We start from the raw sequence: 56,592 nt of genomic DNA, 5'->3' as shown, positions 1-56,592 counted from the left end.
GGAACTGCCCAACGTGGCAGGCATGGTGCTGCATGCCGACGCCGGGCAATCTGGGGGCCGACTGGCATCAAAGCCCTATGCCGCCAGCGGGGCATATATCGATCGCATGAGCGATTATTGTGGCAAGTGTGTTTTCGATGTGAAGAAGAAGACGGGTGACGGCGCTTGCCCATTCAACGCGCTGTACTGGCATTTTCTGGCGCGGAATGAGCAGAAGCTGGCAGGCTATCACCGGCTGGCACAGCCCTATGCCACATGGCGACGGATGAGCGAGGACAAACGGGCGGAGTATATGGCAAGCGCAGAGGCGTTTCTGGCGACAATGGAGCCAGCGGAGGTGGGTTGGGCAAAGTAGACCTCCTCACCTCGTCATTCCCGCGCAGGCGGGAATCCAGTGCGGCGAAAAAATTGCCGTCGCGAAGCGACGACCTTGCTTGACGCTGGATTCCCGCCTGCGCGGGAATGACGAAAGCGTGTGAGGCGCTCAGCCCGAATGCTTCACCCACATCGGCGGCCTGATCCCGCCCAGCCGCACAACACGTGCCAGCAGCAGCAACCCTGCCCCCGTCGCCACCAACAGCGCAATCACGCTGGCTTCCAGTCCGAACGCGCCGCCGGTCAGCCAGTCAGGCCCTTCCCGCACCGTGATCAGCAAGCCTTCGGGTGCCCTGCCGCCTGAAACCGGCACACTGAACACCCAGCCTTGCGTGAAATTCCACGCAGCGTGGATGCCGATGGGAACCCACAGCCGCCGCGTCCACAGATAGGCTGCGCCCAGCAGAATCCCCGCCTCCATCGCAATGGCAAAGGCGGCAAAGAGGCCGGCGCCATCATTGGAAAGGTGCGCCGCGCCGAAAAGCGCCGATGTGATGAACAGCGCCGCCCATGTGCCCAGCATCGCTTCGATATGGCGCAGCAGGATGCCTCGAAACAGGATCTCCTCGATCACGCCTGAGGTGACCGCCAGCGCCAGCATCGCCCAGAGCGCGCCCACACCGTTGACCCGCTCTACCCGGATGCCCCCCATCACCGCCACGATGCCGGTGGCCAGCGTGAACAGCGCAGCGCCGATCAGCAAGCCGCGGGGCAATTCGCGCAGGAACGTGGCGGCGGGCAATTCATCGTTCGCGCGCCATTCGATCCAGCGGCGGCAGCCCAGATAGATCACAATCGTGAGAATCGCCGTCAGTAACGCACCCAGAAAATGGACCGGTCCCTCCGTTGGAACTGTGTTGAGCAGCAAGGCAGAAATCAGCGAAGCGCCGATGCCGATGACCAGAAATTCGATGATCAGCAATGTCAGCGGAAAAGCGATGATGCGGCGCAGAACTCCCGGCATTGTCGCTTGCACATCATCCATCATCATTCCCCGCTGCGCTTGCGCTCCTTCTCAAGCAATCGCTGCTTGATCTCAAGCCCATAGGCATAGCCGCCCAGCGATCCGTCCGATCGGATCACGCGATGGCAGGGGATCAGCACCGCCACGTTGTTGGCCCCGTTGGCAGAACCCGCTGCCCGCACCGCGCCAGGCCTGCCCACTTCTGCGGCGATTTGCGCATAGGATCGCGTCTCGCCCGGAGGGATGCGCCGCAACGCTTGCCACACCGCTTCCTGAAAGGCGGTGCCTTTTACATCGAGCGGGATATGCGCGTGGTTGCCCGGAGCCTCCACCGCAGCAATGACATCGGCCAGCAAGGTGGCAAAGGCATTGTCGCCCTGCTCCAGCACCGCGTGGGGAAAGCGGGCGCGCAAGGCGGTCTCGTCCTCGTTGAAGGACAGGCGACACACGCCCTTGGCGGTTGCAGCGACCAGCATGGACCCCAGCGAGGTCGGCACGACAGCCCAGCGGATCGTCACCCCTCGCCCGCCGTTGACCCAGACCGATGGCGCCATGCCAAGCCGGTCTTCGGCGGCGGAATAGAACCGCGACGGGCCTGAAAACCCGGCATCGTATATGGCGTCAGTCACGCTCGCAGCTCCTGTCAGGGTTTGGACCATGCGCTCCTTCTGCAGGGCGCGGGCATAGGCAGCAGGGGACAAGCCCGTGTGGCGGGCGAAGACACGCTGGAAATGGGTGGGCGAATAGCCACACCTCGCGGCCAGATCAGCCAGTGCCAGATTTTGCCCAGCCGCCTTGATCGCCTCGATCGCGGCCAGCATGGCGCGTTCATCGCGTGACACATCATCAGGTAGACAGCGCAGGCAAGGCCGCAGGCCTGCCATCCGGGCAGCCTCGCCATTGGCAAAGAAGCGCACGTTCTGACGCCGAGGATGCCGTGCAGCGCAGGACGGGCGGCAATAAATACCGGTGCTGAGCACGCCGGTGACGAAGCGCCCATCGAAAGCCCGGTCGCGCGTTAGCACGGCGGCCCATGCGTCATCTTCGGGGATTGCTGGCGTTTGCGTCACGGGATCGGGATAAAGCGCGGGGCGCGAAGGGCAAGTGCGGTTTGCTTTGGACATCGGGGGCCTCCAACATTGTGAAGACATCCTGCCGATTTGCGACAGGGCACGCGTCCCGCACCTTGCGGTCAAAGCAAAAGGGCGCAAGAAGCGGCGCCATGCGCGTCGCCCGACAGATAACAGCTTTCCTCGCCATTTTGCTTGCCGCTTTGGCAGGCCCTGCCGCCTTGGCCGATCCAGCCGATATCAGCGCCGCCAGCCGCTCAGTCGTGCGTGTGGTCATCATCGAAAGTGATGGTGACAGGGCCCGGCTGATTACGCATGGCACCGGCTTTGCCGTGTCGCCCAACCTGATCGTGACCAATGCCCATGTCGTGGACCAACTGCGCGGCGATGATTCGCTGATTGCCGGGGTCGTTCCGGCCGAAGGACGCAGTGGCTATCCGGCCAAGCTGGTCGCCTATTCCCCCGGCAACGATCTGGCGCTTTTGCGCATCGAAGGCGGCGGATCGATCACGCCGATCACGCTGTTCCCGGCCGCACCGGGCGATGGGGCAGAGGTCTATGCTGTGGGCTATCCCGGCAATGTCGATCTGGCACAGGGTCTGTCGATGGCCGATCTGGTCATGCCGCAAGAAGCGGTGAAGACGCGCGGCTATCTTTCGGGCGGGCGTTCATCACGCTCTTTCGATACGCTGTTGCACACCGCACCTTTGGGGTCGGGGAACTCGGGCGGGCCGCTGCTCGATTCCTGCGGGCGCGTCATCGGCGTCAATTCGTTTGGCACGATCAGTGATAACGGCACCGATTCGTCGTTCTTCTTCGCCATTTCGATGCGTGAGCTGGCAGCATTCCTGCGCAAGGCCAATGTCGAGGTGCGCACCAGCGGGCTGCCATGCCGTTCGATCGCCGATCTGAACCGGGCTGAGGCTGAACGCGCGGCTGGCGAAGGCGCGCGCCTTGCCGCTGCAAACGCAGCGCGCGCAGAAGCGGCCGATCGCGCACTGGACGCCGCGCGGCGCGAGGCCGAGATTGCGGTCTTATCTGAACGCGACAACGGCTTGGCACTGGCCGCGTTGCTGCTGGTTGGCGCTTTGGCCGCAGGCGGCTGGGGCATGGTGCAAGCCTCCAAGCGGCGCGGACGGTTTCAGCGCAAGCATGTGGTGGGAGCCGTTGCCCTGCTGGCCTCGGCGGTAATCGTGTGGTTTCTGCGGCCCCCGCTGACTTCCATCGAAAGCCGCGCGCGCGAACTGATGGAAGCACCTGCACAAGGCGCAAGCAGCGCTGCAGCGGATGCTCCAACCCTTGCCGCGGCAAGGCCCGACTCCGGCAAGATGATCTGCGTGCTCGATCCGCAGCGTAGCCGGGTGACCGTATCCGACATTACTGACGTACCGATTGAATGGGCCGAGAGCGGCTGTATGAACGGCAAGACGCAGTATGGTGCAGCGCAAGATGGCTGGAGCCGCATCCTAGTGCCCAATGGCGAAGAGGCGGTGTCGGTGAATTCCTATGACCCGGCATCGCAGACCTACACGGTGGAGCGCTTTCTCGTTGATCTCCAAACGATGACAGCGGCCCGGGCGGAGCGGGCAAAACTGAATGCGCCAGCATGTGGCGCGGGCGAGGAAGCAGCGCGACAATTCGGCCAGAACCAGCAGGCGATCAAGACCCTGTTGCCGCCAGAACCCAACGAGCGGATGCGATATAACTGCCAAAGCGCCGGGTAATTCGCCAGCGAGGGCGGAAATTCCCAATCATACCTATGCACAAGATGGCAACTCGCATCTTGTCATAACGCCGTGACGTTGCTAGGCGCGCCCCGTCTACAGGCCACTCGGTGTTCGTCACCGGGCATGGGTCTGCATCGGCTTATCCTTGGATGAAGGAACCTCGGCGCGTGGAGATTTCCGGCGGCATTACGGCCAGCTTGTCAGGGCGTTACGCTTCGGCGTTGTTCGAACTGGCAAATGAACAGGGCCAGGTTGCGTCCGTTGAACGCGACCTTGAAACACTTGATGCTGCACTGCGCGAATCGGCTGATTTGAAGAGCCTGATTTCCAGTCCGCAACTGGGCCGCGAAGAAGCGGGCCGCGCAATCGCTGCGGTCAGCGATGTGATCGGCCTTTCGGACCTGACAAAAAAGTTTATCGGTGTGCTTGCTGCCAATCGCCGCTTGTCGGACCTGCCCGGCATGATCCGCGCCTTTGCACAGATCGCCGCTGCCAGCCGTGGCGAAGTGAGCGCAGAAGTAACCAGCGCGCACGCCCTCGACGATGCCCAGATCGCAGCCCTCACCGAAAAGCTGAAGGCGCGCACCGGCAAGTCGATCAAGCTCAAGACTAATGTCGATCCCGAGATCCTCGGTGGACTTGTCGTGAAAATCGGCAGCCAGATGATCGACAGTTCGATCCGCACCCGTCTCAATTCCCTCGCTACGGCGATGAAGGCTTGAAGCCTCAAGGCTCTGTGAAAGGCTGAAAATGGAAATCCGCGCCGCTGAAATTTCGAAGGTCATCAAGGACCAGATCGCCAGCTTCGGCACCGAAGCCCAGGTCTCGGAAGTCGGTTCCGTGCTCTCGGTGGGTGACGGTATTGCCCGCATCCACGGTCTGGACAACGTTCAGGCCGGCGAAATGGTCGAATTCTCGAACGGCGTAAAGGGCATGGCCCTGAACCTCGAAGCCGATAACGTCGGCGTCGTGATCTTCGGCTCGGACGCCGAGATCAAGGAAGGCGATGTCGTCAAGCGTACCGGCACCATCGTTGACGTTCCCGTCGGCAAGGGTCTGCTGGGCCGCGTGGTCGATGCTCTTGGCAACCCGATCGACGGCAAGGGCCCGATTGTTGACGCCGTGCGCCAGCGCGTCGAAGTCAAGGCTCCGGGCATCATCCCGCGCAAGTCGGTGCACGAACCCGTGCAGACCGGTCTCAAGGCAATTGACGCTCTCGTGCCCGTGGGCCGTGGCCAGCGCGAACTGATCATCGGTGACCGCCAGACCGGCAAGACTGCCGTCGCCATCGACACCTTCATCAACCAGAAGGGTCCGAACGCGGGCGATGACGAAGGCAAGAAGCTGTACTGCATCTACGTTGCCGTCGGCCAGAAGCGCTCGACCGTAGCGCAGATCGTCCGCCAGCTCGAAGAAAACGGCGCGATGGAATATTCCATCGTCGTGGCCGCCACCGCTTCGGAACCGGCACCGCTTCAGTATCTTGCGCCTTACACCGGTGCGACGATGGGTGAATTCTTCCGCGACAACGGCATGCACGCCGTGATCGTGTACGACGACCTTTCCAAGCAGGCCGTGGCCTATCGCCAGATGTCGCTGCTCCTGCGTCGTCCTCCGGGCCGCGAAGCTTATCCCGGTGACGTGTTCTATCTCCACAGCCGCCTGCTTGAGCGTGCTGCGAAGATGAACGACGAAAACGGCAACGGTTCGCTCACCGCGCTGCCGATCATCGAAACCCAGGCGGGTGACGTTTCGGCCTACATCCCGACCAACGTGATCTCGATCACCGACGGCCAGATCTTCCTTGAAACCGGCCTGTTCTATCAGGGCATCCGTCCAGCCATCAACGTCGGCCTCTCGGTGTCGCGCGTGGGTTCGGCTGCTCAGACCAAGGCGATGAAGAAGGTTGCAGGGTCGATCAAGCTGGAGCTGGCGCAGTACCGCGAAATGGCGGCCTTCGCGCAGTTCGGTTCGGACCTCGACGCTTCGACGCAGAAGCTGCTTAACCGCGGTGCGCGCCTGACCGAGCTGCTCAAGCAGCCGCAGTTCTCGCCGCTCGGCTTTGAAGAGCAGACTTGCGTGATCTTTGCAGGTACGCAGGGCTACTTAGACAGCGTGCCGGTGAACCGCGTGACCGAATACGAAGCCGAACTGCTCAGCTTCCTGCGCACGCAGCACGCCGATCTGTTGACGCTGATCCGCGACACCAAGGACCTTGGCGATGAAGCCAAGGGCAAGCTGGTCGCCGCGCTGACGGCGTTTGGCAAGCAGTTCGCATAAGGTCTTAGGCAACATCCACTTCGTCATCCCCGCGAAGGCGGGGATCCAGAGCGACAAAGCGCAAACCCGGACTGGATTCCCGCCTACGCGGGAATGACGAAAGAGGAAGGAAACGAGAGTGGCTTCACTCAAGGAACTCAAGGGTCGGATCAACTCGGTCAAATCGACCCAGAAGATCACCAAGGCCAAGCAGATGGTTGCAGCGGCAAAGCTGCGCAAGGCTCAGGCGGCTGCTGAAGCCGCGCGTCCCTATGCCAGCCGTCTGGCCGAAGTGATGGGCAGCCTTGCCACCAAGGTTGCGGGGCAAGACAATGGCCCGCTGCTGATGCGCGGAACCGGGTCAAACCAGCGCCACCTCCTCGTCGTGGTCAACACCGACAAGGGTCTGTGCGGCGGCCTGAACTCGAACCTCGTCAAGGAAGCGAAGATTCAGGCCCGCGCGCTGGAAACGGCTGGCAAGACGGTAACCTTCTACCTTGTGGGCAAGAAGGGCCGCGCGCCAATCAAGCGCGACTATCCGAACGGCATCGCCGCCGGATATGACACCAGCACCGTGCGCACGCCGGGCTTCGATGAAGCCAGCGCGATTGCGCATGAACTGATCGCCATGTTCGAAGCAGGCAAGTTCGACGTCGCGCATCTGATCGCCCCGGTGTTCAAGAACGCGCTGACGCAGCTTCCGGTCACCACGCAACTGATCCCCGTGCCCGCACCGGCTGTAAAGAGCGAAGGCGGATCGGTGGTGGAGTATGAGCCGAGCGAGGAAGAAATCCTCGAAGAACTGCTGCCGCGCTATGTCACGACGCAGGTTTTCGGTGCGCTGCTGGAACGCGAAGCTTCGGAACAAGGCGCTTCGATGACCGCGATGGACAACGCCACGCGCAACGCAGGCGATCTGATCAACAAGCTCACCATCCAGTACAACCGCAGCCGCCAGGCCGCGATCACGACTGAACTCATCGAAATCATCGCGGGCGCAGAAGCGCTCTAACGCAATTCACCGCGTCCCCGCGAAGGCGGGAACCTCAGGCCCGAGACCCCCGCCTTCGCGGGGGAGCGGGAGAAGTCAGAAGGCAAGGAAACAACCATGGCCACCGTGCTCACCTCCACCGGCAAGATCAGCCAGGTCATCGGCGCCGTCGTCGACGTGACCTTTGACGGCGAACTTCCCGCCATTCTCTCGGCGCTCGAAACCGACAACAACGGCAACCGCCTTGTTCTCGAAGTTGCGCAGCACCTTGGTGAAAACACCGTCCGTACCATCGCGATGGATTCGACCGACGGTCTGACCCGTGGCAACCCGGTGCGCGATACCGGCGCGCAGATCTCGGTGCCGGTTGGCCCGATGACGCTGGGCCGCATCATGAACGTGATCGGTGAGCCGATTGACGAGCGTGGCCCGGTCGGTGCGGCCAAGACCGCCCCGATCCACGCCAAGGCACCGGAGTTCATCGACCAGTCGACCGAGGCCGCGATCCTTGTGACCGGCATCAAGGTCATCGACCTGCTCGCCCCTTATGCACGCGGCGGCAAGATTGGCCTGTTCGGCGGCGCTGGCGTGGGCAAGACGGTTCTCATTCAGGAACTGATCAACAACATCGCCAAGGGCCACGGCGGCGTTTCCGTCTTTGCTGGCGTGGGTGAACGCACCCGCGAAGGCAACGACCTCTACCACGAATTTCTCGACGCCGGCGTTATCGCCAAGGACGCCGACGGCAACCCGACCCCGGATGGTTCGAAGGTTGCGCTCGTGTTCGGCCAGATGAACGAGCCTCCGGGTGCGCGCGCCCGCGTTGCTCTGTCGGGTCTGACCATGGCAGAATACTTCCGCGACGAAGAAGGCCAGGACGTGCTGTTCTTCGTGGACAACATCTTCCGCTTTACCCAAGCTGGTTCGGAAGTGTCGGCTCTGCTCGGCCGTATTCCTTCGGCCGTGGGCTATCAGCCTACGCTCGCCACCGACATGGGCCAGCTGCAGGAGCGCATCACCTCCACCACCAAGGGTTCGATCACCTCGGTGCAGGCGATCTACGTTCCCGCGGATGACCTTACCGACCCTGCCCCAGCCGCCTCGTTCGCCCACTTGGACGCAACGACCACGCTGAACCGCGCGATCTCGGAACTCGGCATCTATCCAGCGGTCGACCCGCTCGACTCCACCAGCCGCGTGCTGACGCCTGCGGTTGTCGGTGAAGAGCACTACCAGACCGCCCGCCGCGTTCAGGAAACGCTGCAGAAGTACAAGTCGCTGCAGGACATCATCGCGATCCTTGGCATGGACGAGCTTTCGGAAGAAGATAAGCTCACTGTCGCCCGCGCCCGCAAGATCCAGCGCTTCCTGTCGCAGCCGTTCCACGTGGCCGAAGTGTTCACCGGCATCAGCGGAAAGTTCGTGCAGGTCGAAGACACCGTGCGTTCGTTCAAGGCCGTGGTTGATGGCGAATACGACCACCTTCCCGAAGCCGCGTTCTACATGGTCGGCGGCATCGACGAAGCAGTCGAAAAGGCCAAAAAGCTGGCTGAAGAAGCCTGATTTATGGAAATCGCTGATGGCGGTTATAATGCGTGGGCAACCCAGCAATCTAAGTGGGCCGTTCTAGCATTTACCGTCACCTGCGTTTTCATCGTAGCGGCAAAGAGTTGGGGTTTCGGCCTATGGTGGGCCTTAATCTGGCCGGTTGGGATTTTTGCAGCTTCATTGTTCAGTCTTCCATTCATGCTGGGAGAATGGTTCGCAAGGAAGCGTGGATTTGACTGGCTGGCATTGAGTCTTGGCATTTGCCACACTTGGGGCATTTTCCCAGCCTCGTACTACGCTCTGCAGTTTCTCAATCGAGAGTTGTTCTGATGTCCCTTCACTTCGAACTCGTCACCCCGGCCCGCCTCGTCCGTTCGGAAGAGGTCCACATGGTCGTCGTTCCCGGCACCGACGGTGAATTCGGCGTGCTGGAAGGCCACGCGCCGTTCATGTCGACGGTCAAGGACGGCTCGATCAAGGTCTACAAGACGGCTGGCGCAGCCCCTGAAGAAATCAAGGTTCAGGGCGGCTTTGCCGAAGTCGGCGTTAATGGCTTGACGGTTCTGGCCGAACACGTCGAAGGCTGAACTGCCTACCCTGTTTTCCGAAAGGGCTGGCCCGCGAGGGTCGGCCCTTTTCGTTTGCGCTGCGTTGGCGCGTAGGGCCTTCGACAGGCTCAGGCTGAGCGGGGATTTTTAGACCAGTCCTACCACCAAAGTCCGCCCATCCTGAGCTTGTCGAAGGATGCCGAGCACCACACATCGTATGCAACACATACAATTTTTCATCGAATTCACCATTACGAACTTTTCAAGCACGCGAAAATAGTGCATAGCCTCTCCACATTCGTGAAATCGCATCGGGAGAGCACAAACCATGTCCCAAACCCTTGAGCAGGTCATCCAGAACGCCGGTGATCTCGTCAACTTCGTCCGCAACCAGCAGGTCGGGCCGAACGTCTATCCGGGCGTACCGTCCGAATTCTCCAACTGGCGCGCTGAGCAGTGGGCATGGGGCCACACCGCCGTGCTCTACAACCAGTCGTACCACATGGTCGATCTGGCCGTAAAAGGCCCCGATGCGTTCAAGATGCTTGAGCACCTTGGCATCAACAGCTTCAAGAACTTCCAACCGGACCGCGCCAAGCAGTTCGTGCCCGTCACGCCAGACGGATACGTGATCGGTGACGTGATCCTGTTCTATCTGGACGAAAATCACTTCAACCTCGTCGGCCGCGCGCCCACAATCGAATGGGTCGAATTCCACGCCGCCAGCGGCAATTGGAACGTCACCGTAGAGCGCGACGAACGCTGGGCGATGCGTACTGATGGCAAGCGCAATTCGTACCGCTTTCAGGTGCAAGGCCCGAACGCGATGAAGATCATCGAGAAAGCCACCGGCAAGACCCCGCCCGAACTCAAATTCTTCCACATGTGCCGCATGACCATCGGCGGCAAGGAAGTGCGCGCGCTGCGTCACGGTATGGCCGGGCAGCCGGGCTTTGAACTGATGGGTCCTTGGGAAGATTATGGCGCGGTCCACGCCGCGCTGGTCGAGGCGGGCAAGGAGTTCCAGATGGCGCTGGTCGGTGGCCGCGCCTATTCGTCGAATACGCTGGAATCGGGCTGGATCCCCTCGCCCTTCCCCGCGATCTACACCGGCGAAGCGCTCGCACCTTACCGCGCATGGCTGACCGCCAATTCCTATGAAGCCAAGTGCTCGGTCGGCGGCAGCTATGTGCCCGAAACCATCGAGGGCTACTACACCACGCCGTGGGATCTGGGTTACGGTCCGTTCGTGAAGTTCGACCATGACTTCATCGGGCGCGCTGCGCTTGAAAAGATGGCAGCCGAAGGCAAGCACCGCACCAAAGTGACGCTGGCGCTCGACAACGAAGACGTGATGCGCGTCCAGTCCTCCGCGCTCAGCACGGGTGATCGTGCCAAGTTCATGGAATACCCGAGCGCCGTCTATTCGATGCACCCGTTCGATCAGGTGCTCAGCGGGGGCAAGATGGTCGGCCTCTCGACTTGGATCGGTTACACTGCGAACGAAGGCAAGTTCCTGACGCTCGCCATGATGGAGCCGGGCTTCGAAACACCGGGCACCGAAGTCAGCCTGCTGTGGGGCGAGCCGAACGGAGGCACCACCAAGCCGACCGTCGAGCCGCACGTTCAGACCGAAATCAAGGCCACTGTTTCAGCCGTGCCCTATGTCGCCGCTGCGCGCGACAACTACGCCGAAGGCTGGCGCACGAAGAAGTAAGCTTGCGGGTGAAAACCTGACAGCGAGAGCGCCGGCCCCCTCTCCCGACGGGTCTGGCGCTCTTTGCGTTTGTCCGCCCGATTATACTCCTTCTTCGTCATCCCGGACTTGATCCGGGATTAGGCTTTCTTTGCAGGAATGCGCCGCATCAGAAGAAAAAGCCCAACCCCGGATCAAGTCCGGGGCGACGTGGATGTTGGCCGGGCTAGCAGGTGCAAAAATCGTTTGTGTTACTAACAATATCTGGCACTATGCTCGCAACAAAAAGTGAGGATGCAATGGCCGCCAACAACACCATCACCTTCTACGACCTCGCCCTATCCACCGGCGCCACGATCAGCCCGTTCGTCTGGGCCACCAAATATGCCCTGAAGCACAAGGGCTTCGACCTCGATGTCGTACCCGGCGGCTTCACCGGCATTCTTGAGCGCACCGGCGGCAAAACCGAACGCCTGCCCGCGATTGTCGATGACGGCGAATTCGTGCTCGATAGCTGGGGCATCGTCGAATACCTCGACGCCAAGTACCCTGACCGCCCCGCCCTGATCCCGCACGAAAGCGTTGCCGCCACGGTCAAGGCGCTCGACAACTGGTTCTGGAAGTCCGCTGTTGGCCCATGGATGTTCTGCTTCTGCCAGGATTACCGCGACCTTTCGCTGCCACAGGATCACGAATACGTCACCCACAGCCGCGAAAAGATGCTGGGCCGCAAGCTGGAAGAGGTTCAGGCGGGCCGCGAGGATCGCCTGCCCGGCATCAGCGCCGCGCTCGAACCGTTGCGCGCTGCACTTGCTCAGCACCAGTGGCTCGGCGGATCATCGCCCAACTATGCCGATTACCGTATCATGGGCGGCATCCTGTTCACCGCATCGGTGTGCAAAACGCCGGTTCTGGCCAATGACGATCCGCTGCGTGACTGGATCGAACGCTGCCTCGATCTTTACGGCGGCCTCGGCCGTCATCCCGGCCTGTTCCCGCTGTTTGGCCTTGAACAGCGCGAAGGCGACCCCGACCTCTTCAACCGCGCCGCAGGCCAAGGCGGAATCTACAAGCGCAACACCGGCCCGGATTCCACCCGCGCCGAAACACAGCGCATCACCGAAGGTCTCAGGAAGTAAAAGGAAGCGGGTGGCCCGCGCGCGGCCACCCACCTATTCAGCGCTGATCGCCGCTGCCGTTCGCAGAAGCAGTTGTGCGATGCGCTCTTCCAGCACTGCGTCGAATCTCACCGCAGGAACTGCAACGCTAAAAGCGCCTGCAAATTTGTTTGCAATCAACACCGGCACCGCCATGCCGCAGATGCCAGGCGTGGCCTCTTCGCGCGCAACGCAGATGCCAGTCTGCTTGATCCTTGCAAAGTCAGCGCGCAATTCCGTTTGGGACGTGCGCGTCTGTGAGGTCAGTTTGGCGCGTTCCGTTTCGGCAAAGTACCTCTCCTGCTCGGATTCAGGCAACCATGCCAGCATCACTTTGCCTGCCGCCAGCGCATGCAGGGGCCTACGCGTGCCGGGATCGACCGCATAGCGCAGCGCCTGATCGCTGGCCTCGGTGACCAAAGCTTCCACGTCCCAATCGCGCTGCACCATGAACGATGACGTCTCGTTCAATTCGCTGCGCAGTGCCCGGACCAGCGGCGCAACGCGGTCCTCCAGTGTCAGCGCAGCATCGGGCACGCGCAGGCGTTGCAATCCTGGCCCCGGCAAGTAGCGCCGCCCCTCCCTCGCCAGATAGCCACGTTCGGTCAGTGTTGCCAGCAGGTAAGAAAGGCTGCTCACTGGGATCGCCAGCGCGCCTGCTATCTCCTGCGCCACCGCACCCTGCCGGTGCGCCACGACATACTCGATCACATCGAGCGTGCGCATCGCGGATTTGACAGGGTTGGAGGCGGCTGAAGCGTTCACTTGAACAGGAGGCTGCCCCGCCGCTCGGCAAAGCGCCAGCCGTCGTCCGTGAGCACGAAGCGATCATGGAACGAGCCGACCAGCGGCGCGCCCTCGCCTGTGAACAGCAGCATCGCGCTGGTGCCGCGCGCGGTATCCTCGCTCTCCACATCTATCACTACGTTCGAACAGATGTGCCGCGTGGTGCGCGGTGGGCGTGATTTGAACGCGGCAAGGATCGCTTCGCGTCCGGCCACCGGCGTATCAGGCGCGGTTGGGCGGAACATTACGCCATCCTCGGCGTAAAGCGCGGCCACCTCGTCCCAGCGCGCTTCATCGTTAAGGTTGGCGTAGAGCGCGATCAGGCGGGCGCAATCGGCTTCGGCGGCGCGGCGATCTTTATTCTTCACAGGCGGCTCGCGGCGATGTCCGCGCCTTCGCGCAGGGACTTGAGCTTGCGCCAGGTCACGATGGGATCGAGCTTTCCGTAACCGGCAAAGGTGCCAAACCCGCAATCGGTGCTGGCCACCACACGATCGGCCCCAACGAAATCGGCAAAGCGTTCAATCCGCTGCGCGATGAGTTCGGGATGCTCGATATAGTTCGAACAGGTGTCGATCAGGCCCGGCGCAAGGATCTTGTGATCGGGAAGTTTGGCATCCTTCCAGACCTTCCATTCGTGTTCGTGGCGCGGGTTGGCCGCTTCAAACAGAATCGTGGCCGGGCGCGCGCCGATGATGATATCGACCACGCGCTCCAGCGGGATATCGTGATCGTGCGGGCCTTCGTAATTGCCCCAGCAGATGTGCATGCGCATCTTTTCGGGCGGGATGTTGGCCGTGGCCGCATTCAGCGCCTCGACATTGGCCGCGGCCACTTTGACGAATTCCTCGTCGCTCAGGTCCTGATACCCGGTGTGACGGCTCATCGCGAGGTCCGGGCAATCGAGTTGCAGGTAAAAGCCTGCGTCCACAATCGTCTCGTATTCCTCACGCATCGCATCGGCCAGATCGGCAAGGTAGGCCTCGTGGCTGGGATAGTGACGGTTCACCTGAAACGCGGTAATCAGCCCCGGCGAAGCGGCATTCATAAAGGCTTCGGTATCGGGCGCGGCATGGTTATCAAGCGCAGCGCGGAAGCGGCGGATATCATCATGCAATGGCTGCAGCGTCACCTTGCGCACCGGGCCGATGCACGATGCGCGCACGAATTCCTGGCTGCCCATCATCACCGACAGCTTTTTAGCAAGGTTCGGCACTTCGGCCAAATCCGCTGCAGGCTTGCGATCAATGTGCCCGCCAAAGCCCGAAAGCCGCTCGATCATGTAGGTCGAATAGCCGACCTTCCCCAATTCGCCGTCCGAAACGACTGAAACCCCGGCTTCGACCTGCGCCTTCACGCCGGCATCGACAGCCGTTGAAACCACGCGGTCAAACTCTGCCGCATCATAAGCCTCGCCCTTGTCGCGCGCCAGCAACAGCGGGGTCAGTTCATCCCCGCGTGGGAGGCTGCCAACGTGGGTGGTCTTGATCCGGGCCATTTCGCAAACCTCTCAGTAAATTCATATCTGTGAAAAATTCATAGCGAAAGTTGCGCGTGAGACAAGCAGTTTCAGGTAGACGGCACCTTATCTTCCGATGGCCGTCGCCCCGTCATCCGCTGGTAAAATCGCGAAAAGTAGCTTGGGTCCTCAAAGCCCAATTCTGCCGCTACTTGTGCCGCCGTGGCATTGGTAAAACGTAACAGCCGCTGCGCTTCCAGCGCCATGCGACGGTGGATCACGTCCATCGGACTGCACCCCAGCCCAGCCGCCGTCATGCGTGACAGTGTGCGCCGGGTCATGCCCAGCGCGCCAGCATAAAAGTCCAGATCGCGGTGCTGGCGGTAGTGCAGTTCCACCAGCTGGCGGAACCGCTCCAGCCTGCGGTCCGGGAGAGCTTCTGTGTTGTCACTCGTCTGCCCCGATACTGATCGGATCAACGCTTCGGCCAGCGCCATGAACAGCGGGTCCTGCTCCTGCCACCCCGCCTGCAGCCCCAGCATCTCGCGCGCCAGCCAGAATGCGCGACGGGCTGCATCGGCCAATAACCCCGCCGCCCCGCCCCTTGCCAACGCCGCCAGCAACGGATCTGCACCACCACTTGCCCGTGTGGAAAAGTCTGTGGACAGGGTGAGGACAAAACCGCGCGTGCCCTGCCGGAAGCGAAAACCATGCACAGCGCCCGCGGGCACGATCACCCTTCCCGGCCCTTCCAGACCGCTGTCTGCACCATCCAAAACCACGGTGGCGTGTCCTTCTTCTACCAGCAACACCTGCACAAAGTGGTCGTGGCGATGCACGCCTATTTCCCAGTCATGCAGCGCGCTACGCTCGGCAATCGTTTCGATATGGGCGAAGCCGCCAGCCCCTTGCACCTCGCCCTCGCCATAGAGGGCATAACTCGGTATCGCCTGTGCCATGTCCTGAAAGTGCCAGCAGTTTGTCCAGTGTTTGCCTTCCCCGATTGCACCGACGCTGTCAATTTGCACGGCATAGCCGCCCGAGATCCAGCCCGGGCGCGTGGGAGAAGTTTTATGAAAACTCAGGTCGCCATCATCGGCGCGGGCCCCGCTGGCCTGCTGATCGGACACTTGCTGAAGGCCGAAGGCATCGATTGCGTGGTGATCGAACGCCAGCAGCCCGATTACATCCTCGGCCGCATCCGCGCAGGCGTGCTCGAACAGATCACCGTCGGCCTGATGGAACGCCTCGGCCTTGACGCGCGCCTCAAGGCCGAAGGGCTGGTTGAAGAAGGCTTCAATCTTGCCGATGGCGAACGCCTGATCCGCATTGATGTGGCAAACCTTACTGGCAAGACCGTGGTGGTGTATGGCCAGACTGAGATCACCAAGGACCTGATGGACGCCGCCCCATCGCGCGGGCTTGAGGTCATCTACGGAGCGGAAGACGTCGCCCTGCACGATATCGAAAGCGATGCACCGGCGGTCACCTACACCCGCGATGGCACTACCCAGCGCATCGACGCCCGCTTCATCGTCGGCTGCGATGGCTTCCACGGCCCCAGCCGCAAGGCCATCCCGCACAGCGCGGTGCGCGAATATGAGCGCGTTTATCCGTTCGGTTGGCTTGGCATCCTTGCCGATGTGCCGCCCTGCAATCCTGAGCTGATCTACGCCAACCACGAACGCGGCTTCGCGCTGGCCTCAATGCGCAGCCACACCCGCAGCCGCTACTATGTGGACGTTCCGCTAACCGAAAAGGTCGAGGACTGGTCCGATGATCGCATCTGGGACGAACTGGCCGTGCGCCTCGGTCCCGAAGCAGCCGCAGGCATCACGCGCGGCCCCTCCATCGAAAAGTCGATTGCGCCCTTGCGCTCCTATGTGTTCGAACCGATGCGCCATGGCAGCCTGCTGCTTTGCGGCGATTCTGCCCATATCGTGCCACCCACCGGGGCAAAGGGCCTGAACCTTGCTGCCAGCGACGTACACTACGCCGCCGAAGCGCTCACCGCCTACTTCAAGCATGCCAGCAGCGATGCCGTCGACGGCTACTCGGCCAAGGCGCTCGCCCGCGTGTGGAAGTCCGAACGCTTTTCGTGGGTACTGACCAAGCTGATGCACCGCTTCCCTGACGATGGCCCGTTCGAACGCGCGATGCAGGTGGCTGAACTGGACTACATCTCCAGCAGCGTGGCTGCGCAGACGAGCATTGCCGAAAACTATGTGGGTCTGCCAGTCTAAGGTTGCGCATGGGGTCTTTCGACAGGCTCAGGACGAGCGGGAGAGCAGAAAACCCGCTCATCCTGATCTTGTCGAAGGATCATGCTGAGCTTGTCGAACCCTGTGCAGGCATCACCTGCACCAAAGTCCTGCACCCAGTGTAACATCGTCATTCGCCCGTCACATAACCGCGACACAAAGCCCTACCGACAGGGGCTTATATTACATGCGGCGCATCGAAATTCTGTTGACAGACGACCTTGCGGGCGGGCGTGAAACCTTCCAGCATTCAGATTTGCGCGTGGTGTTCCACCGCTGGAAATCCGAAGGTCCACTGCCGCTGATGGAGGGCCGCCCATGGGCCTTCATCGATTGGGTCCTGCCCGAAATGTCCGGCCTCGAACTGTGCCGCCGCCTGCGCTGTGCCGACAGCTTGGGACAGGATGCGCACATCACCATGATCCTTGAGGAAGACGACGCCGAGGCCAAACGCCGCGCCCTGCGCGCAGGCGCCGATGATTACATCGTCGGGCCAGTAGACCGAAGCGCCCTGCTTGATCGAGTCCTGTCGATCCAGTTGCCAGAACACGATGCCCCCGCCCGCGTCCTCAAACTGGGCGATCTCACGCTCGATCTGTCCGCCCTGCAAGCGCGCTGGCGCGATAAACCACTGCTGCTGATGCCGAACGAACTGCGCTTGCTGCGCTACCTGATGGAGCAGCCCGGCCACGTTTTCAGTCGCCAGCAACTCATCACCGCGCTGGGCAAACACGATCACCCCATCGATGAACGCACCGTCGATGCGTGGGTAAGCCGCCTTCGCCGCGCCCTGCGCGATGTCGGAGCGGGCTCGCCCCTGCGCACGGTCCGCTCACTGGGGTATGTGCTCGACCGGCCCTGAGCTGCCACAAATCGGCAATTTCCAAAGCCTCGCCCAGAACACTGCGGCGAGGCTTTTTTGCGTCTGGCGCTCGGCCCAATGACGCAGACAAAAAAGAGGCGGCCCCGGTGAAGGGCCGCCTCCTGAGGGTGGTTGACTGATACGCTGACTTAGAACGTCATCGAAGCCGAAAGCGCAAAAGTGCGGCCCACGTCATAGGAGTTCACCTCCACACGGTTTGCGCCAGACTGCTGGAATTCGATGTGACGACGCCCGGTAATGTTGCGCGCTTCGAACTTCAGCTCCACCTGCTTCTTGAACAGATCAAAGCCCTGCCGCGCCACGAAATCGATACGCAGGCCGGGGTCCTCAACAACGTCGGGCTGTGCCGTGTTGAGCAATCCGCGGCTGAACACGCGCTTGCTGGCATAGCTGATCAGGAACGTCTGCTGCGAAAGTTTGTCGGTGTCTTCAAGGCCAATTTGCACATTGGCAATGTGCTCTGACTGGCCGGTTAGCGGTGCGCCATTGTCAAAGTAATCGAGTGCACGGCTTGATGCCGCCTGGAAGTACGAGGTGGTATCACCCTCGTTCACGCGCAGCTTAGACTTGGTATAGGTGTAGTTCGCCACCAGCACTCCGCGCCGCGCGCTCCACATGCCACCCCAATCCGCCAGATCGAAATACTTCTGCAGTTCGAACTCTGCGCCATAAAGGTCAGCGCTCGGCGCGTTGGCAAAACTGGTGATGAAGTTACCGGATTCGATTGTCACGAAGGATTCTACCGGCTTGTCGATCCGCTTGAAAAAGCCGGATACCGAGAACCGCTGATCTCGCGCAAAATACCATTCATAGCGCGCTTCGGCATTGGTCAGCTGGCTGTCCTGCAGATTGGGGTTGCCGCGGAAGGTGCGGTTGGTGTCTGGATCAAAGTAGAACTGGAAGATCAACTCGCGGAACTGTGGGCGTGCAATGGTCTTCGATGCATTAAACCGCATTTGCATGTCATCGCGCAACTGCCAGGTCAGCGTTGCGGCAGGCAGCCAATAATCATTGTTGATCCGCGTTTGCGCTTCACCGGCTGGAATGTCGGAGAACACTTGCGTAGGACCAACCACCATGTTGCCTTTTTCAAAGCGCACACCGGCATCCAACTGCAGGGAATCGCTCAGCTGCGCGTCAATCTTGGCATAAGCAGCGTGATTTTTCAGCGTAGCAAGGAAGGCAGGAAAGCCTTCGTTGGTATCGATCAGCTGGATATTAAACGCTTCGATTACCGCATGGCTCAGCAGATAATCCGGGCGTAACGTATTGACGCCATCAGGCAGGTTGATCGCACGCCATTGGAAATCGCGGCGCGAGCTGTTGCGGGTGTAGTCGGCATAAGCATAACCGATTGTTCCGGTCAGGCTTGGCGAGAACTTGTAGGAAACGTCAACACCCCCCGACCACAAATCTTCGTTCAGATCCGAAAAGCTGACGTTGGCCTGACCGGCATTGCCATCCAGATTGTTTACGAACAAATTGCCCAGCGGGTCAGAAGCCACATTGGTTCGGACATATTCAAAGCCCAGTTCGTAGGGGGCTTCACGCTGCGAATTGGCAAAGGCCCCGCGCAGGTCCACGCTCAGGCCATCAGCAGGCTTCAATTCAGCCAGCAGCTGCGAGTCAATCAACTGGCGTTCGAACCAGGCGGTTTCCTGTTGCTGCAGATCGACCGAGGTCTGATTGGCCGTACCAAGGCTGACGCGCGTGTTTTTCTGCGTGTCGCGAATGTAAAGGTTGGTCCACTTGATCTTGTTGCGGCCGAATTCCAGAGCCAGGCCCAGCATGCCGTTGGCCACAATGCGGTTGTCGGTCACTACCCGGCGGAAATCGGTTTCCAGAACATCAAGGTCATCAACAAACGAGGTCTGGCTGGTGATATCGCGCGTGATCCACTTGTTGCTGTACCCAGCCGTGGCAATCACACCCAGCGTCGACCCGCCCAGATCAAACGATTGGCCTGCCGAAAGTGACAAACTACCGTTGGCTGGCATGTTGGGAATGCGCTGGGTCAGGCCGTTGCGTGTGTTGACGATGCCCTTGCCAAGTTCGATGTTATCGATGCTGCCAGAGCTCAAACGTTCACCGCTGGCGAAATAGGCTTGCAGCCCTTCGGTCAGATCGCGCTGTCCGTTGTCAAAACCGGTCCAGTCTGTGCTCGAACCGTAATAGGTATAGCCAAGCTGGTTGGTCGTTTCGGTATCCCAAGCCCCGCCGACACCAACTGTCACGAAACCTTCGGTGGGAACAGACTTGGTGGTCAGGTTGATAACACCGCCGCCGAATTCACCGGGGTAGTTCACGGAATAGGACTTCTGCACCAACGACGAAGCGATGATGCTCGAAGGGAACAGGTCCAGCGGCACAACGCGCTTCAGCGGTTCGGGGCTTGGCAGCGGCGATCCGTTGAGCAGCGCCAATGAATAGCGGTCGCCAAGGCCGCGCACATAGACATAGCCATTGCCGACCACGCTAAGACCCGTCACGCGGCCAAGTGCGCCAGCAATATTGCCTTCACCGGTACGCGCGATTTCTGCCGTTCCCAGCACCGAGACAACCTGCGGCGCTGCGCGCTGAATGTTGCGATCCCGCTGGCCGGTGACAACGATCTCACCGCCGGGAATGGATACTTCAATCGGTTCGTCTTGCGGGGCTTCCTCCACGGGTGCGTCGCTCACCGGATCAGTGACCGGGGCAGGAGGTGTGCCGTCAGCCGGTGGTGCGGCATCCTGTGCGTGAGCCAGCGCTGGCGAAAGCAGCGCGGTGGAAAGCAGCAGCGTGGTTGCGAGCCGCAGCATGGTCATGTCCTTGTCCCCCCTGGGAGATCATCCTGAGGAATATTGTGCAATATCAGCGAGAAAGGGGGGCAGCCGTTGCCGACTACCCCCCGTTTTCCCGAAAGGCAGCCGATCAGGTCGTCGGCAGCGAGAAGCACGAACGGCTGGTGGTGCCGAAGTTGGCTGCAGCGCTGTTGCAGGTCCAGCCGGCATACCAGGTGTCGCTCGCATCACGCACCGCGCCGATGTAGGCAACGCTGCTGAAGAACGATGAAAGCGTGGTGACGTTGAACGCCGTTACCGCCGTTTCGTTGGCACCGTTGATGAAGCCGCCCGTCAAAGTCGGGGTGAAGGCATCATTGTTGCCGTTCGCACCCGTGCCGAAGAAGGTGGCAACGTCAGCAGCGGTGTAGCCGCCGCTGGCAGGCGAACCGATATACTTCGTTGCATTGCACTGCATCACGACCGAGCGCGCAAGCAGCGTCGTGGCGTTGGCACCGCCCGAACGGTTCATGCGGATGCACTCGTTGTTCGGCGAGACGACAACACCGTTGTACAGTTCAACATCCGAGTTGCCGCGCATGAACAACGAGGCCTGTGCGTTGGTTTCGTTGTTGCTGCTGACAGCCGTCTGGACAGCGGTGAAGTTCGACAGACGCAGACGCGTCCGCGGGGTATCCGATTCAAAGTTGGTGGAGTCAATTTCCATCAGGCCATCACCCTGACCGGCGCGCTGAATCATCAGCACAAACTGCAGGTTGGCTTGCGAACCGGTGTCGACATCAACCACGTCATCATCTGATCCGACAAGCACCAGGTGCTTCATGTTTACGACGCCACCGAACAGCTCCATCGCATCGTCTGAGCTGTTAAACGACTGGATGTAATCAAACTGCGTGCCCGAACCAACGCCGCCGGTGGTCAGCGATTGAAGTTCGCTGTTCGCGCTAAGCACGGCGCCCGAATAACGGATCTGAACATAACGAACAATGCCGCTGTTATCAGCACCATTGGTGCCGCCGTAAAGCGCAGGCGCAACCGAACCTTCGGTCTGGCGCTGGCAGGTGCTGGCAACACCGGGTGAAGCTACTGAACCGGTGCCGCAATCGGTGATCGGCGCACGGCCGAGCAGCACCAGGCCGCCCCACTGCTGCTGCGATGTTTCATCGTTCTGGCCACGCACGTTCTGCAGGCTGGTGAAGATGATCGGTTGCGTTGCAGAGCCGTTGGCGTTGATGCGGTTGCCACGGTTCACCGCAATCCATGCGGTCGAGCTGCTGGCGTAGGTTACAACGCCAGGTTCGAACGTCAGCGTCACATTTGTATCAGCGGCAGAAGCGGTGAAACCACCATCGGTGCCAACATCAACGCGACCGTTGATTTCGTACAAAACGCCCGGCGTCTTTACCAGCGTGCTCGACACGTTGAAACGGCTCGGCAGGCGGCAAACGCGCCAGGTGCCTTCTGGACCGGTGATAACACCGGCGTTGGTCAGACCCTGCGGGTCAGCGATAGACGGGCATTCCGCAGCAGGCGTAACCAGCGTCGATGTTGGAGTCGGCGTCGGCGTCGGCGCTGGCGTTGGTGGCGGGTTGTTGATGATGCTTACATTGCCGCCGGTACCGGGCGAAGCAATGTCGGTTGGGCCGCAGCCGGCGAGCGCAAGAACGCTGCAGCCGACGAGGAACAGGCCGTGGTTGGTCTTCACTTGAAATCCCCCATGGATAGCGGCCGGAGCAAATTCCTGCCGTCGCGAAGGACCGTCTAGGGGGGCAAAGTGACAGCCTGTTTGCGGTTTCCTGACAGATTTGTTTCAAAGACTTTGACGGTTGCTCGACATTCTTGACGAAAAGCGCCGGTTTGCGGGGATTCGTTGATTGCACTTTTATGACAATGTTACACTTTGATTGCAGATGTAGAGAATCGGCGCATATTCGACTCAACAATCGCGATCAAAGATGGCGCGATCAGAATTGGAGAGCCTTGATGTCGACCAGCCTGACCCTTGCTGCAGCACTCCTTTTGCAGCCGTTCCTCACATCGTCTGCGGTAATGGTTACGCCGCCTTTGACGGTGCCTGCCCCTGCCCTGCCCAGCGGGGATGTCGGTTATCATGAAATCATGGCGGGCCGCCCGCTTGCGGCCATCGCACGCATTGAAAACAGTGATCTGGCCCGCGCTGGCGATCCTCTTGCGCTGATCAATCTGGGCACGGCCTACAAAATGGTGGGGCGCAAAGATGATGCGGCGCGTCTCTATCGCGCGGCTGCCAGCAGCGATGATCGTTATGATGTGCAGTTGGCCAATGGGCGATGGGTTGATTCGCGCCGTGCCGCAACGCTTGCCATTGCTGGCCTTGGCCGTGACGAAGTCTTCGCCCTGCGTTAATCTGCAGGGATCGAGATACAAAAAGATGGCCGGATATCAGGCACTTGGTACACGGAGAGTGCCTGTTTAACTTTCGATAGACTATCCGAATCGGATTTTGTTTGACCTAAATAGCAAGCGAAACAAACTCGATATCGGATGAACTCTTGCCAAACCTGAGATGCCTCTTGGGCTTGCACAAGCCCGGCCGAGCCACCGCTCTGCGTGAATCGCACTATTACGGCGCAACGTGTGCCGGCTGTGGCAAGCCGTTGCGCAGAGTGGCCAAGGGCAAGTGGACCGTGGTTAAAGTCATGCCACTGCCCGATTTTCGCAGCCAGACGTTCATTGCCGAAAACGACACGAACCAACAGAACGAAGGAGGCAGCGGACCGAACCGCGCCTCGATTTAACAGGTTCAATAATTTCGTCGACTTTGGATCAGGTTTTCTGGCGCAGCCTTTGAAGGTAGACGTCGCAAGCACGCCCCGCTGCGGTCATCCGCGTCCACGATATGAAGCAACCCCTTGATCCGGAAGCCAAAGTGCAGCCGGCGGCGGACCGCTTTGCCAGAACACATCGATCGGAATCCCGCCGCGCGGGTACCAGTATCCGCCGATGCGCAGCCATTGCGGGTTCATTTCATCGAACAGGCGCTGGCCGATGCCGACTGTCACATCCTCATGAAAGCCTGCATGATTGCGAAACGATCCCAGGAACAGCTTCAAAGCCTTTGATTCCACGATGGTTTCGCCCGGCGCGTAATCAATCACCAAATGCGCGAAATCGGGCTGGCCGGTGACCGGGCAGAGCGAGGTGAATTCGGGCGCAGCGAAGCGGACCAGATAGAGTGTGCCGATACGCGGGTTTGGCACGTAATCCAGCACTGCTTCCTCTGGCGAGGAGGGCAAGCTGCTGTTCTGGCCCAGAAAAAGGGGTGTATTGGTCATGATTCAGCCTGTTTTTCCGAAGTGCACCTAGATGCACCTAGCTGCACCTACACGCGCAAACACGCGCTTTTACAGTGCTAGAATGCGCGCTCCCATGCACCTGTCACCGTCTTCGGGCAAGGGGGACGGATCGTGCCCGTTGGGCCAGTGTCGGACGCGTGTTGGATCAATCCAATCTTCAGCAATCATCCGTGACAACTTCGTTGCCAAATGACCACAAATTCATGGTGACGCAAGTCACACCCGCGACTAGTGTGCTGCAAGTGCGAACTCGCAAAGACGGGTCGCCCGCAGGCAGGTAGGAGCACATAAAATTATGGATTCGCTGGTTTCCACCCAGTGGCTCGCCGACGAGATGGGCGCGAGCGACTTGCGCGTTGTCGACGCCACCGCGTTTCTGCCCGAGCATGGCCGGGTGCCGTTGCTGGAATACGAAGCCTGCCACATCCCCGGCGCGGTGTTCATGGACCTTTCCGAATTGGTCGATTCCGCATCGCCAGTGCCTAACACCCTGCCCTCGCCCGAAAAATTCGCGAGCCGCATGCAGGCGCTCGGCCTTGGCGATGGCAGCCGCATCGTGATCTATGACGATAGCCCGGTGAAGACCTCCACCCGCGCGTGGTTCATGCTCACGATGTTCGGCGCCCAGAACGTGGCGCTGCTCGATGGCGGCATTGCCAAGTGGAAAGCGGAAGGCCGCAAATGCGCGCAAGGCACCGAAACGCTGCGCCAACGGCACTTTACCGTGTGGTCCGATGACAGCCACGTACGCAGCAAGGCCGATGTGCTGGCCAATCTGGCAAGCAACGCCGAACAGGTGGTGGACGCCCGCGGCGCGGGCCGCTTCACCGGCGAAATGCCCGAGGCGAACCCGGCGCTGGCCAGCGGCCACATCCCCGGCGCGCGCAACGTGCCCTACGCCAGCCTGTTCAACCCCGATGGCACATGGAAAGCACCTGACGCGATCAAGGCCGCGTTCGAGGCCGCAGGCGTGGACCTTGCGCGGCCGCTGATTACGTCATGCGGATCGGGCATGACGGCCAACGTGCTGATTTTCGCCGCACATCTGATCGGCAAGGATGACGTTTCGCTCTACGATGGCTCATGGAGCGAATGGGGGCTGGACCCGGCTACGCCCAAGGCGAAGGGGGTGGCCTAAGCTTCGGCAGCACTCCGAAGCACGCATTTGCAGTTGAGCGGTCTGCGTCTGCCCTGGTGGCCTCAATGCTTGCCCAATCATCAAGGGCTCAATACAATGCCGCGACGGAGGGCAAATGCAGCGGATCGATGTTCTTGATGGTTGGCGAGGGTGCGCAATTCTTGCTGTACTCTGCGGGCATTTCTTGCGCGTCCCTTACATCAATCTTGGCCGGTTTGGTGTAGAGCTTTTCTTTGTTTTAAGCGGGCGCTTGATGGCAGAGATCTTGTTTGAACGCATGCACCCGCTTCCAGACTTTTTCAAAAGGCGGATGATCAGAGTTTATCCAGCGCTTTTTGTTTTCATTATAATAACCTATGCAACATTTTCCGTTAACCTGAGTCGGCTGGAGCTATTTTCTGCGCTGACATTTACTTACAATTATATCGGGCCAGAAAATTACTCATCGTCATATTTTCATCATATCTGGTCTCTGTGCATTGAAGAGCACATGTACGTTTTGCTGGCCCTGACAGCCTATGCCAATCGCAAATGGGCCCTTCCGGCCAAGCCTGTATTGGCAATTTTAATTGCGGCAATGGTTGCCGACGGCTTCATATCCCAACAACTTTTCGGGCAGAATTATCAGGAAACCTATTGGCGCAGCGATGTCAGAGGAGCTTCAATTCTCATGGGCGCACTCGCTTATCTTAATAGAGATATTGCGCTCCGGCATTTTCCACTACCATTTCTCGCCACAGCGTTCGTTGGCGCATTTGCATTTGCTCTAAATACTAATCCCGTTCCAGATTTTATAAAATATAGTGTTGGGACAGCATCGCTCGCCATAGGACTGGCAACGCTTCCCGCATTGACGCAGCCGCTAAGCAAAATAATGGCAACCAGGACTCTACGCTGGCTTGGGCTAATTTCGTTCTCGCTTTATCTATGGCAGCAACCGTTCTTCACATTAAAAAACATTGGCTATTTCCCAGCTTGGCAAGCATTAGCCTTTAGCTTCGGCACAGCATTGGTAAGTTATGCAGTTATTGAGACTGCAGGCCGTAAGCGGGTTCTTGGACTAGCGCGCATCGTTTTGAGGCGGCTGTTTTCAAACCAGCAAACACGGCTTCTGCCATGAATCAGATCATGTTTCTTGCCAAGGCCGGTATGGCAAACGAAAGCCACCTCAATTCCACCTAACCCCATGACTCCCACGCCTTCCCTCTGCTATCGCCAACACCATGAGCAGTTCTGATGATTTTGATGCCCTCGGCCCCGCAACGCGCGGCGTGCTGGCCGGGCGGCGTGCGGGGTGGACGGGGACGCCGGAGCATCCGGGGGCGGTGGTTAATCCGGCGGTTTGGCGGGCTTCTACGCATCTTTATGCGGATATGGCCGCGCTTAGGGCGCATCCGGCCAATGTGGATGGCAATTTCTATTACGGGCGGCGTGGGGGGCCTACGCAGTGGGCTTTGGCTGAGGCGCTGACGCAACTGGAGCCGGGGGCTTCTGGCACGGTGCTCTATCCTTCGGGGGTGGCGGCGATTGCGGGGGTGTTGCTCACCGTGTTGCGGCCGGGCGATGTGTTGTTGATGACCGACAATGTCTATGAGCCGAGCCGGGCGATGGGGCGTGGGTTGCTCAAGGATTTCGGGGTGGAGACGCGGTGGTTTGATCCGACCGACATGTCCTCGTTCGAAGCGGCGTGTTGTGAGCGGGCGCGGTGCGTCTTGCTGGAAAGCCCCGGCAGTTTGACGATGGAAGTGCAGGATGTGCCCGCGCTGGCAGCGGCGGCGCGGGCGCGCGGGATCATGTCTGTGTTGGACAATACCTGGGCTTCGGCATTGGGCTTTGCCGCGCTGGAGCGTGGCGTGGATATCTCCATCATGAGCCTGACCAAGCATGTTTCCGGCCATTCGGATTGCATGATGGGCTCGGCCAGCGCGGGGCCGGAGTGGTATCGCAAGCTGCGCGTGCGGGCGCAGGGACTGGGCAATGTGGTTTCGCCCGATGATGCCTCGCTGATGCTGCGCGGGCTTCGCACGATGAAACTGCGGTTGGAGGCGGAGACGGCTTCGGCGCTGGCGATTGCACAGTGGCTGAATGCGCGGCCCGAGGTGGCGCGGGTGCTGTGTCCGATGTTGCCGGGGTCGCCGGGGCACGCGCTTTGGCAGCGGGACTTTACCGGCGGGTGCGGGCTGTTCAGCTTTGTGCTGAAGGGCGGGACGAGTGCGGCGCGGGATGCCTTGATCGATGCGCTGCAATTGTTTGGCATCGGCTATTCGTGGGGCGGGTTTGAAAGCCTTGCTACGCCGGTTGATCCGGCCTCTATCCGCACGGCCAGTGCTTGGCCGCTGGCGGGGATGGAGGCTGCGGACCGGTTTGGCGTGCGGCTGTCCATTGGGCTTGAAGATTCGGCGGATCTGATCGCCGATCTGGAGCGGGGTCTGGCCGCGTGGGCGGAACGGGGAGGACTTTCTTGAACGGATTTCGCGAACAGGTGGCAGACGTGATCCGCGTGCTGGACAGCATCGGCTTCGATATGGGGACCTACCATATCTCGGTCTGGGGGGCGCTGCGCATCGTGATCGTGATGGTGCTGGTGTTCGTATCGGCACATCTGATCGGACGGCTGGCACGGCGCACTTTGCGGCGGATCGACAGTCTGGACCGCACGCAGCAGTTGCTGGGCGAAAAGATCGCCACGATCGTGGTGTGGGGCGTGGCCTTCCTTGTCGGGATCGACGTGCTGGGCATCAGCCTGACCGCGCTGACGGTGTTTTCGGGCGCGTTTGGCCTGGCTATCGGGTTTGGCCTGCAAAAGACGTTCGGCAATCTGATCGCCGGGATCATCCTGCTGATGGATCGGTCGATCAAGCCGGGTGATGTGATTGCGGTGAACGATGGCAAGGGCAATTCGTTTGGAGAGGTCAAGAAGATCGGCATCCGCGCGGTTTCCGTCACCACGCGCGATAACCGCGAGTATCTGATTCCGAACGAAAATCTGATGACGCAGCAGGTGGAGAACTGGTCTTATTCATCGCGCGAGGTGGCGATCAATATTCCCATCGGCGTCGCTTATGGCAGCGATCTGGACAAAGTGGAGAAGCTGCTGCTGGAGGCGATCAATTCCACGCCGCGGGTTCTGCCCTTCCCCTCACCCGGCGTGCTGTTGAGCGGCTTTGGCGCGAGCAGCATCGACATGACGATGATCGTGTGGATTGATGATCCCGAAGGCGGCGTGGGCAATGTGAAATCGGACGTGCTGTGGCGCGTGTGGCGGCTGTTCAAGGAGCATGGGGTGGAAATCCCCTTTCCGCAATCGGACGTGAACCTGAAGGACAGTGCCGGTTTGCGCGCGCTGGCGGCGGCAGTGGGGACGCGGGAGCCGGGGCCAGAGGCGTAGTTTCATACTCGTCCCCCCGGGCTTTGACCCGGGGTCTGGCTTTTCTTCTTGGCGCAGCGTTGGCGGCGGAAGCGGGACCCCGGGTCGAGCCCGGGGTGACGTTGAAAGCGGGTGGGAATGATGTGGCCGCTAAAGCTGATCTAGGTGGGGCACAAAGGTTTCTCACTGGCAGGTTGGCCGGGGTGCGCCCATCTGCGCTTCATGAAAAATCCCGCTAACAGAATCGGCACCGTGTTCCTTGTGGGTGCTGGCCCCGGCGATGCCGACCTGCTGACACTGCGGGCGGCGCGGCTGGTGATGAATGCTCGGGTGCTGGTGCATGACGGGCTGGTCGATCCTTCGATACTGGCGATGGCGCCCAAGGGGTGCCGGATGATCTCGGTCGCCAAGCAGCGGTCTCGCCACACGATGCGGCAGGACGAGATCAATGCTTTGCTGGTGCGTGAGGCGCTGGCCGGGAACGACGTGGTGCGGTTGAAGGGTGGCGATCCCTTCGTGTTCGGGCGGGGCGGCGAAGAGGCTGAGGATTGCTTTGCGGCAGGCGTGCCGGTGCAGGTGGTGCCGGGCGTGAGCGCGGCGATGGGGGCGGCGGCTTCGGCCATGATCCCGCTTACGCACCGCTATGCGGCCAGCATTGTTACGTTCGTGGCCGGGCAGTGCAAGGGGCTAACCGAGCAGAACTGGGCGGGCCTTGCGGGCGTTGGCCGGACGCTGGTGATCTATATGGGCGTGGCGACGGCGGATGCGATTGCCGAGAAGCTGATGGCCGATGGACTTTCGCCTGCGATGCCGGTGGCGGTGATCGAAAACGCCAGCCGTCCGCAGATGCGGGTGCTGCGCGGCGCGCTGGCTGCGCTGGGGCCACTGGTTGCGGACAACAAGGTCAAGAGCCCTGCCCTCATCGTGATCGGTGATGTGGCAGGCAGGGGGGACATGATGGAATTGAAGAGCGTTCTGGAGGCAGTTCAGTGAAGATCATTACCGCAAGCGATCTGCGCACCGGCGATGTGGTGTGGTGGACCGGCGAAGGCTGGTCGCGCCACGTGAACAATGCGGTGGAAGCGGGCGAGCATGCCGAGGCGGTAATCGCGCGCGAGAACGCCAAGCAGATCGTCACCGACACGCAAGTGATCGCAGCGACGCGCACCGACGAAGGTGTGCGGCCCGCGCATATCAAGGACCGCATCAGGGCACTTGGCCCCACAGTGCGGCTCGACCTTTCTCTCAAGCCTGCCGATCCTGCGGCAGGGAACTGGGTGATCTGAGATGTATCAGTATGATCAATATGACCGTTCGATGGTCGATGCGCGCGTGGCCGAATTTCGCGGACAGGTGGAGCGCCGCTTGGCGGGTGACCTGACAGAGGACCAATTCAAGCCGTTGCGGCTGAAGAACGGGCTCTACCTGCAGTTGCACGCTTATATGCTGCGTGTGGCGATCCCCTATGGCACGCTTAACAGCCGCCAGATGCGGTTGCTGGGCGATATTGCCGACAAGTATGACCGTGGGTACGGCCACTTCACCACGCGGCAGAACATCCAGTACAATTGGATCAAGCTGTCGGACGCGCCCGATATTCTGGCCGAGCTGGCGACGGTCGAGATGCACGCCATCCAGACCAGCGGGAACTGCATCCGCAACACCACGTCCGACCAGTTTGCGGGCGCTGCGGCGGATGAGCTGGTAGATCCGCGCCCATATGCCGAGCTGCTGCGCCAGTGGTCGACCTTCCACCCGGAGTTCGATTACCTGCCACGCAAGTTCAAGATTGCGATCATCGCCAGCGAGACAGACCGCGCGGCGATGCGGTTACACGACATCGGCATTCAGCTGGTCAAGAACGATGCGGGCGAGATCGGCTGCAAGTTCCACGCGGGCGGTGGCATGGGCCGCACGCCGATGATTGCGCCGGTGATCGCCGAGTTCGTGCCTGCGCTGCAGATGATCAGCTATCTGGAAGCGTGCCTTCGCGTCTACAACCGCTATGGCCGCCGCGACAACAAGTACAAGGCGCGCATCAAGATCCTCGTCCACGAGATTGGCGCTGCGGAATACCGCCGTCAGGTGGAAGAAGAATTCGCGCATATCCTGACGCTGGGGCTGGAGCCGCCAGCGGAGGAACTGGAGCGGATCAAGGGGTTCTTTGAACAGCCCGGTTTTGAAGCGAGCGCTTCGGACGAGCTGGACCTGTCCGATCCCGACTTCGCGCTGTGGGTGGATCAGAACGTCCATGCTCACAAGCAGCTGGGCTATGCCATCGTCAATATCAGCCTGAAACCGACAGGCGGCATTCCGGGCGATGCCACGGCCGATCAGATCCGGCTGATGGCCGATCTGGCGCGTGACCATTCGTTTGACGAACTGCGTGTGACGCATGCGCAGAACATCGTGCTGCCGCATGTGAAGAAGGCCGATCTCTATGGCATCTGGCAGAAGCTGGACGAAGCGGGGCTGGCAGCAGCGAACCTTGACCTGATCGGCGACATTATCGCCTGTCCGGGGCTGGATTACTGTGCGCTGGCCAATGCGCGGTCGATCCCGCTGGCGCAGAAAATTTCGAACCGCTTTGCCGACCTTGGCCGCCAGCGCGATCTGGGTGAGCTGAAGCTGAAGATTTCGGGCTGCATCAATGCCTGCGGGCACCACCATGCGGGCCACATCGGCATCCTTGGCGTGGATAAGAAGGGCGTGGAGAATTACCAGCTTTCGCTGGGCGGCTGTGAGGGTGCGGACACCTCGCTTGGCCAGATCACTGGACCCGGCTTCAGCGAAGACGGCGTGGTGGATGCGGTCGAGAAAGCGACCGACGTCTATCTCGCGCAGCGGGCTGAGGGTGAGCGTTTCGTCGATACCTACCGCCGCATCGGCATGGCCCCGTTCAAGGAGGCGATCTATGCCAAGGAGCCGGCCCATGGTTGAGCAGAACTTGCGCTATCGCAGCGATGAACCGGTGGGTGATCCGGCAGTGACTGTCGATGCGTTTGTCGATCAGAGCAACGCCACCGCCGTGCGGATCGAACCGGGCGATGATGCCCGCCTGCTGCTGCCGCATCTGGACCGTATCGCGCTCGTGGAAGTGAACTTCCCGGCCTATACCGATGGACGTGGCTATTCGGCGGCACGTATCCTGCGCGAGCATGGTTATGCCGGAGAGCTGCGCGCGGTCGGCGATGTGCTGCTGGACCAGCTGAGCCACATGCGGCGCTGCGGGTTTGACAGCTTTGCCCCCAACCAGCCGATCAGTTCCGAAGCCGCCGAACAGGCCTTTGGCACATGGCCGGAGGTTTACCAGAAGACCGTTGATGGCCGCCCGGCAATCTGGGCGAAGCGCCATCCGGCTTGAGGACATTATGAGATGACCAGCACCGTTAACCGCAAGATCGACCTGATCGACGCGCGCCCGCGCTTTGTCGAAACAGATGCGATCCGCCTGAACCATCTGTTCCGGGGCAGCGATACGCAGGAAATGCTGCGTTCGGTGATCCGTGACGGGCTGGCGGGTGATCTTGCGGTGGTTTCGAGCTTTGGCGCCGAAAGCGCTGTATTGCTTCACCTTATTGCCGAGGTTGATCCATCGGTGCCGGTGCTGTTTCTGGAAACGGGCAAGCACTTTCCCGAAACCGTAGCCTATCGTGACGAGTTGATCGGTTTTCTGGGGATGACCAATCTGCAGATCATCGAACCGGATGCCGCCGTGATTGCCAAGAAGGACGAGAACGGGCTGCGCTGGTCTTGGGACCCCGATGGGTGTTGCGAAATCCGCAAGGTGCAACCGCTGGCCAAGGCGCTGCTGCACTTCGATGCCTCGCTGACGGGCCGCAAGGGCTTCCAGTCCAAGACACGTGCGGGCTTGCCACGCTTTGAGATTGACCATTCGGACGCGCAGGGGCGGCTGAAGATCAACCCGCTGGCATCGTGGGACAAGGACGCGCTTGCCGCCTATTTTGCCGAGCATAATCTGCCCGCGCATCCGCTGGTGGCGCAAGGTTATCCCTCGATCGGTTGCGCACCGTGCACCAGCAAGGTCGCGCTGGGCGAAGACCCGCGTTCGGGCCGGTGGAAGGGCTGGGACAAAGTGGAGTGCGGGATTCATGCGCCCACCGACGGCCAGACACCAGGCGATGAACTGCCGCCGGGGTATGATCCGGTTTTCTGAGGCCTTGCCATTTGCGAAACATCCGTTCGTGTCGAGCGAAGTCGAGACATGCCCGCGCTGAGCAAGCGTGTCTCGACTTCGCTCGACACGAACGGAACTTATTGGGTTTTGTGAGCCTCGGAACGCGAAGGTTAGCTGAACTCAGTTTGCCAGTCGCGCCACGCCTCTGCTAGTCCCGTCCGGGAGATGAGGGGAACGGGCTGTTGGCTTTGGATGCGCGCAAAATAGGGCTTTGGGCGGGGCCGCTGGGCTTTGCGGTGACGCAATTGTCCGCCGCGCCCGCCGGAATGCCCGATGCCGGGTGGAGCGCGGCGGGGCTGGTCTGGTGGATGGCGGCATGGTGGATGACCGAGGCGATGCCGCTTTCGGCCACGGCGCTGCTGCCATTCCTCGTGCTACCTTTGACCGGTGTGGCCGATGCCAACAAGACGGCCAGCGCGTATTATTCGCCAATCATTTTTCTGTTCGTTGGCGGGGCATTTATGGCGCTGGCGATTGAGCGCACCGGACTGCACCGGCGGCTCGCGCTGTTCATTATGGGGCTGGCGGGCGCAAAGCCGTGGCAATTGCTGATGGGCGTGATGATGGCCACGGCCGTGCTTTCCAGCTTTATCTCCAATACGTCTACCGCGCTGATCATGATGCCGATGGCAATTGCGATGCTGCGCGCGGGCGGTGTGGAGGAAGGAGAGACCGCAGGCATGGCGGGCGCCTTGCCGATGGGCATCGCCTTTGCGGCGTCTATCGGCGGCCTTGCCACCCTGATCGGCACGCCCACGAATGCGATTGCAGCGGGCCTGATTGAGACAGCGCTGGGCACACGCGTCACGTTTCTGCAGTGGGCGCTTTATGGCGTGCCGATTGCGCTGCTGGCGGTGCCGCTGGCCGCGTGGATTATCGGACGGGTGCAAAGCCTGCATACCGACAGTTTCGACCCGGCTTCGGCGCGTGCGGCGATAGCCCATGCGACGCAATGGAGCGTGGCCGAACGGCGGCTGGTGCCGGTAGTGGTTCTGGCGTTCCTGGCATGGGTGCTTCAGCCGGTCATCGAAGGGTGGTTTCCAGCCGGCGGCTTTACCGATGGCACGGTGGCAGCGATTGCGGGGCTGGTGCTGTTCGTGCTGCCAGACGGAACAGGGCGGCCGATGCTGACCTGGCCAGAAGCAAACCGTGCGCCGTGGGACGTGGTGCTGATGTTCGGCGGCGGGCTTGCCATGGCCATGGGCATGACCACGAGCGGTCTGACCAAGTGGATGGGCGAAATGTTGCTCCCCCTCGCCCATGTTCCATTGCCGATCGTGGCGCTGGTGCTCGTGGCCTTCGTGATCATCGTGACCGAATTTGCCAGCAACATCGCGGCGGCCAGCGGGATCATGCCCGTGGTGGCGGCACTGGTGGGCGCACTGGGGGCTGACCCGATCCTGCTTGCCCTGCCTGCTGCCTTTGCCGCAACCTGGGGCTTCATGCTGCCTGCCGGAACCGGACCGAATGCGCTGGCCTGGGCGACTGGGCATTGCTCAATGCGGTCGATGGTCAAGGCTGGGTTCGCGCTGGATGTGGCGGGCGTGTTCCTGCTGGTTGGCGTGGTGTGGGCGATTAACACGTTGATCTAATAGAAGACTTACTCCTCCGTCAGTCGCTTGTGTGACTGCCGCCTCACCATTTGTGCTTCGCAAAAACGGGGAGGATTTGACTGCTACCCGTGTGCACCGAAATAGTTGGCGATGGCCACGGCGATGCGGATGTTGAGCGCGTGGGCGCGTTCGATGGGGTCGATGAAGCGGGCGCGGATAGCGCCGTAGTCTTCGCCGCGATGATCGGGATAATCGGTTTCCTCGTCTACCGCAAAATCGGTGATTTCAGGTTCGATCACCGGATAGGCGCGGCGCAACTGTGCAAGGGCATCATCCACGCGCAGCGACAGGACCATTTCCAGCACGTCATCACGGCTGACATCGTTCGACCGGGCGAAGGGCGGGACCTGCACGGCGCGGATGAACATATGCATCAGCAGCGCGAGGCGCACCGATTGCAGCAGGCCGATGTTGCGGCGGTCAGAATCCTGCGCAGGATCGCGGCCCGCCTTGTGGCCGGGGACGAGCGAAAGCAGGCGGTGGAGCTTCATCCAGTCCACCCGCAGCCGCGAGGTCAGACGGCGGAAGACCCCTGCCCTGTCGTCCTTGGTCAGGTATTCGGCCAGTGCAAGGCAGGCCGATTCCAGCGCGGTTTCGGTGCCGCGATAGGGACGGCTGGCCCAATAGGCGGAGTTGAACAGTTCGCCATGGGCAGCAACGGTCTTGACCGAGGCGAGGCCATTGGCGGCGCGCAACAGGCGGACAAGCTGGTTGCCGCGGGTGGAGCGGCCAAGCAGTTCGGCAACCGACTCCATTTCCTCGCCCGCAGCCGTGCCCGCGCCAGCGATGACATTAACCGGATAGCCAATCTGCTGGAGGATGGCGTTGTGCGGAATGGCGCGGATCTGGCGCAGGCTCATCGTGCGGTCGGCGCCGATATCGGACTGGCGGCGCGAGACACGGCTACCGGTGCTCTTGAGCAGGCCAAGGCCGAATGCGGTTAGTGCGCGGGAATATGTCGCGCTTTCAAGGTGTTCGCGTTGCACGCGGCGGATCGAGCGGTAGAAATCGAGGCTGAGATCGGTGCGGTCGTAGAACGGGTCCTTGACGGTAAGGTCCTGATCCTTTGCCTCTTCCTCGGCAATGCGGGTGAGCGTGGCGAGCGCCAGATCATCGTTGCGGAAGAACAGATAACCATCGCCGCCCTGAAAGCTGGCTTCGGGTTCGATGGTAACGCCAGCCTTTGCAAAGCGGCGGCGTGCCCAGCCGGAGAGCGGCCATGTAAGCCGGTCGGCAAAGCCCGAAGGATGCGCGCCGCGCCCCATGGATTCGCCGTGGGTGTTGAAGATCAGCGCAGCGACATCGGTAAGGCCATTGGCCTTCATCGCTTCGGCAAGACGGCCTTGCAGGCGCTCGATGGCCAGAGCCGCCGGGATCTGGCCCATAAAGCGGCCGGCATCGGAAAAGCCGGTCTGGATCGCAACGCGGCCACGCAGGCGGGCATAGCTGCGGTAGGATTCTTCGGACAGCAAAGCTTCTAGGAAGCGCCCGCCATGCTCCAGCGCAGCTTCGGTTTCGAACAGGGGCGAGACATCGACTTTGCCTTCGATGCCGAACAGCTTGGCGAAATAGAGCGCGGCCAGCACGGTCTGCGGCTGTTCGCATTCGGCAATCAGCATGCGGATCGGGGCATCAGCATCGATGTGCTGGAGCATCTTGGCCATGACCAGAAACTGGCGCATCGCGGTACTGGTTTCGATCGCCAGTGCGCCGAAGTTTACGCGCAGCGGCTTTACCTCAGCCAGCAGTTCGCGCAGGCGTGAGAGCGCGCTCTTGCTGCCAAGATCAAGCGTGCCTTCCGGGTCGATCCGGCGGCGTAAGGCATTGAGAAGTTGCGAAGAATTGACGCGGAAGTGAATCCAGCCAATGCCAAGGCCATCGGCGCGCATCGCGGCAGCCAGCGTGGCGAGCGGGATGGCTTTTGCGTCGTCAGCAGTCTTCGCTTCGGCCTCGAGCGCCGTGATCATCGGCGTAAGGCTGAGCAGTTTGGCCGGGTTTTCCGCGCTCAGGCGGTTGGCGGCGGCGGTGAGCGCTTCACTGTCTGACAGGTCAGACGCAAACAGGTCCGCCATTTCCGCCGAATGGCTGTGGGCCGCATCCAGTGTGGCCAGCAGCGGATGGGCATCATCAATCGCGCGCAGGCTGGCGGCGTAGGTTGAAAGACGCAGGGCCTTTTCGCGCAGACGGAAGGCGATGGAGGTGGTCCAGCCGATATCGGTGCGGCCATCCATGTCATAACCGACCCACGTGGCAAACCGGAACGGCAGCGGGCGGAAATCGAGCCAGCGCCCCGGCCAGCGCTGGCGGGCATGGCCCAGCAGCATGGCGTTGATCCGGTCACGCGCATTAGCAGCGCGCTGGATTGCGTTGCACACTTCGACGTGTTCAAATTCCAGCGTGATCTTCGGCCCTTCGTGCGGCACAGTGCAGACGGTGGTGGTTTGCGGATCGTCGGTCAGCGCTGCGGTGGCCACAGCATCGGACTGGGCTGGCGAGAGTAGAAACGTGGGGTGCGCGGTGAACACGGCGTGCAGCAGCGGCTTTTCCCAGCGCCTGCGGAATTCCGAAAAGCCCGCTTCTTCGGGATTCAGCGCTTCGATCCGGGCGAGGTTTTCGCTCGCGGATGTGGGCGCGATCAGACGTTTCAGGCGCGCGGCACGGCTTTGCAGCGCTTCGCATTCCAGTTCGGCGACTAGACTTTCAACGTCAGCCAGCGACAGCTCCCCCGCCTCAAGCTGGCGCGACAGATCATGGCTGAGCTGAAACACCGGATTGAACAGCGGCGTATCGGCCGTCCGCTCATGAAGTTTCTGTAACCGTGCCTTGAGCTTGGCGACCGTCTTCATGCCCGATGTATTCCTCTGAATTCGTTGGCGTTGCAGGACTATCGCCCCAGCAGACACGCTTCGCGCGCGGCCGCTTCGATGGCTGCTTCATCGGGCGTGCCCTTGCCCACCACCCAGCTTCCGCCAACACACAGGACCGGGTCAAAGCCCAGCCATTCCGGCGCGGTGGCAGCAGTGATGCCGCCGGTGGGGCAGAATTTGCACTGATAAAACGGCGCTGCCAACGCCTTTAATGCCGGAAGCCCGCCCGAAGTTGAGGCAGGGAAAAACTTGAAGTGCGTGAGGCCCAAATCCAGCCCGCGCATGATATCGCCTGCGCTGGCCGTGCCGGGCAGGAAGGGGATGCCCGAGGCGACGGCGGCCTTACCCAAGGTTTCCGTCAAGCCGGGTGAGACGATGAATTCTGCGCCTGCGTCGATTGCTGCCTTCAGCTCATCGGGGTTGGTCACGGTGCCCGCGCCGACGATAGCACCTTCAACCGCCTTCATCGCATGAATCACATCGAGCGCTGCTGCGGTCCTAAGGGTCACTTCGAGAACGCGCAGGCCGCCTTTGACCAGCGCGCGTGCGATGGGAAGCGCGTGATCGACATTGTCGACAACCAGCACCGGAATGACCGGCGCGGTGCGCATGATGGTTTCGATCGGCTTCATAAAGTCTCCCCGCTCGTATCAAAGTGGCGCGCAAGGCGCGCGCAAATCCTGTGTGGATGCGGGCTTAACGCGAGTTAGACTTAATGTGCACCTGCGATAACCGGGTGCATAGCTATTCTTCAGACAGCAGAGCTGAACCGGCGGGCCCCCAGACGATAGCCATCGAACACGGCAGCGACCGAGCGGGCATAGGGCTCCGAGCCCGTTTCGAGCGTCAGCACGCTGTCATCCAGCCGGGCCAGACCGCGCGTGAGGAAGGGGGCAATCCGGTCGCGGTTGGTGGCCAGCAGGTCTGCGGGCACCACTGCCCTGCCCCGGCAGAGCAGATCGGTGATGACTTGCCCGCGCCGAAGATCTTCGGCGGAACGGACCACGCCCTTGCGGCCCGGAAGCTGGCCTGCGCCGATGAGCATGCGATAGCGGCCCGCGTTCTTTTCGGTCTGGACGAACAGATCGGGAAATTCGCTGATCGACGATGCGCCAAGGCCGATCAGCACTGGCGATTGGTCATCGGTAAAGCCCTGAAAATTGCGGCGCAGGGTGCCGGTGCGGGCGGCGATGGCGAGATCATCACCCGGCAGGGCAAAATGATCGAAGCCGACTGGCTGATACCCTGCCGCGCCCAACTGGGCATAGCCTTGTGCGGCCATGCGAAAGCGGGCGCGCTGATCGGGCAGTTCGCTGGCATCGATGCGTTGCTGGCGGGGAATTACGTGGGGCACATGCGCATAGCCGAACAGCGCGACACGATCGGCCCCCATGGCAATCGAATGGTCAAGCGTGTCAGCCAGAATCGCATCGGTCTGAAAAGGCAGGCCGTACATCAGATCAAAGTTGATCGAGCTGACCCCTGCCCCGCGCAGGCCATCGGTGGCGCGCGCGATCATGTCACGCGGTTGGACCCGGCCGATGGCTTCTTGCACGCGCGGATCGAGTGTCTGGACGCCAAGGCTGGCCTTGATCACACCGATGCCGCGGATTGCTCTGAACCAGTCCGGCTCCAGCGTGCGCGGATCGAGTTCGATTGACAGCACCGGTTTATCAAGCCGGAAGTTTAACGTCAGACAATCTATCAATCGCACGAAATCGGTGGGTTTGATCGCGTTAGGACTGCCGCCACCAAACGCAATGCGCGAGACTTTGACCGAAGGGTGCAGGTTGTGCGCAACCAGCTCAACCTCATGATGCAGGGCCTCAAGATAGGCGGCAAGGCGCTGAGTCTTGTTGGCGGCACCTGTGTTGCAACCGCAATACCAGCAGATTTCGCGGCAATAGGGGATATGCAGATAGAGCGAGACCGTGCCGCGCAGGGCGCGCAGAGCCGTGCGCTGGCGCTCTTCGAAACTTTCTTCAACGAATTCAGCAGCTGTGGGGTAACTGGTATAGCGCGGGACGGGCTGTTCGAGCAGTTCGGGCCAGTATGTCCAGCCTCCGAAGCGTTCAGAGGCGGTCGTGCCGTTTGCGGTTATCACATCAGCTGCCATGGGATCGGTCCTATTTGCGTTCGGGGCCTTCATCCCCATCATCACAACAGCTATCGGCCAATGCGCGCTTGCGCATTGCGATATGACAAACTTTGCAGCAGGGCAGATTTTTGCTGCCATCATCGTTTTGCGGCACACGCAGCGGCACCATGCCCCCGCTTCCGCCGCACGATGCGACCATGATGATCGAAGCATTGGCGGGGCCGGGCGCGGCCATTTGCAACACCGCCAGCGGGGCGAGCAGGCGCAATGCGCGGCTGTTCATGGCAGGTCCTCCTCATCAATCAGGATGCGCGCTGCTGCGCCATCCAGATCGCCGAACTGCCCACGTTTGAGCGCCCAGAAGAACGAGGCCAGCCCGAACAAACCCATACCCAGCGCGATGGGGAGCATGAAGGCAACACCGTTCATTTGGCTTCTCCGGCAAGGCGCAGCGAATTGGCCACGACGATCAGCGAGCTGGTGGACATGGCAATCGCGGCAATCAGCGGGGTGACATGGCCGAGGATGGCCAGCGGCACCGCCAGCACATTGTACCCTATGGCCAGCACAAAGTTCTGTCGCACCACCTGCATGGTCTTGCGCGCAACGCGGATCGCGCGCGGGATGGCGAGCAGCGAATCTGCGGTGAACACCATGTCCGCCGCCTGCCGCCCGACATCGCTGGCCGAACCCGGTGCGATGGAGGCATGGGCAGCGGCCAGCGCCGGGCCATCGTTCAGCCCATCGCCTGCCATCATCACTTTGCGACCGGCGTGCTGCAACCGCTGGATCGCTTCCTGCTTTTCCAGCGGCGATGCAGCGGCTTGTGCCGTAAGCCCGGTAGTGCGCGCGATGGCAGCCACTGCGGGGACGGAATCACCAGAGAGGATCGAGGCTTCGACGCCGAGCACTGCTAGCCGGGCGAGCGCAGCTTCGGCATCGGGCCGCAGACGATCGGCAAAAGGGATCAGGCGCACGGCATCGCCCTGAATCCGCAAAGCCGTGGCCATGCCCTGGGCCGAAGCTGGACGCCCGAGGGCAACTGCCAGGCCATTCCAGCGCGCGGTCACGCCCTGCCCTGCTTCTTCCTGCACATCTTCAAGCGATGCGGCCCGGATGCCCCTTGCGCCTAGCGCTTGCACGAGGCCGAGCGAGAGCGGATGGCGGCTGTGGCTGGCCAGCGCGAGTGCGACCGAGGCCTGCGCTGCCGACAGCGCGCCAAGCGCCACGTCATCTGGCACCGGGCGGCCCAGTGTGAGCGTGCCAGTCTTATCGATCAGGATGCGGTCGATTTCGGCCATGCGTTCCAGTGCAGAGCCATCTTTTACCAGCACGCCTTTTTTCAGCAGCGCGCCTGCCGCCACGACTTGCGCCACCGGCACGGCAAGGCCCAGCGCGCATGGGCAGGTGATGATCAGAACGGCAATCGCGATAACCAGCGACTGATACCAGCCAGCACCTGCCAGCATCCACCCGGCAAAGGTCAGCGCCGCCAGCGTGTGAACCGCAGGCGCATAGAGCCGCGCGGCGCGGTCTGCGATGCGGACGTATTTGGACCGCGATTGGCCGGCCACTTCCATCAGGCGGGCGATTTCGGACAGCGCGGTATCCTGCCCGCTGGCCGTCACGCGCACGTCGACGGGGGCTTCGATATTGAGCGTTCCGGCGTGGACCAGCGTTCCCGGCCCGGCGGGCACCGGCGCGCTTTCGCCGGTCAGCAGCGACATATCGAACCGGGTTTGCCCGCGCAGCACTTCACCATCGGCGGCAAGGCGCTCTCCGGCGGCGACGCGCATCAGCATGCCCGGTTGCAGCGCCTTGGTTTCCAGCCAGCGGGTGGCGCCATCAGCCGCGACGACCATGGTGCCCGTAGCCACCTGCCGCAGCAGCGCATCGACCCCCGAACGCGCGCGATCACGCATCATCGCATCGAGCACGCGGCCTGCCAGCAGGAACATCAGCAGCATCAGCACGCCATCGAACCATGCCTCGGCCCCGCCAATGATGGTTTCGTAGAACGACAGGGATGTTGCGATGGTCACGCCGATGGAGATCGGGACGTCCATGTTGGTCTTGCCGTGGCGCAGAACTTTCCACGCCGAGGCAAAGAACGGGCGGCCTGCATAGACGATGGCGGGCACGCCTATCAGCGCTGAGATCCAGTGGAACAGCGACCGCGTGCTGCCATCGGCGCCGGACCAGACGCTGACCGACATCAGCATCACGTTCATGCAGGCAAAGGCTGCAACGCCGAGGGGAGCGAGCAAGGGCTTGACCGCCGAGATCGGTTCCGCCGCAATCTCACGCGGTTGAGCGTCAAAGCCGGTGGCGGCCAGAGCAGCGACCAGCGAGGGCGCATCCACGTGCGGGGCGTGCACCACTTCCACCGTGCGGGCGGTAAGGTTGGTCCGCGCGCTGGCAACGCCTTCAACCGCGCTTAGCGCGCGTTCGACCTTGCCCATGCAACCGGCGCAATGCATGCCGGGGACGGCGAGGATGGAGTGGACCGCAGTGTCCGGGATGGCGATGTTCAGGGCGGGGTTCAGGGCGGGCGCGGTCATTGCACGTCACCCATGGTGCGCCAAGTCCGACCGTCAGCCTCGACTTTGACTCTGATCCGCCAGCGACCTGCTTCAAGCGGGGCTGCATAAGTGCCGGGGGCGACCTCATTAAGCGCAAGCGCAGTGGTGGGGCGCTGACCAAGCGGATGTTCGGCCACGGCGGTGACTTTGGCAGCCGCAATCGACCCGCCTGCCCCGTCGGTCAGTGTGATGACAGCGCGGTTCGATCCGTCGCGCGCGATCACCCGTTTCCAGCCCAGGGCCTTTTCGGCCTTTGCTTGTTTGAGCCAGTCATTGAACTCCTGACTGGCGACGTAGGAGTTATCAACCACGACGCCGCCGAAGGTCGCACTGGCAAGGCGCGCCATCAGCATATTGACGCCGACCACCACGGCAAAGAAGCTGACAAGCAGCAGGGCCATCTTGCGCCCGGTGAACGGGCGGTCTTTACGGCGTGGCTGGGTCATTGGCCGTTTCCTTGGGCAGTGGTGAACGTGGTTTCGCTGCGATCGGTCCCGCCTTCCTTGTCTGTCGCCGTCAGAACAAACGCGAATTCGGCAGGCTGTGCACTGCGTGGCAGCACGGCGTAGACGCGCACCGGTTTGGTCGTGTCCGAGGGCACTTCCACGCTCAACTTGCGCCGTGCTCCAGCGGCATCCATCTCGTCGGTGAACATCGCACCGCCTTCGAGGCCATCGAGGGCCACCGTGAACGTACGCGGGCGCGTTTCCATGTTGCGCAGTTTCAGCGTGTAGGCATTGCGGATCTGCCCGCCGGACAGCATCACGTATTCGGGGTTCCGGTCCTTGGCGACCGACAGATCGAGCCGGGTGCGCTGGCCCAGCATGAACAGCAAAGCAAGGCCGATGGCGCTCCACGCGCCGAGGTAAACCAGCGTGCGCGGGCGGAAGATGGTCTTGAGCAGCGGAGTTGATTCTTCCCCGCGCTTTTCCCGTTCGGCATCGTCGAGCGTGCAGTAATCTATCAGCCCGCGCGGACGGCCAACGTCGGCCATTGCCTTGTCACAAGCATCAATGCACAGCGCGCAAGTGATGCAGCCGATCTGCGGCCCTTCGCGGATGTCGATGCCGGTGGGGCACACCGCCACGCATTGCAAACAATCGATGCAATCGCCCAGCGGGGTAGCAGCTTTCAGTGCCGATTTGACCGAACCGCGCGGCTCGCCCCGCCAGTCCTTGTAGGTGACGACGAGGCTCTTTTCATCGAGCATTGCAGTCTGGATGCGCGGCCAGGGACACATGTAGATGCACACCTGTTCGCGCATGAAACCACCGAAAATCAGCGTGGTCATGGTCAGCACAAACGTGGTGGCATAGGCCACGGGCGCGGCGGTGCCGGTCCAGAATTCGCGCTGGAGCGTGGGCGCATCGGCAAAGTAGAAGATCCACGCGCCGCCGGTGAGGAAGCTGATCGTGAGATAAAGCGCCCATTTGAGCGCGCGTTTACCGATCTTCTGCGGGCCCCACGGCGCTTTCTGCAGGCGGGCCTGCGCGTTGCGGTCTCCATCGACCAGCCGGTCCACATGCTGGAACAGATCGGTCCACACCGTCTGCGGACAGGCATAGCCGCACCAGGCGCGACCCACGGCCGAGGTGACGAGGAACAGGCCGATGCCTGCCATGATCAGCAACCCCGCCACAAAATAGAATTCATGCGGCCAGATTTCGATGTCGAACATGAAGAAGCGGCGGTTGCCCAGATCAATCAGCACTGCCTGATCCGGGGCATAAGCGCCGCGATCCCAACGGATCCACGGCGTGCCCCAGTAGATCAGAAGGCACACGGCCATGACCAGCCACTTGAAGCGCCGGAAAGCGCCATCAACGGCTTTCGGAAACACCCCTTTGCGCTTGGCATAGAGGTTGATTTCGTTTGAATGGTCCGCGCTGAGTTTGGGATCGTGCGCAGTCATGACCGTGTGTCCTTGATTGGCTTACTTGGTTGCGGCGGCCGGGGCTGCTGCAACCGCTTCGCGTGTCGGTTCGGGCGTAGGTGCTTCTTCGCCGCCGCCCAGCGAATGGACGTATGTGGCGAGCATCTTGACCGTGACCGGATCGAGCCGGTTGCCCCATGATGGCATCACGCCATAACGGGCGTTGGTGATGGTCTGGGTCAGCGCAGCGCGGCTGCCGCCATAGAGCCAGATCGCATCGTTCAGGCGCGGTGCGCCCACGGTGCGATTGCCCTCGCCTGCAGCACCGTGGCAGACGGCGCAGTTATCGGCATAGAGCTGCGCGCCCTGCTGGGCCGAAGCATTGGCCTTGTCCTCGCCCGCCAGCACACGCACGTGGCTCACCACGCTCTGCACCTGATCGGAGGTCAGAATGCCATCGCGGCCAAAGGCCGGCATCTGGCTCATCAAGGTTGCGTCATTGCCCGGCTGTCGAATGCCGTTGACGAGGGTGTTGTGTATGGTGGCCGCATCGCCGCCCCACAGCCAGTCATCATCGTTGAGGTTCGGGTAACCGACGCTGCCCGCTGCACCATTGCCGTGACACTGGATACAGTTGACCTTGAACGCGGCGCGTCCCCCGTCAATCGCGGCGCGGCGCAGGCGGGGATCGGTTGCGATCTGTTCGATCGAGGCATTGCCAAGCTCGGCCATCAGCCCGGCGGTGCGCGCCGCTTCAGCCTTCATTTCCTTGGCCAGATCACCGCGGCTGGACCAGCCGAACGTGCCAGCGGTGGCCGTGTTGCGCAGCGGTATCGCGGGATAGACCACGCTATAGCCAATCGCGAACACGATGCAGGCATAGAACGACCAGAGCCACCAGCGCGGCAGTGGATTGTTCAACTCCTCGATACCGTCCCATTCGTGACCGACGGTTTCAACGCCGGTCGCATCATCCAAGCGTGGTTTAGACATCGCTTTCGTCCTTGAAGATCGAAGTGGCAGCTTCGCGGTTGAGCGGCTTGGCACCAGGGCGGAATGGCCACGCGCTCAGCCCCACGAAAATCGCCGTCATCAGCAGTAGACCCCAGCTGTCAGCCAGATGCCGCAGCACCTCGTATGTCGAATGATCGCTCACCGGCCCTTCTCCTTGGCCAGAGCTTCCTGCGCGGCAGGCGCGTTCACATCGACCAGCGTGCCCAGCATCTGCAGATAGGCGACCAGCGCATCCATCTCGGTCAACCGAGCAGGGTCCCCGTCAAAGTCGCGGACTTGCGCCTTGGGGTAGCGCTTTTGCAGATCGGTTGCGTCGGCGGTCGGATCGGCCTGCGTTTTCAGGTCGTCGTTGGCCTTGGCGATATCGTCTTGCGAATAGGGAACGCCGATCTGGTAGAGCGTGCGCAGCGTCGCGGTCATGTCGCCCATATTGAGGTCATGCTCGGCGAGGTGCGCATAGCCCGGCATGATCGATTCCGGCACCAGCGCACGCGGGTCTTTCAGATGCTGGACCTGCCATTCATCCGAATAGCGCATCCCTACGCGGGCAAGGTCTGGCCCGGTGCGCTTTGATCCCCACTGGAACGGATGATCGTACATCGATTCCGCGGCGAGGCTGTAGTGGCCATAGCGCTCAACCTCGTCCCGGAAGGGGCGGATCATCTGGCTGTGGCAGTTGTAGCAGCCTTCGCGGATGTAGATGTCACGCCCGGCCTGTTCGAGCGGGGTGTAGGGACGCATCCCCTCCACCTTCTCGATCGTGTTGTCGATCCAGAACAGCGGGGCGATTTCCACGATCCCGCCGATGATCACCGCCACAAAGGCGGCGACGCCCAGCAGGGTGACGTTGCGTTCAAGCTTCTTATGTTTTTCCACGATGGTAGTCATGGCTGTGTTCCTTGCCTTAGCGTCAGGTTCAGGCGGCTACGGGAGCGGCATGAATGACGGGGCGGTCCTTTTCGGGATCAAAGGCGGTGTCTGCCATTGGCGCTTCTTGGCGCAGGTGGCCCAGGATCGTGCGCCACACGTTGATCGTCATGATGACGGCTCCGGTGAGGTACAGAAATCCGCCAAAAGCGCGCAGGAAGTACATCGGCTTCAGCGCAGCGACCGTTTCGACGAAGCTGTTCACCAGGTATCCGTCGGCGCCATATTCGCGCCACATCAGACCTTGCGTGATGCCCGCCACCCACATCGAGGATGCGTAGAAAACGATGCCCACGGTCGCGAGCCAGAAGTGCCAGTTGACCATGCGCAAGCTGTACAGCCGCGAGCGGTTCCACAGGCGCGGCACGAGATAGTAGACGCTTGCGAACGTGATCATGCCGTTCCAGCCGAGCGCGCCTGAATGCACGTGGCCAATCGTCCAGTCGGTATAGTGCGACAGGCTGTTGACCGACTTGATCGACATCATCGGGCCTTCGAACGTGCTCATACCATAGAAGGCCAGCGCCATCACCATCATGCGGATGATCGGGTCGGTGCGGACCTTGTCCCATGCGCCGTTCAGCGTCATCAACCCGTTGATCATGCCGCCCCAGCTGGGCATCCACAGCATGATCGAGAACACCATGCCCAGCGTCTGCGCCCAGTCAGGAAGCGCGGTGTAGTGGAGGTGGTGCGGGCCTGCCCAGATATAGAGGAAGATCAGCGCCCAGAAGTGGATGATCGACAGGCGATACGAGAACACAGGGCGTTCGGCCTGCTTGGGCACAAAGTAGTACATCATCGCCAGGAAGCCGGCGGTGAGGAAGAAGCCCACGGCGTTGTGGCCATACCACCACTGCACCAGCGCGCCCTGCACGCCTGCAAAGATCGGATAGCTGCGGCTGCCGGTGAAGCTGACCGGCCAGTTGAGGTTGTTGACGATGTGCAGCATCGCCACGGTGATGATGAACGACAGGTAGAACCAATTGGCCACGTAGATGTGCGGCTCTTTGCGCTTTACGAGCGTGCCGACAAAAACCGCGAGATAGGCCACCCACACAACGGTCAGCCACAGATCAACGTACCATTCCGGCTCGGCGTATTCTTTCGCCTGCGTAATGCCAAGGACATAGCCGGTGGCTGCCAGCACGATGAACAGCTGGTAGCCCCAGAACACAAAGCGGGCGAGGCCGGGGAAGGCCAGCCTCGCCCGGCAAGTGCGCTGCACGACGTAGAACGACGTGGCGATCAGCGCGTTGCCTCCGAATGCGAAAATGACCGCAGAAGTATGCAGCGGGCGCAAGCGTCCGAACGCGGTCCATTCGAGCCCCAAGTTCAGGACCGGCAGCGCCAGTTGCAGCGCGATAACGAGTCCTGCAAGGAATCCGGCCATGCCCCAGAACACGGTTGCTATCACGCCCCAGCGGATCGGGTCATCATCGTACCGGCCCTGATCGGGCGCCAGAATGGCCTTGGACAGATCGACCCCGCGCAGGGTGACGACCAGCCCGATTATGCAGGCAAGAGCAACGATGAACATGTGAATTGCAAAGCCGGTATCGACAGCAGCAGCATAAGCGACAACGGCAATGAGCAGCGACAAGAGCCAAAGGCTCGAGCGCGATAGTGCAGAAACCATGGAGCCTTCCTTCCATGAGTGATGTTGATGCCGCGCTGCACCTGCATCGAGGAAGGAACATTGACCCCGGTCAATTATCGGAAATCGCCCATTATACTTTGGTCGTAGGTTGGGGTTTGCGCTTTTTGCGCTTCGTCAATGTTCGGCGATTTTCCGCGGTGCATCAGCCTGTTCAAGCCACGGAACGAGCTTGAGCCAACGAGGGGTTGGCCAGCCGTGGTGCAGGACAAGAGCAATGAAGAAGCTGATCTCCGCCGCCCTCCCCGTTCTGGCCACCGCTGCTGCGCTGCTGGCTCCGGGACAGGCCTTTGCTGGTTCGTCAGATGGCAAACTGCAGATCAAGGTGCTGGGCACAGCCGTGCTGCCCGATGGCAATATCGTGGACGTAAAGAACGATCCGCTTAGCCTGACAGTCGGCGCAAATACCAAAGCCAATGACAACTATGTGCCAACTCTGGCCGTGGAGTATTTCTTTACGCCGAACATTTCGGCTGAAACGATCTGCTGCTTCACCACACACGGGGTCAGCGGCACCGGCACGCTGGCGCCTGCCACCGATATCGTTGACCATGTGATGATCCTCCCGGCAACGCTGACGCTGAAATATCATGTGCCGCTCAAAGGCGGGATCAAGCCTTACGTTGGCGCAGGCCCCGCCATGTTCCTGATCTTCGGCGAAAAGCCAGGCAGCAGCGTAACACCGCTTGGCGTGACCAAAGTGCGGATGTCTGACAACGTGGGCTTTGCCGTGCAGGCCGGCATCGACATCCCCGTCAACGACAAGGGCCTGGGCCTGAGTCTCGATGCCAAGAAGTACTTCATGGATACGACCGCGCATTTCTTTGCAGGAAATGCCGAAGTCCTGACCACCAAGCACTCGCTTGATCCGTGGGTGCTGAGCGCGGGGATCAGTTATCGCTTCTGATGGAAGCACCTCTGACGAAATCTCAGGCAATCCGGCCCCCCCCACGCGCGCCGGATGCCGGGGACGGCGGGCAGGACACGACGAGGTTCTGGGATCACCTCGGCGCGTTCCTGCCCGTTACCCGTTGATCACTACCACAGAATGCCCTTGCGATCGGCGACCATGGGTGCAGGTGCTTCGAGTCCGACCGATTCCAGCAGATCGATCTCGATCGTCCGGCACATGGCGCAAAGCGGCAGATCATGGACGGTGTTGGCAAAGGGATCGACCAGATCATCGCCGATCGCGAGCACTGCAAGGAACATCAAACCAGCGATTGTCGATCCCAATGGCGTGGCAAAGCCCAGCGTTTCTACCAACCCAAAAGGCAAGAGAACGCAGAATAGATGCACAAACAGCATCGGAAAAAAGCGGAAGTGATTGGGCAGCGGCGTGTTTTTCAGGCGCTCCATGCCCCCTTGCGCATTGGCAATATCGACCAACACGCTTTCCATCGCGGTCTGCTGAATCGTGTCAATCCAGCCTTCTCGGCGCGCATCGTCAATACACCGACCAGTGCCATCAAGCAGGCCATTGGCGGTATTACTGCGGCTGATCGTGATTTGCGCATCGGCTTTGGCAATATAGCTTAGCGTTGCATCATCGAGTGGCTGCCGCCGCAATTGGCAGCGCAGCGCGTTGACATAGGCAATCTGGCGAAAAACGATGTCACGCTTGAAAGCTGCAGCATCAGGATCGGGCAGAAAATTGCGCGTGGCACGACCCAGATTGCGGCTGGCGTTGATCATCAAACCCCACAAGCCCCGCCCTTCCCACCATCGTTGGTAGGCGGAATTGCTGCGGAACCCGAGAAACAGCGCCACTGCGGTGCCAAACAAGGTCAAAGGCAGTTCGGGCGCACGGAAAGGCAGGATGAAGTAGACGGCCGTGACAATCACGTCCCAGACAAACAGAACAGTCAACGGCAGCCAGACTTCGCGCACCACCGTTTTAAAGGACGGTATCGGCCTTACAATCACGCCCCGTTTCCGAATTCGTGAGCGAACATCTGCTCAAGCGCTTTTGAATCTGTACGCTTCTGGCGCTGGAAATCCTGAAATTTGTCGCCCGAATTCGTGGCAGCCTGAGACATCGCAGCCGAAGCTGTGGATACCGGGCGCAAGACGAACCAGTCAGCATGGCCAATCGCAACAAGGTAGCCCAGCACCATCAAGCCAAAGGCAAACAGGGCCAGGCTGGCCCGAAGCACCATGGTCTTCTCGTGTTCATGATCTGTAATATCGGGCTGCGACACAAAACACCTCCTGATCGCGACGGCGACTTCAGAAGTGGCAATGCTTTGAACCACATCAGTATCCGTCAGGAAATGTTGCTGAACCGGAAACCAAATTTTATCTTATTTTATCAAAACCTAGGCCTCACACCCTGCACGAAGGTACAGGGTCTTGGCCAGTTACCCGGCCAAAGAAATCAAAGCACGACGATCAAGTATCTCTACCTCACGACGCGAGGGTAGCTCTATCACCCGCTCGTTCTTAAGCCTTGTGAACTGGCGGCTGACAGTCTCGATCGTCAAACCGAGAACATCAGCCACTTGTTGCCGCGAGAACGGCAATGAGAACCGTTGCGCCGGGCCTATGGTTGCGGTGCATCCAGTATCTGTGAGCCGATCGGACATTTCGAGCAGGAAGGTTGCGATCTTCTCGGTCGCATTTTTCCGGCCCAGCAGCATCATCCATGACCGGGTGCGGTCCAACTCAGCCAGCGTGCGTTCCAGCAGCTTGTGCTCAAGTTCGGGGTGTTCGCGCGCATATCTATCAAAATCGTTGCGGGAAAACACACAGACCCGTGCGTCTGTCAGCGCAACGACGCTGGCGCTGCTTGTCTGGCCGAACGGGCGGCCTATGAAATCCGATGGATAGGCCACGCCAACAATCTGTTCACGCCCATCTTCGGTGCTGGTAGTTAGCTTGAGCACGCCTTCGATGACATTGGCCACAAGCAGCGAATCGTCATCTTCCCAGATAAGCGATTCCCCCGCCGTCACATTCCGGCGACGTCCAATTGCATTGAGCGTTTCGAGTTCAAGATTGTTCAACCCTGCGCAAATAGCGCGGTTGCGGACGACGCAAGTATCGCAAGAAGCCATGTGTTGAACGCTACCACCCATCGCAGGCCGGGGCAATTCCCCATGACGTGGCGAGAATGCGCAAATACAAGGCAAAAAACAGGGCGGCCTTGCGACCGCCCAAGTTGGGGAGAAATCGACGCGGCGGGCGGGTAGTGGTAGAAACTACCGACCGGCCATGTCGAAAACCTACTTAACCGCCCTTGCCCAACCGAACGTTGACGAAAATCAAAATGCCCGAAAATGGCGCGTCAATTGTAGATTTTCTTCGCTTAGACCTCGGGCAGATCAGTCACATCATGGTATTGGCCACGGAAAAACAGCAACGGCGTGCCATGTTCACTACGATCCATCGCTTCGACCGCACCCACGACAAGCAAGTGATCGCCAATATCTTCGACACGCTCGACCGTACAATCAATCCACGCCAGCGCATCTTCCAGCAGCGGCTGCCCCGAAGGCGTATGGCCGTGTGCCAGTTCGGCAAATTTGTCGTCCGCCCGCGCGGCAAAGCGCTTGCACAACTCCAGTTGCCGTGAACCCAGCACGTTCACGCAAAATCGGCCACCTGCCTGAATCTTCGGCCAGGTGCTGGATCGCTTGTCAGGGAAAAAGCCGACCAGTGGGGGATCCAGCGAGATCGATGTGAACGACCCAACCACCAATCCATGACGGGTACCGTCAGGATCGACCGAAGTGATCACACAGACACCCGTAGGCCAGGTGCCCAGAACGTTGCGAAAATGGCGAGGGTCATTCATGCCCGGCTGCCTGTCGTCAAACGGCGCGCGCGTCAACCGCCCTCATGGTTCAAGTTCGCTATTCGAAGTACGCTATACAGCGCACCTCGATGCTTTCGCGGGTTTGGGCTTCGGGCAGGCTGGTATCGTGGAACGCCGTGTGCGGGCAACGCCAGGTTACGGAATGGTCGCTGTCCTGAAACTTGAAAAGCAGCACATCATCGGCCTGCATGTTCGAGAAATACCACCAGCGGTGGCGGTCCCGATGCCGGAAGATCGTGGCCGCAATCATCTGGTCTTCGCCTTCGACAGGTGCTGTCAGCGCATCGCCGGTGGGAAATTCATCAACCACGAACAGCGTGTTCGATGCCGTCTCCTCGTCTTGCACGGTGCGCCCGTCACACACGGCCAGCGGCCAGTCCTGCGGGCCGGGTGAGAATGTGCGCCAGAGTGAGAAGCAAATGTAGCGGCTGTAGCCCGGACCATCGGGAAAGCGGTCCTGATAGACGCGCGCCGCCGCTCTGCGCCCGGTAATCTCGTTGTAATCGACATGCGCTTCACCGGCAGGTGGCTGGATGCCGCCGGAATGCTGATACCCTTCGACTTTTTGCTTGGCGCGGGCGGAAAGATCGGCCGATGTGCGGATCATCCAGCCTTGCGCCGCTGTGCGCGTGGCTCCGCACAGCCGGGTTACCAGCGCTTCAACCTCTTGCAGATAGCTGGCATCTACCGCAGCCTTTTCATGAAAATCAGCAATGGCAGAGCGGTGTTTGCCCAGCGTGAACCCATGGACATCCAGCGAAAAATGATCGCGGATCGGCATGCCATCGCGCACTTCGCTGGCATAGTCGAAGTAGTCGCCGGTGTTCATCTCGGCGCCTTGCGACACATAGCGCCGCGTCACATATTCGCCCGGCCCGAGGTAGCGGATCAGCGCGGGCGCGCGGCGCGCGGAATCTTCAATAGCATGGGGTTCTGCAAGTTCGGTCATCGGCCTCTCCACGCCCTGTTTTTGGGCTTTTGCCATCATCACATATGTTAGTGTCCCTAATCAAGTGAGCGTTTCGCAAAAGAAATATGCGCCAAAACGGAAAAACCTGTGTAAGGGCCGCGCCACAGGTATCGCCGTGCACTGTGTGGGAACGGGCTTTGGCGATTCAACCGGGGGCGATTCGACCGAAGGCAATTCGGCCTGAATAGTGCCCCGGAACCAAGCCGATAGGCCCAACACTTTGCGAAATGCCGCCCACGCGGCAGGAATGGCGAATTTGACGATGACTTTTTCACACCTCCCCAGCCCGCTTGCGCAGGCTCTCGAAGCGCATGGCTACACCGCGCTGACCCCGGTCCAGACTGCTGTTTCCGAACCCGAAGCAAAGGGGCGCGATCTGGTCGTTTCGGCGCAGACTGGCTCGGGCAAGACCGTGGCCTTCGGCCTTGCCATCGCCAACGAGCTGATCAGCGATGACAGCGCACTGCCCTTTGCTACCGCCCCCCTGGCGCTGGTGATTGCGCCAACGCGCGAACTGGCGCTGCAGGTCAGCCGTGAGCTCGAATGGCTCTACGCCCCCACTAAGGCGCGCATCGCCACTTGCGTTGGCGGCATGGACCCATCGCGCGAACGCCGCATGCTGCAGAACGGCGCGCATATCGTGGTGGGCACGCCCGGCCGCCTGCGTGATCATCACGAACGTGGCGCGCTTGACCTTTCAGCGCTGGCCTGTGTTGTGCTCGATGAAGCCGACGAAATGCTCGACATGGGCTTTCGTGAAGACCTTGAAGAACTGCTGGATGCAACGCCGGCCAACCGTCGCACCTTGCTGTTTTCGGCCACGATGCCAAAGCCGATCGAGGCGCTGGCCAAGCGTTATCAGCAAAATGCACTGCGCATTTCGACCGTGGGCGAAAATCGCGGGCATGGCGACATCGCCTATCGCGCGATTGCCGTCGCTCCTGCCGAAATCGAAGCTGCCGTGGTGAACCTGCTGCGCTTCCATGAAGCTGAAACCGCCATGCTGTTCTGCGCCACGCGCGACAACGTGCGCCGCCTGCATGCCACGCTGATCGAGCGCGGGTTCACTGCCGTTGCGCTTTCGGGCGAGCATAGCCAGTCTGAGCGTAACAACGCCTTGCAGGCCCTTCGCGACCGCCGTGCCCGCGTTTGCGTGGCGACCGACGTTGCCGCGCGCGGCATCGACCTGCCTTCGCTCAGCCTTGTGGTCCACGTGGAAATTCCGCGCGATGCCGAAACGTTGCAGCATCGGTCAGGCCGTACCGGGCGTGCGGGCAAGAAGGGCACGGCTGTGATCATCGTGCCATTCCCGCGCCGCCGCCGCGTGGAAATGATGCTGCGTGGGGCGAAGATCAACGCCGAATGGGGCGAAGTGCCGACTCCCGAAGCCATACGCGCGCAGGACCGCGAACGCCTGCTCGAAACCATCCTCGCGCCGGTGGAAACCGACGAAGCCGATCTGGAAATCGCGCGCATTCTGCTTGAACAGCGCAGCGCCGAAGATCTTGCCGCAGCATTGGTCCGCGCGCATCGCGCCGCCCTGCCCCAGCCGGAAGAGCTGCTTTCAGGTAGCGGCGATGATGGCCGCAAGCAGGCCGCGCACCGCCCTGGCTTTGACGATGTGGTATGGTTCCGCATGGATGTGGGCCGCCGCCAGAACGCCGATCCGCGCTGGATCCTGCCCACGCTGTGTCGCCGCGGCCACGTCTCGCGTCAAGAAATCGGTGCCATCCGCATCACGCCGAACGACACCTGGTTCCAGGTGCCGCGCGCCATTGCCGACCGCTTCGCCGATGCGGTACGCCGCACCGCCGATCCCAAGGGTGAGGACGAAAACGGCATCCACATCGAAGCCGCACCCGAAGGTCCGCGCGAAGTGGCCCGCGACAATCGCCGAGAGGCACCCCGTCATGACGGACCACGCCAAAACGGCCCCCGTCACGATGGGCCTCGCAGCCAAGGGCCGGGTAGCGACGAGCGCCGCCCTCCAAACCGCCCTCACCCGGCCGGTGCGCGCCCGCAAGGCAAACCGCATCGCAAGGGCCCACAAGGCGCCCGCTGAAACGAAAAAACCCGCCGGAAAGCAATCCGGCGGGTTTTTCATGATTGGGTGTGCATCGCGCGGTTGCTTATTCCTCGCCCATCCGCAGTGCCGCAATGAAGGCTTCCTGTGGGATCGAGACGTTGCCGTACTCACGCATCCGCGCCTTGCCCTTCTTCTGTTTGTCGAGCAGTTTCTTCTTGCGGCTGATGTCGCCGCCATAACATTTCGCGGTCACATCCTTGCGCATTGCAGCGATGGTTTCGCGTGCGATCACTTTGCCGCCGATGGCAGCTTGCACCGGGATCTTGAACAGGTGGCGCGGGATCAGGTCCTTCAGTCGCTCGCACATGTGACGGCCGCGTGTTTCGGCCACACCGCGATGGACGATCATCGAAAGCGCATCGACCGGTTCATTGTTGACCATGATGCTCATCTTCACAAGGTCACCCTCACGCAGCCCGATTTGTTCGTAATCGAATGAGGCATAACCACGGCTGATGGACTTCAACCGATCATAAAAATCGAACACCACTTCGTTGAGCGGGAGTTCGTAGGTCACTTGCGCGCGTCCGCCCACATAAGTCAGCCCGGTCTGAATACCGCGCCGGTCCTGACACAGCTTGAGGATCGAGCCGAGATACTCGTCAGGCGTGTAGATCGTGCCCTTGATCCACGGCTCATCAATCTGCGCAATGCGGCTGGGATCGGGATAGTCCGCCGGGTTGTGCAGCATGATCTCGCGCGCATCATCGGTGCGGCTTTTGTTCAGCTGGATGCGGTAGACCACCGACGGCGCGGTCGTGATCAGGTCAAGGTCATATTCGCGAGTCAGCCGCTCCTGAATGATCTCCAAATGCAGCAGGCCAAGAAACCCGCAGCGGAAGCCGAAGCCCAGCGCCGCGCTCGATTCCATTTCAAAGCTGAAGCTGGCATCGTTCAGGCGCAACCGGCTGATGCTTTCGCGCAGCTTTTCAAACTCGGCCGCATCGACCGGGAAGATGCCGCAAAACACCACCGGCTGCACTTCCTTGAAGCCCGGCAGCGCCTTGGTTGCGCCATTCTTCACCGTAGTGATCGTGTCACCGACGCGGGCCTGGGCCACTTCCTTGATCTGCGCGGTGATGAAGCCGATTTCGCCCGGCCCCAGTTCGTCCAGCGTCTCAATTTTGGGGCGCATACAGCCCACGCGATCAATCAGATGCTCGGTCCCGCCGGCCATGAACTTTACCTGCAGACCCTTGCGGATCACACCGTTGATCACGCGCACAAGGATCACCACGCCAAGGTATTGGTCGTACCATGAATCGACCAGCATCGCGGTCAACGGGGCGTTACGATCCCCGCCGGGAGGCGGGATGCGCTCCACCACCGCATCAAGCACTTCCTCGATGCCGATGCCCGATTTGGCACTGGTCATCACCGCGTTGCTCGCGTCGATGCCGATGATGTCCTCGATTTCGGCGCGCACCTTTTCCGGCTCGGCAGCGGGCAGATCGATCTTGTTGATGACCGGCACGATCTCGTGATCATGCTCGATCGACTGATATACGTTGGCCAGCGTCTGCGCTTCCACGCCTTGCGCTGCATCAACCACCAGCAGCGCGCCTTCACACGCGGCAAGGCTGCGGCTTACTTCATAGGCAAAGTCCACGTGCCCGGGCGTGTCCATCAGGTTCAACTGATAAGTGCGCCCGTCCTTGGCGGTATAGTCCAGCCGCACGGTTTGCGCTTTGATGGTGATACCGCGCTCTTTTTCGATGTCCATGTTGTCGAGCACCTGCTCGGACATTTCACGCGCCGACAGGCCCCCCGTGTGCTGAATCAGGCGGTCGGCCAGCGTGGATTTGCCATGGTCGATATGTGCAATGATCGAAAAGTTGCGGATCAGCGAAAGGTCAGTCATGTCGGTCTTTGTTAAGGAGCGGTGCGATGTGCACCGAAGCGCCGTTAGCAGGTGATCACGCGCGAGTCACGCCAGCCGCTGGTGCAGGATCATCGGCACCGATCCAATGCGAATTTTTCAGAAAAACGTCATTTTTCTGACAAGAGACACGGTTTTGTAACTTTAGGTTTCTGGATATTTTACAACAGCATGTTGGGAGCCGAGCTATGAAACGACCGAGAATAACGTCAATTGAATGTCATATATCCGTCACTTTAGCACTCTAGCGGCAGCGCCAGTGCATACAGACGCAGCTTGAGGAATTTCGGAAAAATGAACGGCGGATCACGCAGCAGGGCCTTCCGGGCAGCTCTGGCAGCAACCGTTTTCGTAGGCGCAGCAAGCGCCGCGCAAGCCCAATCCGCGCCGCAGGATGCCGACGCAAAAATCGCCGATCTTCAGCGCCAAGTCGATGAACTCAAAGCCATCGTACGCGCAATGCAGCAAGTCCAGCAGAGCGCAACGGTTGCAGCGGCGGTCCCTGCAACTGGCTTGGCACAGGCCTCAGCCGCCTCCCCACCAGCAGCATCATCAACCGCACCTACCATAACGGCACAAACCGCTCAGTTGGCTGCCGCACCCGCAGCACTCGCTTCTACGCCGGAACCCAAGAAGAAGGCCTGGCACGAAAAGCTGATGATCC

At 61.0% G+C, this 56,592-nt stretch carries 55 protein-coding genes (2 of these 55 only partly in view); 28 read left to right on the top strand and 27 right to left on the bottom strand.

Annotated elements, in window-relative coordinates:
* A protein-coding gene (locus AC2A1F_RS04300) for a cryptochrome/photolyase family protein (RefSeq protein WP_484207514.1) crosses the window boundary here: on the top strand, positions 1-355 show its 3' end. It extends 1,217 nt beyond the left edge of the window; only the last 355 of its 1,572 coding nucleotides appear in the window; its start codon lies beyond the left edge, outside the window; the stop codon is at positions 353-355.
* 129 nt (positions 356-484) lie between these two features.
* Here the strand turns inward: AC2A1F_RS04300 and AC2A1F_RS04295 are convergent, their stop codons facing one another.
* Both AC2A1F_RS04295 and ada read right to left on the bottom strand, forming a co-directional pair.
* Entirely contained in the window at positions 485-1,363 is an 879-nt protein-coding gene (locus AC2A1F_RS04295) for a lysostaphin resistance A-like protein (RefSeq protein WP_484207513.1), read from the bottom strand.
* Positions 1,363-2,463, bottom strand: a complete 1,101-nt coding sequence (gene ada / locus AC2A1F_RS04290) for a bifunctional DNA-binding transcriptional regulator/O6-methylguanine-DNA methyltransferase Ada (protein ID WP_484207512.1) — start codon at positions 2,461-2,463, stop codon at positions 1,363-1,365. Before ada ends, AC2A1F_RS04295 begins: the two co-directional genes overlap by 1 nt.
* Before the next feature lie 98 nt (positions 2,464-2,561).
* Here ada and AC2A1F_RS04285 point away from each other — a divergent pair, with 98 nt between their 5' ends.
* The 9 genes from AC2A1F_RS04285 (at position 2,562) to AC2A1F_RS04245 (ending at position 12,317) form a co-directional block, all read left to right on the top strand.
* Entirely contained in the window at positions 2,562-4,133 is a 1,572-nt protein-coding gene (locus AC2A1F_RS04285) for a S1 family peptidase (RefSeq protein ID WP_484207511.1), read from the top strand.
* A 170-nt stretch (positions 4,134-4,303) separates the two neighbouring features.
* Positions 4,304-4,858: a F0F1 ATP synthase subunit delta gene (locus tag AC2A1F_RS04280; protein ID WP_484208166.1), complete on the top strand. Its 555-nt coding sequence runs from the start codon at positions 4,304-4,306 to the stop codon at positions 4,856-4,858.
* Between the two features lie 28 nt (positions 4,859-4,886).
* Positions 4,887-6,416, top strand: a complete 1,530-nt coding sequence (atpA, locus tag AC2A1F_RS04275; protein WP_484207510.1) for a F0F1 ATP synthase subunit alpha — start codon at positions 4,887-4,889, stop codon at positions 6,414-6,416.
* Positions 6,417-6,534: 118 nt separating this feature from the next.
* Positions 6,535-7,407, top strand: a complete 873-nt coding sequence (locus AC2A1F_RS04270; protein WP_484207509.1) for a F0F1 ATP synthase subunit gamma — start codon at positions 6,535-6,537, stop codon at positions 7,405-7,407.
* Positions 7,408-7,503: 96 nt separating this feature from the next.
* The gene (atpD, locus tag AC2A1F_RS04265) at positions 7,504-8,949 is read left to right on the top strand and encodes a F0F1 ATP synthase subunit beta (RefSeq protein WP_484207508.1); all 1,446 of its coding nucleotides are present in this window, start codon (positions 7,504-7,506) and stop codon (positions 8,947-8,949) included.
* Positions 8,950-8,952: 3 nt separating this feature from the next.
* Entirely contained in the window at positions 8,953-9,264 is a 312-nt protein-coding gene (locus tag AC2A1F_RS04260) for a hypothetical protein (protein WP_484207507.1), read from the top strand.
* Positions 9,264-9,521, top strand: coding sequence for an ATP synthase F1 subunit epsilon (locus AC2A1F_RS04255; protein WP_484207506.1), 258 nt, complete (start codon positions 9,264-9,266; stop codon positions 9,519-9,521). The genes AC2A1F_RS04260 and AC2A1F_RS04255 overlap by 1 nt, the downstream gene beginning before the upstream one ends.
* Before the next feature lie 289 nt (positions 9,522-9,810).
* Entirely contained in the window at positions 9,811-11,199 is a 1,389-nt protein-coding gene (desA, locus tag AC2A1F_RS04250) for a syringate O-demethylase (protein ID WP_484207505.1), read from the top strand.
* Positions 11,200-11,477: 278 nt separating this feature from the next.
* On the top strand, positions 11,478-12,317 hold the full coding sequence (locus AC2A1F_RS04245; RefSeq protein ID WP_484207504.1) for a beta-etherase: 840 nt from the start codon (positions 11,478-11,480) through the stop codon (positions 12,315-12,317).
* A 33-nt stretch (positions 12,318-12,350) separates the two neighbouring features.
* On the opposite strand, the gene AC2A1F_RS04240 is transcribed toward AC2A1F_RS04245, so the two are convergent.
* From AC2A1F_RS04240 to AC2A1F_RS04225, 4 genes are all read right to left on the bottom strand, one after another.
* A complete protein-coding gene (locus AC2A1F_RS04240; RefSeq protein ID WP_484207503.1) occupies positions 12,351-13,100 on the bottom strand; it encodes an IclR family transcriptional regulator in 750 nt (249 codons plus the stop codon).
* The gene (locus tag AC2A1F_RS04235; protein WP_484207502.1) at positions 13,097-13,489 is read right to left on the bottom strand and encodes a nuclear transport factor 2 family protein; all 393 of its coding nucleotides are present in this window, start codon (positions 13,487-13,489) and stop codon (positions 13,097-13,099) included. The genes AC2A1F_RS04240 and AC2A1F_RS04235 overlap by 4 nt, the downstream gene beginning before the upstream one ends.
* Positions 13,486-14,619, bottom strand: coding sequence for a cobalamin-independent methionine synthase II family protein (locus tag AC2A1F_RS04230; RefSeq protein WP_484207501.1), 1,134 nt, complete (start codon positions 14,617-14,619; stop codon positions 13,486-13,488). The genes AC2A1F_RS04235 and AC2A1F_RS04230 overlap by 4 nt, the downstream gene beginning before the upstream one ends.
* 71 nt (positions 14,620-14,690) lie before the next feature.
* Positions 14,691-15,608 (bottom strand): helix-turn-helix domain-containing protein, encoded by a 918-nt coding sequence (locus AC2A1F_RS04225; protein WP_484207500.1) that lies wholly within the window; start codon positions 15,606-15,608, stop codon positions 14,691-14,693.
* A 45-nt stretch (positions 15,609-15,653) separates the two neighbouring features.
* Between AC2A1F_RS04225 and pobA the strand changes: the two genes are divergently transcribed.
* Together pobA and AC2A1F_RS04215 are read left to right on the top strand one after the other, a co-directional pair.
* Positions 15,654-16,823 carry a 4-hydroxybenzoate 3-monooxygenase gene (gene pobA, locus AC2A1F_RS04220; RefSeq protein WP_484207499.1) on the top strand — a complete coding sequence of 390 codons (1,170 nt, stop codon included), beginning with the start codon at positions 15,654-15,656 and terminating at the stop codon, positions 16,821-16,823.
* Between the two features lie 205 nt (positions 16,824-17,028).
* Positions 17,029-17,703: a response regulator transcription factor gene (locus AC2A1F_RS04215; protein ID WP_484207498.1), complete on the top strand. Its 675-nt coding sequence runs from the start codon at positions 17,029-17,031 to the stop codon at positions 17,701-17,703.
* 149 nt (positions 17,704-17,852) lie between these two features.
* Here AC2A1F_RS04215 and AC2A1F_RS04210 read toward each other — a convergent pair whose 3' ends face one another.
* Together AC2A1F_RS04210 and AC2A1F_RS04205 are read right to left on the bottom strand one after the other, a co-directional pair.
* Positions 17,853-20,531, bottom strand: coding sequence for a TonB-dependent receptor domain-containing protein (locus AC2A1F_RS04210; RefSeq protein WP_484207497.1), 2,679 nt, complete (start codon positions 20,529-20,531; stop codon positions 17,853-17,855).
* 106 nt (positions 20,532-20,637) lie between these two features.
* Complete coding sequence (locus tag AC2A1F_RS04205) at positions 20,638-22,212, bottom strand: hypothetical protein (RefSeq protein WP_484207496.1); 1,575 nt, start codon at positions 22,210-22,212, stop codon at positions 20,638-20,640.
* Between the two features lie 278 nt (positions 22,213-22,490).
* Here AC2A1F_RS04205 and AC2A1F_RS04200 point away from each other — a divergent pair, with 278 nt between their 5' ends.
* Both AC2A1F_RS04200 and AC2A1F_RS04195 read left to right on the top strand, forming a co-directional pair.
* On the top strand, positions 22,491-22,892 hold the full coding sequence (locus tag AC2A1F_RS04200; RefSeq protein WP_484207495.1) for a hypothetical protein: 402 nt from the start codon (positions 22,491-22,493) through the stop codon (positions 22,890-22,892).
* 173 nt (positions 22,893-23,065) lie between these two features.
* The gene (locus AC2A1F_RS04195) at positions 23,066-23,284 is read left to right on the top strand and encodes a hypothetical protein (RefSeq protein WP_484207494.1); all 219 of its coding nucleotides are present in this window, start codon (positions 23,066-23,068) and stop codon (positions 23,282-23,284) included.
* Positions 23,285-23,368: 84 nt separating this feature from the next.
* Here the strand turns inward: AC2A1F_RS04195 and queF are convergent, their stop codons facing one another.
* Positions 23,369-23,821, bottom strand: coding sequence for a preQ(1) synthase (gene queF / locus AC2A1F_RS04190; protein WP_484207493.1), 453 nt, complete (start codon positions 23,819-23,821; stop codon positions 23,369-23,371).
* A gap of 316 nt (positions 23,822-24,137) precedes the next feature.
* On the opposite strand from queF, the gene sseA reads away from it, so the two are divergent.
* From sseA to AC2A1F_RS04140, 10 genes are all read left to right on the top strand, one after another.
* A complete protein-coding gene (gene sseA, locus AC2A1F_RS04185) occupies positions 24,138-24,980 on the top strand; it encodes a 3-mercaptopyruvate sulfurtransferase (protein ID WP_484207492.1) in 843 nt (280 codons plus the stop codon).
* Between the two features lie 115 nt (positions 24,981-25,095).
* Positions 25,096-26,100: an acyltransferase family protein gene (locus AC2A1F_RS04180; protein ID WP_484207491.1), complete on the top strand. Its 1,005-nt coding sequence runs from the start codon at positions 25,096-25,098 to the stop codon at positions 26,098-26,100.
* Positions 26,101-26,203: 103 nt separating this feature from the next.
* On the top strand, positions 26,204-27,445 hold the full coding sequence (gene metC / locus AC2A1F_RS04175) for a cystathionine beta-lyase (protein WP_484207490.1): 1,242 nt from the start codon (positions 26,204-26,206) through the stop codon (positions 27,443-27,445).
* Complete coding sequence (locus AC2A1F_RS04170) at positions 27,442-28,368, top strand: mechanosensitive ion channel family protein (RefSeq protein ID WP_484207489.1); 927 nt, start codon at positions 27,442-27,444, stop codon at positions 28,366-28,368. Before metC ends, AC2A1F_RS04170 begins: the two co-directional genes overlap by 4 nt.
* Before the next feature lie 201 nt (positions 28,369-28,569).
* Complete coding sequence (cobA, locus tag AC2A1F_RS04165) at positions 28,570-29,340, top strand: uroporphyrinogen-III C-methyltransferase (RefSeq protein ID WP_484207488.1); 771 nt, start codon at positions 28,570-28,572, stop codon at positions 29,338-29,340.
* Positions 29,337-29,633, top strand: a complete 297-nt coding sequence (locus AC2A1F_RS04160; RefSeq protein ID WP_484207487.1) for a DUF2849 domain-containing protein — start codon at positions 29,337-29,339, stop codon at positions 29,631-29,633. Before cobA ends, AC2A1F_RS04160 begins: the two co-directional genes overlap by 4 nt.
* A gap of 1 nt (position 29,634) precedes the next feature.
* Positions 29,635-31,287 (top strand): nitrite/sulfite reductase, encoded by a 1,653-nt coding sequence (locus tag AC2A1F_RS04155; protein ID WP_484207486.1) that lies wholly within the window; start codon positions 29,635-29,637, stop codon positions 31,285-31,287.
* A complete protein-coding gene (locus AC2A1F_RS04150) occupies positions 31,280-31,711 on the top strand; it encodes a DUF934 domain-containing protein (protein ID WP_484207485.1) in 432 nt (143 codons plus the stop codon). Before AC2A1F_RS04155 ends, AC2A1F_RS04150 begins: the two co-directional genes overlap by 8 nt.
* Before the next feature lie 12 nt (positions 31,712-31,723).
* The gene (locus AC2A1F_RS04145; protein WP_484207484.1) at positions 31,724-32,524 is read left to right on the top strand and encodes a phosphoadenylyl-sulfate reductase; all 801 of its coding nucleotides are present in this window, start codon (positions 31,724-31,726) and stop codon (positions 32,522-32,524) included.
* Positions 32,525-32,733: 209 nt separating this feature from the next.
* Complete coding sequence (locus AC2A1F_RS04140) at positions 32,734-34,137, top strand: SLC13 family permease (RefSeq protein WP_484208165.1); 1,404 nt, start codon at positions 32,734-32,736, stop codon at positions 34,135-34,137.
* Between the two features lie 83 nt (positions 34,138-34,220).
* Here AC2A1F_RS04140 and AC2A1F_RS04135 read toward each other — a convergent pair whose 3' ends face one another.
* The 12 genes from AC2A1F_RS04135 to ccoN form a co-directional block, all read right to left on the bottom strand.
* The gene (locus AC2A1F_RS04135; RefSeq protein WP_484207483.1) at positions 34,221-37,004 is read right to left on the bottom strand and encodes a phosphoenolpyruvate carboxylase; all 2,784 of its coding nucleotides are present in this window, start codon (positions 37,002-37,004) and stop codon (positions 34,221-34,223) included.
* A gap of 38 nt (positions 37,005-37,042) precedes the next feature.
* On the bottom strand, positions 37,043-37,657 hold the full coding sequence (gene eda / locus AC2A1F_RS04130; protein ID WP_292631694.1) for a bifunctional 4-hydroxy-2-oxoglutarate aldolase/2-dehydro-3-deoxy-phosphogluconate aldolase: 615 nt from the start codon (positions 37,655-37,657) through the stop codon (positions 37,043-37,045).
* Positions 37,658-37,776: 119 nt separating this feature from the next.
* On the bottom strand, positions 37,777-39,141 hold the full coding sequence (gene hemN / locus AC2A1F_RS04125; protein WP_484207482.1) for an oxygen-independent coproporphyrinogen III oxidase: 1,365 nt from the start codon (positions 39,139-39,141) through the stop codon (positions 37,777-37,779).
* A gap of 10 nt (positions 39,142-39,151) precedes the next feature.
* Positions 39,152-39,406 carry a hypothetical protein gene (locus AC2A1F_RS04120; protein WP_484207481.1) on the bottom strand — a complete coding sequence of 85 codons (255 nt, stop codon included), beginning with the start codon at positions 39,404-39,406 and terminating at the stop codon, positions 39,152-39,154.
* Entirely contained in the window at positions 39,403-39,552 is a 150-nt protein-coding gene (ccoS, locus tag AC2A1F_RS04115) for a cbb3-type cytochrome oxidase assembly protein CcoS (protein ID WP_484207480.1), read from the bottom strand. The genes AC2A1F_RS04120 and ccoS overlap by 4 nt, the downstream gene beginning before the upstream one ends.
* Positions 39,549-41,684 (bottom strand): heavy metal translocating P-type ATPase, encoded by a 2,136-nt coding sequence (locus AC2A1F_RS04110; RefSeq protein ID WP_484207479.1) that lies wholly within the window; start codon positions 41,682-41,684, stop codon positions 39,549-39,551. Before AC2A1F_RS04110 ends, ccoS begins: the two co-directional genes overlap by 4 nt.
* Positions 41,681-42,151: a FixH family protein gene (locus AC2A1F_RS04105; RefSeq protein ID WP_484207478.1), complete on the bottom strand. Its 471-nt coding sequence runs from the start codon at positions 42,149-42,151 to the stop codon at positions 41,681-41,683. The genes AC2A1F_RS04110 and AC2A1F_RS04105 overlap by 4 nt, the downstream gene beginning before the upstream one ends.
* Complete coding sequence (ccoG, locus tag AC2A1F_RS04100) at positions 42,148-43,617, bottom strand: cytochrome c oxidase accessory protein CcoG (RefSeq protein WP_484207477.1); 1,470 nt, start codon at positions 43,615-43,617, stop codon at positions 42,148-42,150. Before ccoG ends, AC2A1F_RS04105 begins: the two co-directional genes overlap by 4 nt.
* Positions 43,618-43,638: 21 nt before the next feature.
* Complete coding sequence (gene ccoP, locus AC2A1F_RS04095; protein WP_484207476.1) at positions 43,639-44,571, bottom strand: cytochrome-c oxidase, cbb3-type subunit III; 933 nt, start codon at positions 44,569-44,571, stop codon at positions 43,639-43,641.
* On the bottom strand, positions 44,564-44,734 hold the full coding sequence (locus tag AC2A1F_RS04090; protein ID WP_484207475.1) for a cbb3-type cytochrome c oxidase subunit 3: 171 nt from the start codon (positions 44,732-44,734) through the stop codon (positions 44,564-44,566). The genes ccoP and AC2A1F_RS04090 overlap by 8 nt, the downstream gene beginning before the upstream one ends.
* Positions 44,731-45,480: a cytochrome-c oxidase, cbb3-type subunit II gene (ccoO, locus tag AC2A1F_RS04085; RefSeq protein ID WP_484207474.1), complete on the bottom strand. Its 750-nt coding sequence runs from the start codon at positions 45,478-45,480 to the stop codon at positions 44,731-44,733. Before ccoO ends, AC2A1F_RS04090 begins: the two co-directional genes overlap by 4 nt.
* Positions 45,481-45,508: 28 nt before the next feature.
* Positions 45,509-47,158, bottom strand: a complete 1,650-nt coding sequence (gene ccoN / locus AC2A1F_RS04080; RefSeq protein WP_484207473.1) for a cytochrome-c oxidase, cbb3-type subunit I — start codon at positions 47,156-47,158, stop codon at positions 45,509-45,511.
* Positions 47,159-47,172: 14 nt separating this feature from the next.
* On the opposite strand from ccoN, the gene AC2A1F_RS04075 reads away from it, so the two are divergent.
* Both AC2A1F_RS04075 and AC2A1F_RS04070 read left to right on the top strand, forming a co-directional pair.
* Complete coding sequence (locus tag AC2A1F_RS04075) at positions 47,173-47,352, top strand: hypothetical protein (protein ID WP_484207472.1); 180 nt, start codon at positions 47,173-47,175, stop codon at positions 47,350-47,352.
* Between the two features lie 41 nt (positions 47,353-47,393).
* Entirely contained in the window at positions 47,394-48,083 is a 690-nt protein-coding gene (locus AC2A1F_RS04070) for an OmpW/AlkL family protein (RefSeq protein WP_484207471.1), read from the top strand.
* 131 nt (positions 48,084-48,214) lie between these two features.
* Here AC2A1F_RS04070 and AC2A1F_RS04065 read toward each other — a convergent pair whose 3' ends face one another.
* The 5 genes from AC2A1F_RS04065 to AC2A1F_RS04045 all read right to left on the bottom strand — a co-directional run bounded on the left by AC2A1F_RS04065 (position 48,215) and on the right by AC2A1F_RS04045 (position 51,942).
* Entirely contained in the window at positions 48,215-49,102 is an 888-nt protein-coding gene (locus AC2A1F_RS04065; protein ID WP_484207470.1) for a bestrophin family protein, read from the bottom strand.
* On the bottom strand, positions 49,099-49,431 hold the full coding sequence (locus AC2A1F_RS04060; RefSeq protein WP_484207469.1) for a hypothetical protein: 333 nt from the start codon (positions 49,429-49,431) through the stop codon (positions 49,099-49,101). Before AC2A1F_RS04060 ends, AC2A1F_RS04065 begins: the two co-directional genes overlap by 4 nt.
* Positions 49,432-49,536: 105 nt before the next feature.
* Positions 49,537-50,232 carry a Crp/Fnr family transcriptional regulator gene (locus AC2A1F_RS04055; protein WP_484207468.1) on the bottom strand — a complete coding sequence of 232 codons (696 nt, stop codon included), beginning with the start codon at positions 50,230-50,232 and terminating at the stop codon, positions 49,537-49,539.
* Between the two features lie 251 nt (positions 50,233-50,483).
* A complete protein-coding gene (locus tag AC2A1F_RS04050) occupies positions 50,484-50,972 on the bottom strand; it encodes a flavin reductase family protein (RefSeq protein ID WP_484207467.1) in 489 nt (162 codons plus the stop codon).
* 58 nt (positions 50,973-51,030) lie between these two features.
* Complete coding sequence (locus tag AC2A1F_RS04045) at positions 51,031-51,942, bottom strand: CmcJ/NvfI family oxidoreductase (protein ID WP_484207466.1); 912 nt, start codon at positions 51,940-51,942, stop codon at positions 51,031-51,033.
* 283 nt (positions 51,943-52,225) lie between these two features.
* On the opposite strand from AC2A1F_RS04045, the gene AC2A1F_RS04040 reads away from it, so the two are divergent.
* The gene (locus AC2A1F_RS04040; protein ID WP_484207465.1) at positions 52,226-54,025 is read left to right on the top strand and encodes a DEAD/DEAH box helicase; all 1,800 of its coding nucleotides are present in this window, start codon (positions 52,226-52,228) and stop codon (positions 54,023-54,025) included.
* Positions 54,026-54,092: 67 nt separating this feature from the next.
* On the opposite strand, the gene lepA is transcribed toward AC2A1F_RS04040, so the two are convergent.
* Complete coding sequence (gene lepA, locus AC2A1F_RS04035) at positions 54,093-55,910, bottom strand: translation elongation factor 4 (protein ID WP_484207464.1); 1,818 nt, start codon at positions 55,908-55,910, stop codon at positions 54,093-54,095.
* Positions 55,911-56,222: 312 nt separating this feature from the next.
* Between lepA and AC2A1F_RS04030 the strand changes: the two genes are divergently transcribed.
* Positions 56,223-56,592: the beginning of a porin gene (locus tag AC2A1F_RS04030; RefSeq protein ID WP_484207463.1), read on the top strand. It continues 1,118 nt past the right edge of the window; 370 of the gene's 1,488 nt are visible here — the first part of the coding sequence; its start codon is at positions 56,223-56,225; its stop codon lies off the right edge, out of view.

It is taken from the genome of Novosphingobium sp. HNCC26BN242 (assembly GCF_057180525.1).
Note: the sequence above shows the minus strand (reverse complement) of the source record. Positions and strands in the feature narration are given on the sequence as shown.

What these genes read in the sequence shown, in the direction of transcription:
- AC2A1F_RS04295 (WP_484207513.1), bottom strand. Translation starts at nt 1,363, where the DNA reads ATGATGGATGATGTGCAAGCGACAATGCCGGGAGTTCTGCGCCGCATC.
- ada (WP_484207512.1), bottom strand. Translation starts at nt 2,463, where the DNA reads ATGTCCAAAGCAAACCGCACTTGCCCTTCGCGCCCCGCGCTTTATCCC.
- AC2A1F_RS04285 (WP_484207511.1), top strand. Translation starts at nt 2,562, where the DNA reads ATGCGCGTCGCCCGACAGATAACAGCTTTCCTCGCCATTTTGCTTGCC.
- atpA (WP_484207510.1), top strand. Translation starts at nt 4,887, where the DNA reads ATGGAAATCCGCGCCGCTGAAATTTCGAAGGTCATCAAGGACCAGATC.
- atpD (WP_484207508.1), top strand. Translation starts at nt 7,504, where the DNA reads ATGGCCACCGTGCTCACCTCCACCGGCAAGATCAGCCAGGTCATCGGC.
- AC2A1F_RS04260 (WP_484207507.1), top strand. Translation starts at nt 8,953, where the DNA reads ATGGAAATCGCTGATGGCGGTTATAATGCGTGGGCAACCCAGCAATCT.
- AC2A1F_RS04255 (WP_484207506.1), top strand. Translation starts at nt 9,264, where the DNA reads ATGTCCCTTCACTTCGAACTCGTCACCCCGGCCCGCCTCGTCCGTTCG.
- desA (WP_484207505.1), top strand. Translation starts at nt 9,811, where the DNA reads ATGTCCCAAACCCTTGAGCAGGTCATCCAGAACGCCGGTGATCTCGTC.
- AC2A1F_RS04245 (WP_484207504.1), top strand. Translation starts at nt 11,478, where the DNA reads ATGGCCGCCAACAACACCATCACCTTCTACGACCTCGCCCTATCCACC.
- AC2A1F_RS04230 (WP_484207501.1), bottom strand. Translation starts at nt 14,619, where the DNA reads ATGGCCCGGATCAAGACCACCCACGTTGGCAGCCTCCCACGCGGGGAT.
- pobA (WP_484207499.1), top strand. Translation starts at nt 15,654, where the DNA reads ATGAAAACTCAGGTCGCCATCATCGGCGCGGGCCCCGCTGGCCTGCTG.
- AC2A1F_RS04215 (WP_484207498.1), top strand. Translation starts at nt 17,029, where the DNA reads ATGCGGCGCATCGAAATTCTGTTGACAGACGACCTTGCGGGCGGGCGT.
- AC2A1F_RS04210 (WP_484207497.1), bottom strand. Translation starts at nt 20,531, where the DNA reads ATGACCATGCTGCGGCTCGCAACCACGCTGCTGCTTTCCACCGCGCTG.
- AC2A1F_RS04200 (WP_484207495.1), top strand. Translation starts at nt 22,491, where the DNA reads ATGTCGACCAGCCTGACCCTTGCTGCAGCACTCCTTTTGCAGCCGTTC.
- queF (WP_484207493.1), bottom strand. Translation starts at nt 23,821, where the DNA reads ATGACCAATACACCCCTTTTTCTGGGCCAGAACAGCAGCTTGCCCTCC.
- sseA (WP_484207492.1), top strand. Translation starts at nt 24,138, where the DNA reads ATGGATTCGCTGGTTTCCACCCAGTGGCTCGCCGACGAGATGGGCGCG.
- AC2A1F_RS04180 (WP_484207491.1), top strand. Translation starts at nt 25,096, where the DNA reads ATGCAGCGGATCGATGTTCTTGATGGTTGGCGAGGGTGCGCAATTCTT.
- metC (WP_484207490.1), top strand. Translation starts at nt 26,204, where the DNA reads ATGAGCAGTTCTGATGATTTTGATGCCCTCGGCCCCGCAACGCGCGGC.
- cobA (WP_484207488.1), top strand. Translation starts at nt 28,570, where the DNA reads ATGAAAAATCCCGCTAACAGAATCGGCACCGTGTTCCTTGTGGGTGCT.
- AC2A1F_RS04155 (WP_484207486.1), top strand. Translation starts at nt 29,635, where the DNA reads ATGTATCAGTATGATCAATATGACCGTTCGATGGTCGATGCGCGCGTG.
- AC2A1F_RS04150 (WP_484207485.1), top strand. Translation starts at nt 31,280, where the DNA reads ATGGTTGAGCAGAACTTGCGCTATCGCAGCGATGAACCGGTGGGTGAT.
- AC2A1F_RS04145 (WP_484207484.1), top strand. Translation starts at nt 31,724, where the DNA reads ATGACCAGCACCGTTAACCGCAAGATCGACCTGATCGACGCGCGCCCG.
- AC2A1F_RS04135 (WP_484207483.1), bottom strand. Translation starts at nt 37,004, where the DNA reads ATGAAGACGGTCGCCAAGCTCAAGGCACGGTTACAGAAACTTCATGAG.
- eda (WP_292631694.1), bottom strand. Translation starts at nt 37,657, where the DNA reads ATGAAGCCGATCGAAACCATCATGCGCACCGCGCCGGTCATTCCGGTG.
- hemN (WP_484207482.1), bottom strand. Translation starts at nt 39,141, where the DNA reads ATGGCAGCTGATGTGATAACCGCAAACGGCACGACCGCCTCTGAACGC.
- AC2A1F_RS04120 (WP_484207481.1), bottom strand. Translation starts at nt 39,406, where the DNA reads ATGAACAGCCGCGCATTGCGCCTGCTCGCCCCGCTGGCGGTGTTGCAA.
- ccoS (WP_484207480.1), bottom strand. Translation starts at nt 39,552, where the DNA reads ATGAACGGTGTTGCCTTCATGCTCCCCATCGCGCTGGGTATGGGTTTG.
- AC2A1F_RS04110 (WP_484207479.1), bottom strand. Translation starts at nt 41,684, where the DNA reads ATGACCGCGCCCGCCCTGAACCCCGCCCTGAACATCGCCATCCCGGAC.
- AC2A1F_RS04105 (WP_484207478.1), bottom strand. Translation starts at nt 42,151, where the DNA reads ATGACCCAGCCACGCCGTAAAGACCGCCCGTTCACCGGGCGCAAGATG.
- ccoG (WP_484207477.1), bottom strand. Translation starts at nt 43,617, where the DNA reads ATGACTGCGCACGATCCCAAACTCAGCGCGGACCATTCAAACGAAATC.
- ccoP (WP_484207476.1), bottom strand. Translation starts at nt 44,571, where the DNA reads ATGTCTAAACCACGCTTGGATGATGCGACCGGCGTTGAAACCGTCGGT.
- ccoO (WP_484207474.1), bottom strand. Translation starts at nt 45,480, where the DNA reads ATGACTACCATCGTGGAAAAACATAAGAAGCTTGAACGCAACGTCACC.
- ccoN (WP_484207473.1), bottom strand. Translation starts at nt 47,158, where the DNA reads ATGGTTTCTGCACTATCGCGCTCGAGCCTTTGGCTCTTGTCGCTGCTC.
- AC2A1F_RS04075 (WP_484207472.1), top strand. Translation starts at nt 47,173, where the DNA reads ATGAGTGATGTTGATGCCGCGCTGCACCTGCATCGAGGAAGGAACATT.
- AC2A1F_RS04070 (WP_484207471.1), top strand. Translation starts at nt 47,394, where the DNA reads ATGAAGAAGCTGATCTCCGCCGCCCTCCCCGTTCTGGCCACCGCTGCT.
- AC2A1F_RS04055 (WP_484207468.1), bottom strand. Translation starts at nt 50,232, where the DNA reads ATGGCTTCTTGCGATACTTGCGTCGTCCGCAACCGCGCTATTTGCGCA.
- AC2A1F_RS04050 (WP_484207467.1), bottom strand. Translation starts at nt 50,972, where the DNA reads ATGAATGACCCTCGCCATTTTCGCAACGTTCTGGGCACCTGGCCTACG.
- AC2A1F_RS04045 (WP_484207466.1), bottom strand. Translation starts at nt 51,942, where the DNA reads ATGACCGAACTTGCAGAACCCCATGCTATTGAAGATTCCGCGCGCCGC.
- AC2A1F_RS04040 (WP_484207465.1), top strand. Translation starts at nt 52,226, where the DNA reads ATGACTTTTTCACACCTCCCCAGCCCGCTTGCGCAGGCTCTCGAAGCG.
- lepA (WP_484207464.1), bottom strand. Translation starts at nt 55,910, where the DNA reads ATGACTGACCTTTCGCTGATCCGCAACTTTTCGATCATTGCACATATC.